Raw genomic sequence first — 57238 nt, forward strand, 5'->3', positions numbered from 1 at the left:
CCACACGATGCCGCTCGAAGACATCAACAAGGGCTTCGAGATGATGCACAAGGGTGAAAGCATCCGCGGCGTGGTGGTCTACTAAGCCATGAAAACCATCTCGATCGACAAGTCTTACGGCGGCACTCAGGGCGTCTATGTCAATCGCTCCGAGGCCTGTGACTGCGACATGACTTTTGCAGTGTTCGTGCCGCCGCAGGCGGCCGAGGGCAAGCGCCCGGTTCTGTGGTACCTGTCCGGCCTGACCTGCACGCATGCCAATGTCATGGACAAGGGCGAGTATCGGCGGCTTGCCGCCGAACTCGGGCTGATCGTCGTCTGCCCGGATACCAGCCCCCGCGGCGATCACGTTCCTGACGAGCCCGACAATTGGCAGTTCGGCAAGGGCGCCGGCTTTTATGTCGATGCCACCGAGCCGCCGTTTTTGGCGAATTATCGCATGTACAGCTACATCACCGACGAGCTACCGCGCCTGCTTGCTGCGGAATTCCCCGTCGACATGGATCGCCAGGGGATCTTCGGCCATTCGATGGGCGGACATGGCGCGATCACCATCGCGCTTAAGAACCCCGACCGGTTCCGCAGCTGCTCGGCCTTCGCGCCGATCAGCCACCCCTCGGTGTCCGGCTGGTCGAAACCGGCGCTGCGGAAATATCTCGGCGCCGATGAAAACACCTGGCGGGCCTATGACACCTGCTCGCTGATCGAAGACGGGCATCGCTTCCCCGAGCTCTTCGTCGACCAGGGGACGGCGGACAGCTTCCTGGAGGACGGGCTGCGTCCCGACGAGCTCCGGCAGGCTTGCGAGGCGGCGGGTATTCCCCTCAGGCTGCGCATGCAGGAAGGCTACGGCCACTCCTACTTTTTCATTTCGACGTTCATGGACGATCATCTGCGCTGGCACGCGCAGAGGTTGGAGAACTGATTTTAGCGAGCTCGGCCGGGCATAACGCAAACGGCCAGGGAGGAAGGGAGAAAAGCAATGAGCAGCATAGCCATTCATCCGGCAGTGGATTCAGGCTTTCGAGCGACGGACGCTGCTTTCACAGGCGGGACGCTCGTGTGCAAATGCACGAGCAATCCCGTCAAGGTCAGGATCAAGGGCGATATTGCCCACAATCACGCCTGCGGCTGCACCAAGTGCTGGAAGCCCGAGGGAGCGGTCTTTTCGGTCGTGGCGGTCGCCCCGACCGAGAGCGTCGAGGTGCTGGAGAACGGCGACAAGCTCGCCGTCGTCGATCCCGCTGCCTTGATCCAGCGGCACGCCTGCAAGCAATGCGGCGTGCATATGTACGGGCCGGTCGAGCGCGAACATCCGTTCCAGGGACTGTCGTTCGTCCATCCGGAGCGCTTCCAGGAGAGCGGTTGGGCCAAGCCCGGCTTTGCCGCCTTCGTCTCGTCGATCATCGAAAGCGGCTTCGATCCTTCGAAGATGGACGCCGTCAGAGCGCAGTTGAAGGCATCCGGTATCGAGCCGTACGATTGTCTCAACCCCGGCCTGATGGACTATATCGCCACCTGGACCGCCAAGAAGAGCGGCGTTCTGGCTTCGTGATTGACCGGGGGCGCCGACCCCGGCGCCCCCGACAAACCTGCCGCCACCGGGATGGCAAAATATTCCCGTGGCCGCACTGCTGTTCGTTGCCTCCCGCACATTCCCTGCGGCTCGATGAACTGGATAATTTCCGGGCTCGAACGCGCTGACGTGAGCTTCGACAGTCTGCCCGCGCCGAGCCTACCCCTTTCATCAGCATTTCGAGGCTGTCGCCGGTCTGTTAGAACAACAATGGTCTTAGGCCGGGCTGCCCTGAAATCTGAATTCCGTTCTAAAGCAAACTGACCGCAATATCGTTTGAAAGTCTCTCACGCGTTTCGGTATTCGGTATCAGCCTCCCGGCTCGCGTTATCTCTCCATTGTTCTTCTCCGATGAAATTCACCAAGGCCGCTGCCAGCGTCCGTCGGCGATTGCCGACCAACTCCTTCCTCGTTGACTTTTGTGAAATATCACGACATTCTACGATCTATTATCGGCGTTGGAGAAGGGCGCCGATCGATATCAGGGAGGACCGATCGATGAAGAGTTCAATGAAATATCTAGCGGCCGCAGCCATTTCGCTGAGTTTGCTTCCGCTATCCGCACCGGCTTTTGCGAAGGACAAGATCACATTCGCGGCGGCGGCGTTTGCCGAAGCGGGGCGAGGCGACCGGGTCAAGGCCTGGATACAGCGGTTCAATGAAAGCCAGGCCGAGGTAGAGGTCGAGCCGATTGCGATCCCATTCTCGAGCCTTGCCAATACCGTATTCACCCAGATGGGCGGCGGCGGCGGTCCGGATCTCGTACGGTTCGATCAGACGGACTTTTTTGCTGCCATTCCGTCCGGAAGGCTGCTGCCGCTTGACGGTCTCGTCGATGATAAGAGCTACGACTTCCTTGGGCCGGACAGGTTCATGAAGGTGAAGGGGGTTCGGTACGGCCTGCTGTTCGACACAACGGGATATGCGCTGCTTTACAACAAAGACATCGTGCCTTCGCCGCCGACGGATTTCGACAGCTTCCTGGCTGCAACCAAGGCCCAGACCAAGGACGGCAAATTCGGTTACGCCTATCGCGCCACGATGGCGGAGCGTGCAGGCTTCTGGCAGGATCTCTGCAACTATGTTTTCGGCTTCGGTGGGCGCTGGAGCGATAAGGACGGCAAGCTGACGCTCAACAGCCCGGACGTTATTCGGGGTGTGACGGCTTATAAGCAGGTCTACGATGCCGGCGTCACGCCGCGTGGCGCCGACGCGGCCACCTACCGCCGGATGTTTTGGGAGGGCAAGATTGCCATGAACGTCGACAATGGCGGTGTGGCGGCGATCTTCCACCAGAACGCGCCGCAGCTGCCTTTCGCAGCCGCGCCATCGCCGTTCCCGGACAAGGCGCAGGGTCTCATCATGACGGCGCTGGTGGTCAATGCCAATACCAAGCACAAGGATGCCGCCGGCGCCTTCATCAAGTGGGCTTATGCGCCCGAAAACCAAAAGTCCCTGCAGGCCGCCATGGGCACCGGCGTCGGCACGAAGCTCGACATGTCACCCGAGGAACTCGCTAAGCAGCCGTGGCTGAAAGTTTATGAAGGCCAGATGGAGAACGCGCTGCCTCAACTCGTGATCGGACAGGAAGGTAAGACGCCGGAAATCCAGCAGATCGTGCTCGAGGAGGTATTGAAGGTCCTTCAGGAAAACGCCGATCCGAAGGAAGCGATGGATCGAGCTCAAAAACTCGTCGAGCGCCGGGTGCTGCGCTAGCGGAATCGGGAGGCTTCCCGAACGCCGGTGAAGCCTCCGACTATCGGACCATGTACCGATCGGGGAATGTTTGATGAAACGCGCAAATCTCGCCAGGCCCAGGCTCGATGGCAGCCGGTGGACACCTTACCTGTTTGCGGCACCGGTCGGTGTCTACCTGCTTCTGTTTCAGTTCTATCCGCTGATTCAGCAGTTCTACCTGAGCTTTACCGCCACGGACCTGCTTACTCCCGGCGTCAGTCCTTTTGTCGGGGCGGACAATTACGCCTTCCTGATCGAGGACGGCGAACTCTGGAAGGTTTTGTGGATCACGGCGATCTATACGGTGGCCTGTGTGGTGTTCGCCATCGGTATCGGCCTTGGCTCGGCGCTGCTGCTGGACTCGCCCTTCGTCGGGCGCGGTGTCGCCCGCGCGCTGATTACCGTGCCGTGGGCCGCTCCTTCGGTTGCCGTTGCGCTGGTGTTCACCTGGATCTTCAATTCGCAATACGGCATCTTCAATCATATCCTCGAGGCTCTCGGCCTGCCGCTCAGCGGCGAGAACTGGCTGGACGATCCGAAGCTGGCGCTGCCGGCTATTCTGCTGACGACGGTGTGGCAGATTTTCCCCTTCTCTTCGGTGGTCATTCTTGCCGCGCTGCAGGGTGTACCGCATGAATTGAAAGAAGCCGCGGTCATCGATGGAGCTGACCGCTTCAATATCTTCAAGACGGCCGTCTGGCCGACGATCCAGCCAACCGTTCTGATGCTGACGCTTTTCGTCACCATCTGGTCGCTGCGCCGCTTCGACCTGATTTGGCTGATGACCCAGGGAGGCCCGATCGGAGCGACCAATACGCTTGTGATCGAGCTTTACAGGCAAGGTTTCGTCTATCGCGATCTTGGCAGCGCCGCTGCCATGGGGATGATCGGCCTGTCGATCGCCCTGCTGATCACCGTGATTTACTTCAAGGTCACCCAGATGACCGAACAAGCAGAGGGGCGGCGCTGATGAACGCTCTCCGCAATGCGCAACACTTCCGCCTCATCGCCGTTCTGATGATGCTCGGGCTCGCCGCCTTTCCTATCTATTGGATGTTCGTCACCTCGATGACACCGTCTTCGGAATTGTTTGCGGACGCGCCGCGCGTGTGGCCGAACTGGTCGCAGATCGGCATTTACCTCGAGGTTTTCAGCACCATCCCGGTCGCCAGGTGGCTGCGCAACAGCTTTCTCGTTGCTGCGGGAACGACGATATTGAGCATTCTGCTCGCGGTGCTGCCGGCCTATGCTTTGTCGCGCTTCCGCTTTGCCGGTCTTGCCGTTCTCGGCTTCGCATTGTTTGCGACCCAGATGCTGCCGGAAGCGATGCTGGTCGTGCCGCTTTATTCGATCTTCGGCGACCTGAACCTGCTCGACAGCATCCTTGGTCTAGTGCTCGCGAATACGGCCTTCGTCGTTCCAGTCATTACCTGGATCATCAAGGGGGCGATCGACAGCATTCCAATCGAAATCGAGGAAGCGGCACGTGTGGACGGATGTTCGCGGTTCGACATCGTTCTGGGAATCGTCGTTCCCCTGATCGCACCGACGCTGGCGGCTGCAGCGGTTATCTCCTTCTTCCACGGATGGAACGAATACGTGTTCGCCCAGACCCTCGTCAGCAGCGAGAGCCTGCGGACGGCCTCCGTCGGGCTCGCGAGCTTCGTCGGCGAACTTTCCACGCCTATCCACTCCGTCATGGCGGTCGGTGTCATCTACACGTTGCCGGCGGTCGTCTTCTACCTCTTTGCCCAACGCTACGTCGTCGCCGGAATGACGGCGGGCAGCGTCAAAGGTTGATGGGAAAACCGATATGTCTGCTATTGAATTCAACAACATTTCGAAGCGTTTCGGCGTCAAGGAAGTTATCCGCGACATCAACGTCTCCATCGAGAAGGGCGATTTCCTTGTTCTTCTCGGACCGTCCGGTTGCGGAAAATCGACATTGCTGCGCATGCTGGCCGGGCTCGAAAGCATCTCCGGCGGCGAGATCAAGATCGGCGGCAACCGCGTCGATCAGCTTCCTCCGGGAGAACGCGACATTGCTTTTGTTTTCCAGTCCTATGCGCTCTACCCCCATCTTTCCGTCCGCCGAAATATGTCCTTCCCCCTGCTCATGCAGGAGTTCCGCTGGTGGCATCACTTGCCTCTCTTAGGTGGACTCGCCAAGCGCAGGATCGAAACTTCGCCGCGTGTCGTGGAAAAAGTCGAAAAGACCGCGCGCATCTTGGCGCTAACGGAAATGCTCGACCGTTTTCCCCGGACGCTTTCGGGGGGACAGCGCCAGCGTGTCGCCCTCGGACGCGCCATGGTGCGCGAGCCGGAAGTCTTCCTCATGGACGAGCCCTTATCGAATCTCGACGCCAAGCTGCGCACCTCGATGCGCTCGGAAATCTCACGCCTGCACAAGGAGATCGGCGGCACTTTTGTCTATGTGACGCATGATCAGGTTGAGGCGATGACGATGGGCACGAAGATCGCGCTCATGCGGGACGGGATTATCCAGCAATTCGGCACGGCGCGCGAGATTTATACCGATCCGGCCAATACCTACGTCGCCCGGTTCATCGGCACGCCGCCGATGAACCTCATCGCCGGCAAGCTGGAGGGACGCGGAATCAAGATTGGCTCCGTCGCCATCCCGGTCGATCTTTCCAGCGCAGCCGCAGCTTCGGACGCGCTTCTCGGCATTCGCCCGAATGCTATTTCGCTGACGACCGTGCCGGCAAGCGGCGCATTGAAGGGGACGGTCGCAATGGTCGAGCATATCGGCGCCGAATCCGTCGTGGCGGTCCGGCTCGACGAAGGGAGGACCGCGCACAACGACGATGGCGACATGGATGCGGTCATGGTCACCTTGCCCGGCTACTGCGACCTCCAACTCGGGCGGGACGTCTATCTCCTAATCGACAGTTCGCAGGCAGTTTTGTTTTCGGCCGCGACGGGCAAGCGGATACAATGATGATCGCCCGCCGCACGATAACTCCGTCAGCGCGAAAACAGCGGCTCGATGCTGCAGTCGAGCGCCGAAGGATCGATCTGTCGTTCGATCTCGCCGAACATGTCCTCGACGAAAGAGATGAGCTGGTCCGAAGCCTCGATTGCCCGCTCAACGTGACGGGAAGCGATGGCATCCAGTACATCCAAGTGACAGTCGATGGTGCGCAGAAGGCTCTGCTCATGTCCGATATGGAGATGATGAATCCAGCCGATCCTGCGGAAGATCGTATGAAGCGGTCGCAGCGTGTGCTCGAGGAAGGGTTCGCCGGCCGCCACGAGGATGAGCTTGTCGATGCGCCGGTCGAAGACGTTGAACTCGTCGATGGTCATCGTCTCGCGCCGGTCGCGCAGGGCTCGCGTGACATGCAGCATCTGCGTTCGATGGGTGCTGTTGGAACGTTCGGCCACAAGCGTCAGGACGAAGCGTTCGAGATCTCGCCTCAATCGCAAAAGCATCCGTTCTCTCGCCAGATCGATCGGCGCAATCTTCACGCCGTGGCGCGGATGGATCATCACCAGCGTGTCGGTCGCAAGGCGGTTCACCGCCTGATAGATCGGCGTGCGGCTGTAGCCCGTCATTCGTTGCAAGTCCTGGATGGACAGGAAAGAGCCCGGTTTCAATTCGCATTTGATGATCAGTTGTTCCAGCCGTTCATAGGCAATTTCCATCAGGTTCGACTGGCTGCGGCGCGGGCCGGCGGTGTTGGCATCGGTGTCGTCTTCGGTCGTCATGGCTATGTTTCGGCTCCGATCTCGGCGGCTGGCGCATCGCCGCCTTTATTTATCTCACGATATATCACGACATTTTTCAAACCTCCAGCGATCGGGCATTCGGCATCGGCCGGTTGCCCATCGTTCATAACTCTTCTGCACGAGGCAAAATGAAGATCACCGCCATCCGCACCTTCCGATTGGAAGAATTCGCCAATGTTCTCTGGGTCCATGTCGAAACCGACGCCGGCATCGTTGGCCTGGGCGAGACCTTTTACGGAGCCGGATCTGTCGAAGCCCATATTCACGACGTACTGGCCGGTCGCCTCATCGGCCGCGATCCCTTGCGGATCGAAGCGCACTCGCGCGAGCTCGTCAACCTGCCGATGGCGCAGGCGTCGACGGGTGCGGAATATCGCGCAGCGTCGGCTCTCGATCTCGCGCTGTGGGATATATTCGGAAAAGTATGCGGCCAGCCGGTCCATCAGATGCTGGGCGGTCTGTGTCATGATCGCATTCCGGTCTACAACACTTGCGCAGGCTATGGATATGTCCGCTCCAACAAGATCAAGCCGGTCGATACGTGGAATTTCCGCGACGCCGAAGGTCCGTATGAAGACCTGAAGGGCTTCATGACCGACGCTGGCGCGCTGGCCGAAAGCCTGCTCGAACAAGGGATCTCGGCCATGAAGATATGGCCGTTCGATCCTCCGGCCATCGAGAATGACGGTCGCTTCATCACGGCGGAGCAATTGCGCACCGCGATGATGCCGTTCGAGGCGATCCGCAAGCGTGTCGGCGACAAAATGAGCATCATGGTAGAATTCCATAGCCTGTGGAACCTGCCGACCATCAAGAAGATCGCGCACGAACTCGAAGCCTTCGACCCCACATGGTATGAAGATCCCATTCGCATGAATTCGGTATCGGCTCTGTCCGAACTTGCCGCTTCGACGAGGGTGCCGATCTGCGCATCGGAAACCTTGGGCTCGCGTTTTCCCTACAAGGACATGCTCGAAGCCGGCGCCATCGGTGTCGTGATGACCGATCTCGTCTGGACGGGCGGACTGACCGAGGGACGCAAGATTGCCTCCCTTGCGGACACCTATCATCGTCCCTATGCGCCGCACGATTGTACGGGTCCCGTCGCCTATGTCGCCGCCGTCCATTCATCGTTTTCGCAGCCGAACACTTTGATCCAGGAATCGGTTCGGGCCTTCTATACCGGCTGGTACAAGGAACTTGTCACCGAGGTTCCTAAGATCGAGAACGGCTATGTCTTGCCGATGGAAGGACCGGGGCTCGGCACGGAGTTGCTGCCCCAGGTCTTCGAGCGCTCCGATCTGAGCGTTCGCGCGTCTGAACTTTGAGATAGGCTGAAACTATGAGCAAACTGTTCGACCTCAATGGCAAAACGGCGTTGGTCACCGGCTCGTCGCGCGGGTTGGGCAATGCCATTGCATCTGCGCTCGGTAATGCCGGCGCGCGGATCATTCTCAACGGCATCGATGCCGGGCGCCTGGACGACGCATTGAAAGAAATGCGCGGCAGAGGTTATGAGGTTCTGGGCGCCGCCTTTGACGTGACCGATGAGGCTTCTGTTCTCGGTGCTTTCTCTCGTTTGGACGAGGCCGGGATCGAGGTCGATATCCTCGTAAACAATGCGGGGATTCAATTCCGTAAGCCGATGCTGGACTTGGAGACAGCCGACTGGCGCCGTGTGATCGATACCAATCTGACAAGCGCTTTCATGATCGGTCGCGAAGCTGCGAGGCGGATGGCGGCACGCGGGCACGGAAAGATCATCAATATCGGTTCGCTGACGAGCGAACTCGCGCGCGCCACCGTGGCCCCGTATACGGTGGCCAAGGGCGGCATCAAGATGCTGACCAAGGCGATGGCCGCCGAGTGGGCGGAACGCGGCATTCAAGCCAATGCCATCGGCCCGGGCTATATGATCACCGACATGAACGAGGCGCTGATCAACGACCCGAAGTTCGATGCCTGGGTCAAGGGTCGCACGCCCGCGCGACGCTGGGGCCGCCCCGACGAACTCGGAGGCACGGCGGTCTTCCTCGCTTCCTCCGCATCCGATTACGTCAACGGGCAGATCATTTATGTCGACGGCGGCATGATCTCCGTTCTCTGATTTCCATTGGCACATAGGATCGAAACCATGCAAGGCGTCGTCATTCACGCTCCGAAAGATCTGAGGATTGAGCCTGTGGAGGTCCGCACACCTGGTCCTGGCGAGGTTCGCGTCTCCATCATGGCGGGCGGCATCTGCGGTTCCGACCTTCACTACTACAATCACGGCGGCACGGCGACGATCCGCATCCGCGAACCGATGACGCTTGGCCATGAGGTGGCCGGCATCGTGGCAGAAGTGGGAGAGGGTGTGACCGGCCTTTCTGTCGGCACAAGGGTCGCCGTCAACCCCAGCCGGCCCTGCAGACGCTGCGAATACTGCGCGGCCGGCATGCAGAACCATTGCATCGACATGCATTTCATTGGAAGCGCCATGCGCATGCCGCACGATCAGGGCGGCTTCAGGCAAAGCCTCACGATGCGCTGCGAACAGATGTTCCCGATCGTGGACGCGGTTACCTTTGGCGAAGCCGCGATGGCAGAACCTCTTGCGGTCTGCCTGCATGCGGCCAGGATAGCCGGGCCTCTTCTCGGCAAGAAGGTTCTGATCACCGGTTCCGGCCCCATCGGCGTCCTGACGGCGATTTGCGCGCGTCTCGGCGGTGCGCGCGAAATCGTCATTACCGATCTGCACGACTTCCCTCTGCAGATTGCCGGCCAATGTGGCGCCACCCGGACGATCAACCTGAAGACCGAGCCGGATGCCATGCCTGATTATGCTGCAGGCAAAGGCTATTTCGACGTCCATTTCGAAGCATCCGGCAATCCATTGGCCCTGCAGCAGGCGCTGCCGGCCATTCGCCCTCGCGGTGTCGTCGTACAGCTCGGCCTGGGTGGAGAATTCGCCATCCCGATCAATGCGCTGATCACACGCGAAATCCAACTGTTGGGCTCGTTCCGGTTCGATGCAGATTTTGCGCTTGCGGTCGATCTGCTGAATAGCGGCAGGATGAATGTGAAGCCATTGATTACTGCGATTACTCCTTTCGAAGATGCCCGCAGGGCATTCGAGAATGCCAATGACAGAAGTTCTGCCATGAAGGTGCAGCTCTCGTTTTCCTAAAGCAGGACGGCTCTAAGCGGGTCGTTCTTAAATCCGAATTCATGATTTAAAAGCAGCGTCCACGGTTATGCGAAAACCGGGATGCTCCATTCCTGCGGGCTGACGCTTAGGTCGGGCGGCCATCCGTTACTGACGTCGCAGGACGGTTTGACCTCTCATTTCAATGGAAGATTTCGCTCCGAGCCGGAGCGCATCCATCTTTGGGCGACGTCTTGATGTCGGACGATATCGCTGTCACACGGGCATCGGCCATTGTGTATCCTGGGAATAATAATTGTGTACGCAAAGTACACAATTATTGACTCCTCCAGGGATGCATGCCATCTTCAGGGCGTAGAGCAACAAATGGCCGGAGATCGACGATGGCGAAGACACCGAAGAGCAATCTCTACGACGACCTGAAACGCCAGATTCTGACGATGGAACTGGATCCGGACGCTGATCTGGACGAGGCCAGTTTGAGCGAGCGGTATGGGCTTTCCCGGACGCCGGTGCGCGATATCTTCCGTCGCCTTGCCGGCGAGGGTTATATCGACATCCGCGAGAACAGGGGTGCGCGGGTCATCCCGATGAACCACTCCACGCTCCGCAATTTCTTTCTCGTCGCACCGATGATCTATGCGGCGATCGGCCGTCTCGCGGTGCAGAACTTCAAGCCGGCTCAACTGGCGGACCTGAAGCAGACGCAGGAGCGGTTCCGTGCTGCCAGCAAGAACATGGACGCCTTGGCGATGGTTCTTGAGAACAATCGCTTTCACGAGATCTTCGGCGAGATGTCGGGCAACGTCTATCTGCAGCCGAGCCTTGGCCGGCTGCTGATCGATCACGCGCGCATCGGTCACACGTTCTTCCGGCCGAGGAACGAGGACATGAAACGGCGGCTGCAGGTGGCGGTCGACCACCATGACGGCTTCATCGCAGCGCTCGGCGCACATGACGAGAATGCCGTCGTCGATCTCGTTTTCGAACACTGGGAATTGTCCCGCGAGAACATGGAGATGTTCATCGCTCCGCAAGGCCTGAAAGCGGACGCCTTCCTCGGCGGTCCGGCCACGCAAGTATTGGAGAAGTCGTCGTGAAGTTTGAGGGGATCTATACGCCGGCGGTGACGCCGCTCGACAAGAATGGTCAGATCGACCGGACCGGATTTGCCGCCGTGCTCGAGTCGCTGATCGAGGCGGGCGTCCACGGCATCATCGTCGGCGGCTCGACGGGCGAATATTACGCCCAGAGCAGCCAGGAACGTTACGAACTCGCGGCCTATGCGAAGAACGTCATCGGCACGCGGCTGCCGCTGATCATCGGCACCGGCGCCACGCGCACCGAAGATTCGGTCGAATACGCCAAGGCGGCGAAGGAAATCGGCGCGGATGCGATCCTGGTGTCGTCGCCGCCTTACGCCCTGCCGACCGAACGCGAGAACGCGGTCCATGCGCTGACGGTCGATCGCGCCGCCAACCTGCCGATCATGCTCTACAACTATCCGGCCCGCATGGGCGTGGTGATGGGCGAGGAGTATTTCTCCCGCGTCGGCAAGTCGAAGAACGTGATCGCCATCAAGGAAAGCTCCGGCGACATGGGCAATCTTCATCGGCTCGCCCGGAAGTTTCCGCACATCGCCCTGTCCTGCGGCTGGGACGACCAGGCCCTCGAATTCTTCGCCTGGGGTGCGAAGAGCTGGGTCTGCGCCGGCTCCAACTTCCTGCCGCGCGAGCATGTCGCACTCTACGAGGCCTGCGTCCTTGAGAAGAACTTCGACAAGGGCCGGGCGATCATGAGCGCGATGCTGCCGCTGATGGACTTCCTCGAATGCGGCAAGTTCGTCCAGTCGATCAAGCACGGCTGCGAGGTCATCGGCCTCAACGCCGGCCCGGTGCGGGCGCCGCTGCGCGGACTGAACTCCGAAGAGAAAAGAACCCTTGAGACCGTCGTCGCCACATTGAAGCGCACGGTCGCCCAGATCACGTCGGGAGCCAATCATGCATGAACCCTTGACCGCCGCCGAATACAAGGCGATTGCCGCCGGCCTCCAGCTTCCGACGAATGCCTTCATCGATGGCGCATTCCGTCCGGCAAATTCCGGCAAGACCTTCACCTCGACCAATCCCGCCACCGGCGAGGTCCTGGCCGAAATCGCAGCCTGCGATTCCAGTGACGTCGATTTCGCCGTTGAGAAAGCGAAAGAGGCATTTGACGACGGGCGCTGGCGGCTTCGTTCGCCGGGCGAGCGCAAGGAAGTGCTTCTGAAGCTTGCCAAGCTCCTGGAGCGCAACCGGCACGAACTCGCCGTCATGGAAAGCCTCGACAGCGGCAAACCGGTCCGCGAATGCCAGACCGTCGACGTTCCCGATACCATCCATACGCTGCGCTGGCATGCGGAACTGATCGACAAGCTCTACGACAACACCGCTCCTGTCGGCGCGAACGCGCTGACGATGATCGTGCGTGAGCCGATCGGCGTCGTCGGCTGCGTGCTGCCGTGGAATTTCCCGCTGCTGATGCTGGCCTGGAAGATCGGCCCGGCGCTTGCCGCCGGCTGCTCGGTCGTCGTCAAGCCGGCGCAGGAAACGACGCTCACGACGCTGCGTGTCGCCGAACTCGCCCTTGAAGCCGGCATTCCGGCCGGTGTCTTCAACGTCGTCACCGGTTCCGGCCGCGAAGTCGGCGAGCCGATCGGCCTGCACATGGATGTCGATATGGTGGCCTTTACCGGCTCGACGCCGACCGGCCGCCGCTTCCTGCGCTATGCGGCGGACTCGAACCTCAAGAAGGTCGTGCTCGAATGCGGCGGCAAGAACCCCGCCGTCGTTCTCGACGATGCCGAGGATCTCGATCTCGTCGCCGAGCAGGTCGTCAACGGCGCCTTCTGGAACATGGGCGAGAATTGCTCGGCCACCTCGCGCCTCATCGTCCATGCCAAGGTCAAGGACGAACTGATGAAGCGCATCGGCGCCTATATGCGCGAGTGGAAGACGGGCGATCCGCTCGATCCGGAAAACCGTATCGGCGCGCTCGTCAGCAAGTCGCACTTCGAGAAGGTCAAATCCTTCCTCGACGATGCCAAGACGGAGAAGCTGTCCGTCACCCAGGGCGGCGAAACCTATAATGGCATCTTCATCGAGCCGACGCTAGTCGAGGGCGTAACGCCGGCCAGCCGTCTCTTCCAGGAGGAGATCTTCGGGCCGATCCTGTCGGTCACGACGTTCAACACGCTCGCCGAGGCAACCGCTCTGGCCAACGACACCAATTACGGCCTGACCGCATCCGTCTATACGGGCAGCCTGCGCAATGCGATCCGGCTGACCCGCGATATCCGGGCCGGCCTGATCACGGTCAACTGCTTCGGCGAGGGTGATGCCACCACGCCGTTCGGCGGCTACAAGGAGTCCGGCTTCGGCGGCCGCGACAAGTCGGTCTTCGCCCACGACAACTATTGCGAACTCAAGACCATCTGGATCGACATATCCGAACGGTCGGTCGACGAGACGATCCGATGAGCCGCCATGTGATCAAGCACCTGCCGACCGACACCGGCGTTTCGGGATGGGAGGCGACCAGCGAACGCACCTTTCCCGTAGCGGCGCTTGAGCACGACATTACGGCGGACTGGCTGATCATCGGCGGCGGATTTGCCGGCCTGTCGGCAGCCCGCCGTCTCTCGCAATCGCGGCCTGAAGACAAGATCGTCGTCCTGGATGCGCGTGAACTTGCCGAGGGGCCGGCCGGGCGGAATTCCGGCTTCATGATCGACGTGCCGCACAACCTGTCTTCGGGCGAGTATTCGGTGGCCGACGAAGCGGCGACGAAAGACGAGATCCGTCAGAACCGTCTGGCGATCTCCTTCGCCGCCGATGCCGCGGCCGAATATGGCCTGTCGCGCGAGACCTTCGATCCGGCGGGCAAGGTGAATGCCGCGGCCTCCGAGCGGGGGATGGGACTGAACGACAATTACCGCAAGTCGCTCGAAAAGATCGGCGAGGAACATCGTGTTCTCGATGCCGCTCAGATGCGGGAGATGACCGGCTCGCGTTATTATCTCGGCGGACTCTATACGCCGGGCGCGGTGATGATCCAGCCGGCCGACTATATTCGCGGCCTGGCACGCGGGATTTCCTCCAAGGTGATCATCCACGAGCACTCGCCGGTCCTGGAGCTTGCCCGTGAAGGCCGGACCTGGAAGGCAAAGACGGCCCGTGGTTCCGTTTCTGCACCCAAGGTCATTCTGGGGGTAAACGGCCATATTCAGAGCTTCGGCCACTTCCGGGGCCGGCTGATGCACATCTTCACCTATGCGTCGATGACATCGGCCTTTTCCCAGAACGAATTTGGCGGCGATGTCACCGGCGTCGATCGTTGGGCGCTGCTGCCGGCCGACCCCATGGGCGCAACGGTGCGCAAGATCACCAAAGATGGGCTTTCCAGGATCGTCGTCCGGACGAGGTTCACCTACGACCCGAGCCTCAAAGTGTCGGAGAAGCGGGTCGCCGGCATCGCCGCCGAACAGCGCCGGTCGTTCGATGCCCGTTTCCCCGGGCTGGAGCGCCTGCCGATGGAATACAGCTGGGCGGGCGCGCTCTGCCTCAGCCGAAACCATGTGCCGGCGTTCGGCGAGGTCGAGGAAGGACTTTTCTCCGCCTGCTGCGAAAACGGTCTCGGCACCGTCAAGAGCACGCTTGCCGGGATGATGGCGGCAGATCTTGCGACAGGAGTGGGCAGCCCGGAGCTCGACAAATTCAAAAACCAGCCGGAACCGACGAGACTGCCGCCTGAGCCCATCGCCTGGCTCGGCATCAACTCGGTGATCCGCTTTCAGGAATTGCGTGCGGGCCGCGAGGGATGATCCCTCGGCTCACGCAATAGGAAGACTGCCGCCCGCAGGCTTCGATGAGAATGGGAACGAAAACCAGGAGTAACAACAATGAAAACTTTGTGGAAGGCTCTCTGCGCCGCTGCGGTGATCGGGATGAGCATCCTGCCTGCCCGTGCTGAGGAAAAGACCATCAATCTGGGCACGATGGCATGGGAAGACCTGACGCCGATCACCGGCATCACCAAGAAGGTTCTGGAAGACGCCGGCTATACCGTGAAGGTCACCGAATTTTCCGAATGGGGCATTGCCTATGCCGCTCTTGCCAAGGGAGACATCCAGGCTCTGACCTCGCAGACCGATTACGTTGCTCAGGACTATTGGGACAAAAACAAGAACCGCCTCGAGAAGATTTCTCCGGTTTCGCACGGCCTTTATCAGGGCGTGGCCGTTCCGAAATATGTTCCGATCGATTCGCTCGAACAGCTCAATGAAAACGCCGACAAGTTCGGCGGCAAGATCATCGGCATCGAACCGGGCGCCGGCCTGATGCGCGACACCTCGAATGCGGTCAAGGAATATGGCGTCAAGCTCCAGCTCGTCGAAGGCAGCACGGCTGCGATGACGGCGGCGCTGAAGTCTGCCTACGACCGCCAGGAATGGATTGCGGTCACGATCTGGGAGCCGTCGTGGATGGTCCAGAAGTACGAGGTCAAGTACCTCAAGGATCCGAAGGGCGTCTTCCCGCCGCCGCAGAGCTACTACTGGATCGGCCATAAAGGCTTCTCGGAAGAATATCCGCATGCTCGCGAAGTCATGGCCAGCGTCTACGTGCCGATCGCCGACATCACTGCCATCAACGGCGCCGTCAAGGATGGCAAGACGATGGACCAGGCCGTGCAGGACTGGATCGGCGCCCATGCCGACCTGATCAAGCGCTGGGAAAACATCAAGAAGAACTAAGCGTCTCGTGGCCGTCCGCCCCGCGGGCGGCCACCTTGAAACCTAACGAAGAAGCCAGCGCCATTGGCTCAAAGGGGATCGCTATGAAAACCGCCAATATCGATGCCAATGATGTCCTGATCGACTGCCAATCGCTCTGGAAAGTCTTCGGCGGCAAGTCCGCTGCGGCGATGAAGTCGATCAAGGAGCGCGGCCTCGGCAAGAAAGAGGTTCTGAAGGAATTCAACTGCGTCGTCGGCGTTTCCGATGCGAGCATCCAGGTGCGGCGCGGCGAAATCTTCTGCATCATGGGACTGTCGGGAAGCGGAAAATCGACGCTCATCCGCCTTCTCAACAAGCTGATCACGCCGAGCTCCGGCAAGGTCATGGTCAAGGGACGCGACCTCGCCAGCCTGTCGCCGGTCGATCTGAGACAGATGCGCGCCAAGAATATAGGCATGGTGTTTCAAAGCGTCGCCTTGTTGCCGCACCGCACCGTCTTGGAAAATGCGGCCTTCGGCCTCGAAGTCCAGGGCATCGCCAAAACCGAACGAAACAAGATCGCCGCCGCCGCGCTCGAAAAGGTCGGCCTCGCCGACTGGCTGAGCCGATATCCCAGCGAGCTTTCCGGCGGCATGCAGCAGCGCGTCGGACTTGCGCGCGCGCTCGCTGCCGACCCCGAGATCATTCTCATGGACGAGCCGTTCAGCGCGCTCGACCCGCTGATCCGGCGCCAGCTTCAGGACGAATTCCGCCAGCTGACCAAAGCGCTTGGCAAGTCCGCCGTCTTCATCACCCATGATCTCGATGAGGCGATCCGCATCGGCGACCGCATCGCGATCATGAAGGACGGTGTCATCATCCAGACCGGCACGGCCGAGGAGATTATCCTCAACCCGGCCGATGCCTATGTCGCCGAATTCGTCGCCGGCATATCCCGCCTGCATCTGATCAAGGCGCATTCGGTCATGCGCAGCGTCGCCGAATTCCAGCAGAGTGCGCCGAATTCCGACATCTCGTCGCTGGCGCGTACGACGCCGGACGCCGATATCGACGAGCTCATCTCCTTGACGATGCAGTCGGACCGCGACGCCATCGCCGTCGTCGACAAGGATCAGGTCGTCGGCGTCGTCACGCCGCGCAGCCTGCTGATGGGCGTCAAAGGAACTTCCGCCCACGATCTGACGGCGGCGTGACCCCAACCGGAGCTGATCGACATGGATACTTCAGTCTTCACCGATCTGTTCGACGAATGGACGGACTCCGCGCTCGAATGGGTGAGCGACAACGGCGAATTCCTCTTCGACTATATCAGGCAGGTGCTCGAGAGCCTCTATGGCGGGATTCTCTGGCTCCTCGAGCTTCCGCCGTTCTACGTGGTCGCGATCATCGTGGCACTGATCGGCTGGCGGCTGGTCAATGTCTGGTTCGCGGCGCTCAGCGGCGTCGCGCTGGCGCTTTGCTTTTCGATGGGGCTCTGGCCGGAGACGATGAGCACCCTGGCGCTGGTCCTGACTGCCACCGCGATCGCCTTGGCGATCGGCATTCCGATCGGCATCGCGGCGGGCTTCTTTACCGCTCTTGATCGCTTCATGGAGCCGGGTCTCGATCTCATCCAGACGCTTCCGCCATACATCTACCTGCTGCCGGCGATCGCCCTGCTCGGCTATGGACCGGCGACGGCATTGATCGCGACCGTGATCGTCGCCGTGCCGCCGGCAGTCCGCCTGACCTCGCTTGGTATCCGCATGACACCCAAGGAGTTCATCGAACTTGGCGAGGCGCTGGGGATGACGCCGGCAAAGATGTTCTTCAAGATCCGCCTTCCCTTTGCACTGCCCAGCATCATGGCGGGCATCAACCAGAGTCTGATGATGGCCTTCGGCATGGTCGTCATCGCCGGTATCGTCGGTTCGGGCGGGCTCGGAGAAACGATCTACGGCGCGATCAGGACGCTCGATATCGCGACCTCGATCAATGCGGCGATCGCGATCGTGATATTGACCATGGTGATTGACCGAATAACGCAGAGCGCCGCTCGCTTGGGAACGGGGAGGAAGTCATGAATCTTTCGGACTTGCAGTTTTCGCCCGGCGCTTTCCTGGCCCCGGTCGTCGATTGGCTCAACACCAACTTTCATCCGCTGTTTGCAGCCATCAGCTACGTGGTCGAAACGGTGCTGTCCGCCATCGAGGCCGCACTTCTCTTCGTGCCGCCTTATGCTCTGATCGTGATCGTCGTCGTGCTGGCATTCTTTGCCGTCAGCCTGCGCGCCGCCGTCCTCGCCGGCCTCTGCCTCGGCTTCTGCCTGCTTGTCGGACTGTGGACGGCGTCGATGCAGACGCTTGCTCTGGTCACCGTCGCCGTCGTGATCTCCGTTCTCATCGCCTTTCCGATCGGCGTGCTCTGCTCGCGCTACAAGACATTGGAGGCGGCGGTTCGCCCGGTGCTCGACGTCATGCAGACCGTGCCGCCATGGGTCTACCTCATTCCCGCGGTGATGATCTTCAGCCTTGGACGCGTGCCGGCGATCATCGCCACCATCGTCTATGGCATTCCGCCGATGCTGCGCCTGACGACGCTTGCCTTCAACCAGGTGCCGAAGGTGTTCATCGAGCTTGGCAGCGCCATCGGCGCACCGCCCCGCTCGATCCTGTGGAAGATCGAGATGCCGCTTGCCAAGCAGACGCTGCTGGTCGGGCTCAACCAGTGCATCCTGCTGTCGCTCGCGATGGTCGTGCTCGCCGGGCTTGTCGGCGCAGGCGGTCTCGGCGCGGAAGTGACGCGCGGCCTCACGCGCATGGAAATGGGGCTCGGCCTCAGAGCAGGCCTGGCGATCGTCGCCGTCGCTCTGCTGCTCGACCGGTTGACCCGCGGCCTGTTCGACCGCGGCCAACCGGCGAAGGCGCAGTGAGCCGGGATATGAAAAGATGAGAAACAGCTTCTTCTGCATCGATGCCCATACCTGCGGCAACCCGGTCCGTCTCGTCGCCGGCGGCGGTCCACTGCTTCCGCATTTGCCGATGGGCGAGCGCCGGGAAATCTTTGTCCGCGACCACGACTGGGTCCGCAAGGCGCTGATGTTCGAGCCGAGGGGGCATGACATTATGTCGGGCTCGATCATCTATCCGGCCTATCGGGAAGATTGTGATTTCGCCGTTCTTTTCATCGAGGTGAGCGGCTGTCTGCCGATGTGCGGCGCCGGCACGATCGGCACCGTCACCGCCGCGATCGAAGAGGGCCTGGTCAAGCCGCGTGAAGCCGGAAGGGTCGCCATCGAAACGCCGGCCGGCAGGGTCGACGTCACCTATGAGGAGAAGGGCGGATATGTCGATTCCGTTCGTCTCCACAATGTGGCGAGCTATCTCCACCAGGCGGATGTCGAGGTCGATGTACCTGATATGGGCCGGCTGCGTGTCGATATCTCCTACGGCGGCAACTATTACGCGGTCGTCGAGCCGCAGGAGAACTGGAGCGGGCTCGACGGCATGAGCGCCTCCGACATCGTCGGATGCAGCCAAAGGCTGAGGGCAGCGCTTGCGCATGTCTGCGATCCCGTTCATCCCGATGATCCGAGGATTCGCGGCGTGCATCACGCGATCTGGTGCGACCGCCCGGTGAACGACGTCTCGGACGGGCGCTGCGCCGTCTTCTATGGAGAAAAGGCGATCGACCGGTCGCCTGGCGGCACCGGCACTTCCGCGCGCATGGCGCAGCTTTACGGAAAGGGCCGACTTGCCGTCGGTTCGACATACCGCCACGAGAGCCTGATCGGAACCATTTTCGAGGGCAGGGTCGAAGCCGAGGCGAAAATCGGACCCTATGCCGGCATTCTTCCGAGTATCGGAGGCTGGGCGCGGGTGATCGGGCACAACACTATTTTCGTCGACGATCGCGATCCGCTGGCGCACGGTTTTCAAATTCGATGAGCGTTCGAAGGGGCAGGAGATGAACATGCGATCTGAGCAGCATCGATTTGTAGACGATGGCGCAAAGCAGCCGGCCCGATTGAAGGTGGGGTTCGTTCTGTCGCGGTCCTTCACGCTGTCGGCCTTCGCCTTGTTCGTGGATACGCTCAGGCTTGCCAGCGACGAACAGGATCGTTCCGGAAGGGTGCTTGCCGACTGGCAGGTGATCGGCAGCACGCGGCATCTGATCACCTCCAGCTGCGGCGTCCAGGTGGCGCCGACCTCGGATTTCGTCGACCCGTCAAGGTTCGATTATATCGTGGTCGTCGGCGGCCTGCTGACAGTCGAAAATCCGGTCGACCAGCAGACAATCACCTTCCTGCGGCAGGCCGATGCGAAGAAAGTGCCGCTGATCGGCGTGTGCACCGGTTCGTTCATCCTGGCGGCGGCGGGTCTGATGAAACGGCACGAATCCTGCGTCAGCTGGCTGCATTACAAGGAGTTTCGGGAGCGCTTTCCGGAGCTGGCCGTCCGTTCCGACCGGCTCTTCAATCTCGATCGGCAGCGCGGATCCTGCGCCGGGGGCAGTAGCGCTGCCGACATGGCGGCATTGCTGGTGAGGAAATACATCAGCCGCGATGCCGAACGAAACGCGCTTGAAGTGCTTCAGATCGAGAAGGCCCGAACGCCATCGGATGTTCAGCCGCGGCGTCCGCTCTATGACGACTATGACGACGCCCGCGTCAAGGCGGCGATGATTACCATGGAGCAGTTCGTCGACGGCAGCATGCCGATCGAGAAGCTTGCCGCCATGGTCGGGCTCTCAAGGCGGCAGCTGGAGCGGATCTTCATCGAAAAGACGGGCATGTCGCCTGCCAAGGCCTACAACCGCGTTCGCATGGAGCGGGCAAAATCGATCCTGGCGCAGTCGAAGGCGCCGCTGATCGAGATCGCGCTGGACGTCGGCTTTGAAAACGCCTCGCAGTTCACCAGAACGTTCAAGCGCACATTCGGGCAGACGCCCTCGCAGCATCGCGCGGCGACCTTGAGAGCGCACTGAAGCGGTTCGGCACCGACGTCTCAGACCTCTTCCCAGGGGAAGCTGTCCAGCCGCTCGGCTCCCTTTGATGTGATCAGGGCCTGGGTTTCCAGTTTGATGCTTTCCGAGCCGGCTTCGGCGATCAGGCTTTCGACGTTGAGCACCATGCCCTCCTCGATGATGCCGCTGAAATCAGGATCGAAATCCGGATGCAGCAGCACGCCCGGCCATTCATCGGCCATGCCGGTGCCGTGCAGGGCAAGCGTGTAGCGATAGGGCTGGTATTTTTCCGGGATCCGCCACGACAGTTCGTTGAACTCCCGGAACGCCATGCCGGGCCTGATGATGGAAAGATTGTGCTCGATCTGATCCCTGGCCGCGGCGTAAATTTCCTTCTGCTTGCCGTTCATCGCGACATGCCCACAGGTCCATGAGCGCGAGAGGTCGGCGCAATAGCCATAGGGGCCGATCATATCGGTATCGAAGGCGATCATCTCGCCGCGTTTGATGACGTAATCAGAACATTCCTGATACCAGGGATTGGTTCTAGCACCGGCAGTCAGCAGCTTGGTCTCCAGCCATTCGCCGCCGCTGCGCGCATTTTCGAAGTGCAGTTCGGCCCAGATTTCTCGTTCGGTGCGGCCCGGCTCGGAAACCTCGTACATGCGCGCCATGCCCGCTTCGCAGACGCGGATCGTCCAGCGCATCAGCTCGATTTCCTCGGCGCTCTTGATCGACCGCGCCCGTTCGGCGAGTTCCTGGCCGTCGAGCAGCGTAAAGCCGCGTTCCGTCAGTTCGAAGGCGCCTGCCGGTTCGAGCCGATCCACCGCGATGCGCCTGTTGCCGCCATTGCCCTTGACGATGTCGGCGATCTCGTCCGCCCAGGCCTTCAGACGCGGTTCCACGAGGTTGCCTGCCGTGAAGAAGATCCAGGATTTCGAAGGCCGGATCTCATCGATGCCAGGGAGCCCGTCATTGACGTGCTCGGCGCCTTCGAATTCGAACATGATGGCCGGGCCGTCGGCCAGGATCAGCGCGTAGCGCGACGGATTATGCATCGTCCAGATGCTCATATTCGACGAGTCGAAGGCATAGCGGATGTTGACGGGATCATAGAGCAGCAGCGCGCCGCAATCCCATTCGCGCATCTTCATGCGCAGCCGTTCCAGCCGGTAGCGGCGCGCGCGGTCGAGGGTCGCGGCCGGCACCGGACTGATGAGCGGCCGGTCCGCGCCATCGGGGTTGAGGTAGGCCTGCTTCCGCTCGTCCTTGAAGACGGCCGAGCCGCTCAGCTCGACGGAATCGGTTTCGTCTCGCAGCATCGGGATGATCCCTGTTATCGGTGATTGATGCGGTGTCGCTCAGCGTTCGATGACGAGATCGCTGAGCGGCTTCGAGCAGCAGGGCAGGAAGAAGCCGGCGTCGATTTCCCTCTGGCGGATGCCGCCATTGTGGTTCATGTCGACCGCGCCTGAGGTGAGCTTCGACTTGCAGGTGCCGCAGACGCCATTGGCGCAGGAGGATGGTATCCTGACGCCCGCCTTCTTCGCGCAGGAGAGCACGCTCTGGTCGCCTGTGACCTCGATGCTGCGGGCCTGCTTGGAGAAGGTGACCTGAAAGACCCTGGCGGCCGCTTCCTGGATCGCGGGGATTTCAGGCTCGTCGATGACGGCAGCGTCGAAACTTTCTTCGAGATAATGGGGGGCGGGAACGCCGAGTTCGGCGGCAATGCCGCGGGCCGCCGCCATGAATGGGGCGGGGCCGCAGCACATCACCGTGCGATCGGCGATATCGGGAACCGCCAGTCTGAGATAATCCGCCGAAATGCGGCCGGTGAGGCCGGACCAGGAGGGTTCGCCCGCAACCGTTTCCGGCAGAAAATGCAGCCGCAGCCCTTTCAGCTTGCGGGCGATGCAGGCGAGTTCGTCGCGAAAGATCAGATCGAGCGGCGTGCGCGCCGCATGCATGAAGATGACGTCGGCAGGCTCGCAGCTGTCGGCGAGTTCACGCAGAATGGACATGACGGGGGTGATCCCCGAACCGCCGGAGAGCAGCAGAAGCTTCGGCTTTGCCGCCTCGGACCGGACGAAATGGCCGAGCGGGCCGTTCGCCTTGACCGACGCTCCCGGCACCAGCGTGTCGTGAAGCCAGTTGGAGATCTTGCCGCCCGGAACGCGCTTCACCGTTACCGAGAAGGCGTTCGTGCGATGCGGTGAAGAGGAGATGCTGTAGCAGCGGCTTTCAGCCTCTCCATTGTGCTCCAGGTCGAACAGGAAATATTGGCCGGCCTTGAAGGCGAACCGCTTCCCGTGAGGGGAGGCGAAGGTGAAGGTCTTGACGTCATGGGTCTCCTGCTGGACGTCGAGGCAGACGAGCGCATCGTCTTCCTCGGGATTCCAGACATCGTGACGGGCTGCCTTTGCGAGCGGCGCTTGCGGGTTCCTAGTATCCATGAGCGCGCATCCGGTCGATGTACCAGGTGGCGAACTTGTCGAGGTTCGTCTCGGAGAAGCGGGAATAGGGCCCCGGCTGATAAGCGGGATCGAGAGCGCCGGCATGGGAGCGGGCGACGAGGTCGGCGTCCTGATCCGTCGTTGCGACCCAGACATCCGTCAGCTTGTCGAGGTCGTAATCGACCCCTTCGACGGCGTCCTTGTGGACCAGCCACTTGGTGCGGACCAGCGTCTTGCCGGCCGAAAGCGGGATGACGGTTGCGACGACGGCATGGTCGCCCATGAAATGGTTCCAGCTGTTATGGCCCCAGAGATGGGTGTCGCCGAGATCCTTGCGGGTCATTTGCCCGAGGAGCTTGGAAGAGGCGGCGGTGGCGTTATGCGTCTGGGATTCGCCGGCGCCAGCGATGATCAGCCGCTGCGTGCGGAAATTGGTGGCGCAGTCGGCGAGCTGCTCGATGGCGGCGGATGGGAAGCCATCGGCTTCCCATGCCTGGGTGCGTTCCTCGTAGAGCCGGAAATGCTCCTCGGCCTGTTCGCGGTCTTCGGGGCTCAGCGTTTCGGGATCGAAGCCGAAGTCGAGATCGACGAAGGAGACGCAGAGCTCTGGATGGTTCGCGGAGCAATGATAGCACTCGCGATTGTTCTCCATCGTCAGCTTCCAGTTGCCGTCCTCGATGACGTCGGTCTGGTGGGCGATCTTGGCATTGCGGATGTCGTAGGGCGCGAGACGCTCGACCATCGCCTGTTCGAGGCCGGCAATGTCCTCCGGCGGATTGTCGGACAGGCAGACATAGATCAGGCCGCCGATCGATTTGAAGGTAACCGGCTTCAGACCGTGACAGTCCTTGTCGAAATCCTTGCCCATATGGGGGGCATAGCTAAGCTCGCCCGTCAGCTCATAGGTCCAGGTGTGATAGGGACAGACGAGCTTCGAAACGATCGTCTTGCCCGGGTTGAGAAGACGGGAGCCGCGATGGCGGCAGACATTGTGCAGCACGCGGATTTCGCCGTCGTCGTCGCGCAGGAGGATCAGGCTTGTCGTGCCGATGTCGACGACGGTGGCGTCGCCGGGCTCCGGAACATCGCAGTCGAGGCCGACGCAGATCCAGTGCTTGTGGAAGAAGACATCGATATCCGCTTCGAACACGTCTTCGCGGATGTAGAGGCCGGCCGGCAGCGAATGGCCGTCCGCGCGGGAGTCCAGAAGCGCCGAAATGGAAGAAGGAAGCCTGTTTAGCATGAGAACCTCTTATGTGAGAGTTTCCCTAGATTGCGCTTGCAGCACCGGGCTTTCAACGGCATAAAAAATCACGCTCACATAATATTTTCTCATGTGAAGAGGATTTCGAGATGCAGTTTCGAAGACGGCTGCCGTCGCTGACGGCGCTGGTGACGCTGGAAGCGGTGCTGCGCAGGAAAAGTTTCACGCTGGCAGCGACGGAGCTCGGCGTCACTCAGGCGGCCGTCAGCAGGCAGATTGCATCGCTAGAGGAGGAGCTCGGCCAGCCGCTGTTCCTGCGCAAGCACCGGGCGATCGAACCGACGCCGGCCTGCGTCAGCCTCGGCGCGACGCTGGCGAAGAGCTTTGCCGATATCGCGGAAAGCGTGGAAGCGATCCAGTCGCGCAGCCAGGACGTGGTGACGATCGGCGCGACCGTCGCCTTTTCTTCCTTCTGGCTGCTGCCGCGGCTTGCCGAATTCCGCCGGGCCAATCCCGGTATTCTGGTACGGGTCATATCCCAGGATAACCCGATCAGTCTGGATGACGGAGAGATCGACGTGGCGATCCGATACGGCGTGCCGCCCTTCAGCGATGGAACCGTCATTGCCTCGCGTGGCGACGTCGTCTGCCCGGTCTGCTCTCCCGACCACCTCCGGCGCCGGGGAAATGGCCCGCTCGGCTCCGCCGACGAATTCATCGAAACGGATGTGCTCGATCGTTCCTGGTATGGCTGGGCGCAATGGGTGTCGCTGACCGGCGGTAATATCGAGATCAAGCCATCGCTTCGCTTCAACCACTACACCGAAAGCATCGCGGCTGCGCGTGCGGGGCAGGGGATCGCTCTTGGCTGGCGCATGCTGATCGGCACCTTCCTGGAGGACGGAACCCTGGTGCCTGCTACGGAAACCGAGCTTGCCGCCGAAGGCCGCTACAACGTGATCGTGCCGATCAAAGCCAAGCGCAGCAATGCGCGCGATCTCGCCGCCGCTTGGCTGACGGCCTCGCTGCACGGTTGATCAGAGGCCGAGGCCTGGGGTCGCCGTTCGATGAACGCCCTTCGGAACGAAGGCGAACTGATCCGCCAGGCCGAGGAAATCGGCTGCCAGGTGAATGACCGAAAGCCACATTTCCGTTCCCTGCAGGCTCGGCTCGCCGCCGTCGGCGAATGGGAAACCCTCGCCATCCCGCCATCTGTCGAGCGCTCGGGAGATCAGGCCGCGGGCGATCGCCTCGCCATCGGTCCGGCGGTAATCGGTCTGCCGCCCGATCAGCAGGAGAGGATGGATCGTGTCGAGCAGGTTGCAGGCATTGTATTTCTCGGCAACGAAGCCTTTGTGGTTGCGATAATTCAGATGAACCGTCTCGAGCGCGGCATGCGGGTGCGGAAGCGGCATGCCGAACTGCGCGTAGGTGCCGCGCGTCAGGCGATAAAATCCATTCACCGGCTGGAGCCATCCCTCCAGCGCCGTCGGCTCGCCCCAGAGGCCGGAAACGCTGGTGGCATTGCGGCTCAGCCACTCGAAGAGCGCCTGTCGCGGCCCGCTGATGCCGAAATACCTGGCGTTGAAATACATCGCGGTTCCGATGGCATCGACGACGCTGCCGGCATGCCATGCCCGGCTCGACCAGGGCAGGGCGCTCAGCCATTGCTCCAGCTCCGGAGCATCGATCTGAACCGCCGGGATTGGTTGCCGTGGCCCGGAGCCGAGCAGTTCGAGCGCATAGCCGACTGAAAGTATGTTGTAGAGCGCCTTCGGATCGTCTCTCAACGCCCGGCCCGGCACACGCGAATGCGCTTCCGGAAAGAGACCTGTCTCCCGATCCTGAAGACCCTGGAGTCGCTCGACGGTTTGCGCCGCATCGAGTCCGGGCGGCAGCTGATCGAAGCCGGCAGCGATCTCGATGGCGTCGCAGAGATGCCGGATCGCCGGCCGCCTGATCCCGTCGGCTTCCAGCGATTCATAGCCCTCAGGTGTTTTCCAGCGCGCAAGGATGTCAGGCCATTGCTCTTTCGCCTTCTGCCCGAGCCTGACCAGTCGATCTTCGATCTCTCCGTTGCCGGATTTCCTGGTGGGCGTGCCCCGGCTCCGCAGCACCTTTGCCGGTACGCCGCCGGCAATTGCAAGCGCAGGAATATCTTGCGTGACGACCGCCCCGGCAGCAATGACGGCGCCGTTACCGATCGTGACGCCATCGAGGATCACGCAATTGGCACCGATCCAGACGTCGTCGCCGATCAAGATGCCGATGCTGACGACGCCCTGGCGATGGATGGGCCGATCGGGATCGTCGAATCCATGATTGAAGCCGACGATCGATGCATGCGAGGCAATCCGCACGCCGTTGCCGCACGTGACCCTGCCGGAAACGCAGGCATAAGGATTGATCGAGCAATCCTCGCCGAGGATCACATCGCCCCGCACGAGCGCATGCCCCGCAATCCAGGACCGCTCGCCCATCGCCAGGCTCTCGGTGAAGATCGCAGCATTTTCGGCGATATAGGAGGTTTCGGCCAATTCGGCGCCGCAGGATCGCCGGAGTTCTGCCTTGCGGGCGCAATGAGCGGGATGGTCGAGATCCTCCGCGATGCGCTCCCAGGGAAGATATTGCAGCCGGCGCGCTTCTCGCTGTTCATTCGCCGATAATGGGACGCTATTGGCTTGATCCATTTTGACCCTCGCACTCGGCTTCAGTCGCCGAATATCGGCTTAGCAGGACTGTCGGCAGCCGTCTTCCTTCACGAAAGGCTCGAGCCGAATTTGTCCCAGCCTTCCTTGATCGTCTCCATCGCGACGTTCGTCGAGGTGTTGGCAACATGGGGCAGCGTCGAGATGCGTTCGCCGAGAACGCGGCGGTAGCGGCCGATGTCGCGGGTGCGGATCTTGAGGAGATAATCGAACCGGCCAGCGATCATATGGCACTCTTCGACTTCCCGGATCTTCTTGATCGCTTCATTGAAGCTTTTCAGCGCATCCTCGCGGGTGTCGGAAAGTTTAACCTCGACGAAGGCGATGTGGTCGAGCTGCATTTTTGATGGATTGAGGACGGCCTTGAAGCCTTCGATATAGCCGTCGCTGATCAGCCGCTTGAAGCGGATCTGGCACGGCGTCTTCGACAATCCGACCCGCGCGGCGAGGTCGGTGATCGATAGCCTGCCGTCCTCGGCGAGCGCGGCGAGGATCTTTCTGTCGAATTGGTCCAATTCACTAAAGAAATCGGTTTCTGCAGCCATCTGAACTCTCACGGGTGAATTAATAAGTTCATACAGCCTGAAAATGGCGAAAATCAAGTAAGATCGCGATTTGTGCCTGTGATAGGTTATGTGCCGGCAGTGGAGGAACGCGTCCCACCGGCCGGCAGCTTGCCGGGACCGCTGTCGGCGCCGAACGCAAAATGGGGAGTGACATGCACAAGAAAGAGACGGGTGAGGATCAAAAGCCGGATCTGCTCGTTCACTATCGACCACTGGCGATAAAAGCCGTGGCGGCGGCATTCACCCTCAAGCGCGACAAGCCGGATGCGCGCCCGCTCCGCGAGACGGAATATTCCGGCCCGATTTTCACGGACGATGCCACCTGGGATGATGAGCCCGGTGTTCCATTTATCCGTTAGACGAAACATTCACTGATCAGGGATTTCCCATGTTGAACGCAGCGATCGACCCCGCATCCTCCAAAGAACCTGCCGGCGGCGCGCCGTTCGCCGCTTTTGCGCCGCCGATCCGGCCGCAATCGGAACTTCGCCAGGCGATCACGGCAGCCTATCGCCGTCCGGAAACCGAATGCCTGCCGCCGCTCGTTGCGGCCGCGCGCGTTTCCGAGGCGAAACGCTATGACATCCGCAGCACCGCTCGCACGCTGATCGAAGCCTTGCGCGCCAAGCACAAGGGCACCGGCGTCGAAGGGCTGGTGCAGGAATATTCGCTTTCCAGCCAGGAAGGCGTGGCGCTGATGTGCCTTGCCGAAGCGCTGTTGCGCATTCCCGATACCGACACCCGCGACGCGCTGATCCGCGACAAGATCGCCGAGGGCAACTGGACCTCGCATATCGGCGGCGGCAAATCGATGTTCGTCAACGCCGCCACCTGGGGTCTCGTCGTCACCGGCAAGCTGACGTCGACGGTCAACGCCCGCAGCCTGTCGGCAGCGCTGACGCGGCTGATCGCGCGGGCCGGTGAACCGGTCATCCGTCGCGGCGTCGACATGGCGATGCGCATGATGGGCGAGCAGTTCGTCACCGGCGAGACGATCGAGGAGGCGCTGAAGCGCGCCCGGCCGCTCGAAGCGCGCGGCTTCCGCTATTCCTACGACATGCTGGGCGAGGCCGCGACGACGGCCGCCGACGCCGAGCGTTATTTCAAGGATTATGAAAAGGCGATCCACGCCATCGGCAAGGCCTCGAACGGACGCGGCATCTATGACGGCCCTGGCATTTCGATCAAGCTTTCGGCGCTGCACCCCCGCTATGTCAGGGCGCAGGCCCGTCGCGTGATGGGAGAATTGCTGCCCAAGGTCAAGGCGCTCGCCGTTCTCGCCAAGACCTATGATATCGGCCTCAATATCGATGCCGAGGAGGCCGACCGGCTGGAACTTTCGCTCGATCTGCTCGAGGAGCTCTGCTTCGCGCCGGAGCTTGCCGGATGGAACGGGCTCGGCTTCGTCGTGCAGGCCTATGGCAAGCGCTGCCCCTTGGTGCTCGATTACATTATCGATCTCGCCCGCCGGTCCGGGCGCCGGATGATGGTCCGTCTGGTCAAGGGGGCCTATTGGGACGCAGAAATCAAGCGCGCCCAGCTGGATGGCCTCGACGACTATCCCGTTTATACCCGCAAGATCTACACCGACGTCGCCTATATCGCCTGCGCGCGCAAGCTGCTCGGTGCGCCGGATGCGGTTTTCCCGCAGTTCGCGACCCACAATGCGCAGACGCTGGCGACGATCTATCATCTCGCCGGTCCCGATTTCGCGGTCGGCAAATACGAGTTCCAGTGCCTGCACGGCATGGGCGAGCCGCTCTATGACGAGGTCGTCGGCAAGGAAAAGCTCGACCGGCCCTGCCGCATCTATGCGCCAGTCGGAACCCATGAGACGTTGCTCGCCTATCTGGTGCGCCGCCTCCTCGAGAACGGCGCCAACTCCTCCTTCGTGCACCGCATCTCCGATCCGAACGTTTCGGTCGAGGCGCTGATCGCCGATCCCGCCGAGACCGTTGCTGCCATGCCTGTCGTCGGCGCTCCTCATGTGCAGATCGCTGCGCCGAAGGCGCTCTACGGCCATGCCCGCGCCAATTCGGACGGGCTCGATCTCTCGAACGAGGCGACGCTGACGGATCTGGCGCAGGCGCTCGCCGCCACGGCCGCGAGCCCGTGGCATGTGCTTCCGATCCTCGCCGATGGCACCACCGACGGAGTAACGCGCGACGTTCTCAATCCTGCCGATCACCGCGACGTCGTCGGCACGGTCACCGAGTTAAAAGTCGAGGAGGCGGCCCGTATCGTTGCGATGGCGGCCGACTATGCACCGCAATGGGCGGCCGTGCCGCCGGCCGAACGGGCGGCCTGCCTGGAGCGGGCGGCCGACATCATGCAGGCCCGGATCAAAACCCTGATGGGCATCGTCATGCGCGAGGCCGGCAAATCCGCGGCCAACGCCGTCGGCGAAGTGCGTGAGGCGATCGATTTCCTGCGCTATTACGCCGAACAGGCGCGCAAGACCCTTGGGCCCTCCCACGCGCCGCTTGGGCCTATCGTCTGCATCAGCCCGTGGAATTTCCCGCTGGCGATCTTCACCGGACAGGTGGCCGCGGCGCTGGTGGCCGGCAATCCCGTGCTGGCCAAGCCCGCCGGCGTGACGCCGATCATCGCCTCGGAGAGCGTCAAGATTCTCCACGAGGCGGGCGTGCCGGTCGGCGCTCTGCAATTCGTGCCCGGCAGCGGCCGGCTCGGCGCCGGCATGGTCGGGGCTCCGGAAACCGCCGGCGTCATGTTTACCGGCTCGACCGAGGTCGCCCGCATGATCCAGGCGCAGCTGGCCGAACGGCTGTCGTCGAGCGGCAAACCGATCCCGCTGATCGCCGAAACCGGCGGTCAGAACGGCATGATCGTCGATTCCTCGGCACTGGCCGAGCAGGTCGTGGCCGACGTCATTGCCTCCGCTTTCGACAGCGCCGGCCAGCGCTGCTCGGCGCTCAGGGTCCTGTGCCTTCAGGACGATGTCGCCGACAGGACGCTTGCCATGTTGAAGGGCGCCTTCCGTGAACTGACGGTCGGCCGTACCGATCGCCTGAGCGTCGATGTCGGCCCCGTCATCAACGACGGCGCCAAGGCCGAGATCGACCAGCATATCGAGCAGATGCGCGGCTCCGGCTGCAAGGTGGAGCAGCTGGCGCTGCCCGCAAGTGCGGCGGCGGGCACTTTCGTTCCGCCGACAATCATCGAGATTAAGTCGCTGTCGGATCTGACCAAGGAGGTCTTCGGACCGGTCCTGCATGTCTACCGCTTCAAGAGAAACGGACTCGACCGCCTGATCGACGACATCAATGCCTCGGGCTACGGCCTCACATTCGGACTTCACACGCGGCTTGACGAAACCATCGTGCATGTGACGAGCCGCATCAAGGCCGGCAACCTCTACGTCAACCGCAACATCATCGGCGCCGTCGTCGGCGTCCAGCCTTTCGGCGGCCGCGGCCTGTCGGGAACGGGTCCGAAGGCAGGCGGTCCGCTCTATATCGGCCGCCTGGTGCAGCGCGCCCCGGTGCCGCCGCAGCAGGATTCGGTTCATACGGACCTTGCCCTGCGCGACTACATCGTCTGGCTCGACAAGAAGGGCCTGTCGGGCAAAGGGGAGGCGGCGCGCGGTTATGCCGGCCGCTCGGCACTTGGGCTCGAACGCGAGCTCACCGGCCCGGTCGGCGAGCGCAATCTTTACGCGCTGCATCCGCGCGGCCGCATTCTGCTCGTGCCGCAGACGGAGAGCGGGCTCTATCGCCAGATCGCCGCAGCCCTTGCAACGGGCAATCATGTCGCGGTGGATGCCGGTTCCCTCTCGAAATCGGTGCTTGCCGATCTTCCGGCGGCGGTCGCCAGCCGCATTTCCTGGACCTCGGACTGGGAAAAAGACGGGCCTTTCTCGGGCGCGCTCGTCGAGGGGGATCGCGACAGGGTCCACGCGGTCAACAAAAGGATTGCGGCTTTGCCCGGTCCGCTTCTCCTGGTTCAGGCCGCCACGAGCGAAGAGCTTGCCAGCGATCCTGAGGCCTATTGTCTGAACTGGCTGTTGGAAGAGGTCTCGACCTCGATCAATACCGCCGCTGCCGGCGGCAATGCCAGCCTGATGGCGATCGGCTGACCGAAACCGACGAGGGCGTCAAAAGTCCGCCCTCAAGGCCGCTGACAGAGCCCTCTTTCGTCATGCTCGGGCTTGTGCCGAGGATCTGGCTTCCGTCGATAGGGCAGCAGATCCTCGGCACAAGGCCGAGGATGACGTCGAGGAAAGGGCGAGGTTGCCAGAAAATCGCGGCAGAAGAGCCAGAAAAAATATGCCTTCGGTCATCTTCGCGAACAAACTCGACACTATTGACCATTCTTTTAATAGTTATGCCTATCGTGATGGCCTCGGGCGCAGCCGCCGACTGGAACGGGTCTATTCGCATATAAGCGTGCTGTTGCATGGTGGGCGCCGGAGTTAAGAGCCGAATTTCCTGGGCGGGGGCCACCATTTCATGTCGTTGATTGATCGTCTGTTGCAGCGTATGCGGATCGTGACGAAGGTCCTCTTCTTCGTGGTGCCTCTCGTCATCCTCATCGCGGGCATCGGCCTGTTCGGTTATTTCACGGCTGGTACGCTGAATGGCCAGATGACCCTGACCCGGCAGACGATCGATACGCTTTCCAGTTTCCAGCAGCTGCGATCCTCGCTCACCGCCTTTACCGATCTTCCGACACCGGCCACGCGCGATCGGCTGGTCGCCAGCATCGCCGATCAGCAGAAGGGTGCGGCGACGCTCGATGCCATGTTGATCGATCCCGCCCAGAAACAGCAGATCTCCGCCGTGCGCGAACTCGGCGGCAAGATGCAGGGCGGCGCCGACACGCTCTGGGCGGTGGCGCAGGAGCGTGCCAATACCGAACTGGCGATCGATGGGGCGGTGACGCAACTTTTCAAGGAAAGCCAGACCGCCCGCAAGCAGCTCGACGTTCTTCAGGACCAGGCCAATGGCAAGGAGGCCTTCGTCCGGGCGCTTCTTCTCGACGCCTCGGCCTACAAAAATCTCTCGGGACGCATTGCGAAATTGCGCAAGGCGACCACAGCCGCAGCCGACCCTCAGAAGCTTGCCCAGGCCATCGGCAGCCTTCTGCCACCGCTCGTCAAGGAAGTCGGCGAGGGTGAGGCGCTTGGCTCCGATAAGGCGAAAAGCCAGATCGCCCCGCTGAAGCCGGTTCTGGACAAGCTTGCCGCGATGGCCAAGGACAGCGCCAATCTGTCGCTCGACGGTTATGCTCCCGTCGACCAGGATCTGCAGCGTTTCGAGGAGCAGTTTGCAAAACTTGCTTCCGGTAATGCGGATACAGCGATCGAGCGCTTTGTCGGCATGGATGCGAGCATAGCAACGCTTCGCTCGATGGTGGCGATCGTCAATGCCGCGTTCAAATCGATCGACGATCTGCGACTGCACCTGAGCGAACTGAATAGGCGGGTCGATGCCGAGTCGCGCGATGCGGTTCTGGTGGATCTGAAGGCCTTGCGCGAAAGCGCTGCAAAGCTCGAGCCCCTGAGCGGCAAGAACGCCGCTTTGAAGGATCTTGCCAAGAAGATCGAGCCTTCCCTTGCCCTGATCGAAAAGGGGACCTCGGCACTGATATCGATCGCGGATCAATGGCAGGGCAGCAAGCAGGCAGCGACCGAGCTGGTGGCGGCCGCAAGCCACACGCTCGAACAGTTCGTCAGCACCGCGCAGGAGAGCGGCAAGGAAATCAGCCAGCGCTCGGCCACTATGTCGCTCTCGGCCATGATTGCCGGCACGGTGCTTGCCATCATCGGCGGACTGATGCTGATCGAGACGCTGCGCGGACCGCTGAAGCGGATCACCCAGACGATGACCAGACTTGCTGCCGGCGATCTCAATGTTGCGATCGGCGATGGCAAGCGCGGCGATGAAATCGGCGATATGATCCGCTCCGTGACTGTTTTCCGCGACCAGGCGCTCGAAAAGACGCGGCTCGAAGAGGTCGCTGAAACGAATAGGGCGCGGGACGAACAGGAGCAGGCCAGCCGCGCAGCCGAGCAGGCCCGCATCGAAGCCGAGCAGAGCGAGGCCCTGGACGCACTGTCCGACATGCTCGGCAAACTCGCCGACGGCAACCTTGCTGCCGTGATGAGCGAGGAACTGGCCGCCGATTATGTCGCGATGGCCAGGACCTACAACCAGGCGATCGATGCGCTCCGCCGCACACTCGCCGAGGTCCGCAACACCACCTATGAAATCGCCGAGGGCAGCACCAATCTTTCGGGCGCGGCCGACGATCTGGCGCGGCGCACGGAACAGCAGGCGGCTGCGCTGGAAGACAGTTCACGCGTGCTCGGCGAACTGACCGCCAGCGTCCGCACGACGGCCGAAAACGCGCGTCAGACATCGGTTTCCGTCGCAGAGGCGCACCGGCAGGCGGAGCATTCCGCGGCCGTCGTCGCCAAGGCCGTCGACGCCATGGATGCCATCAACCGGTCGTCGGACAAGGTCACCAGCATTATCGGCGTGATCGACGAGATCGCCTTCCAGACCAATCTTCTCGCCCTCAATGCCGGCGTCGAGGCGGCGCGGGCAGGAGAGGCGGGCAGGGGCTTTGCCGTCGTCGCTCAGGAGGTGCGCGAGCTTGCACAGCGCTGCGCCAAGGCCGCCCGCGAGATCAAGGATCTCATCTCCAACAGCGCAACGCAGGTCGGCACCGGCGTCAAGCTCGTCGAGGAGACCGGCCAAGCGCTGGCGGCGATCATGGAGCACTTCACCTCGATCAACGGGCTGGTGCAGGTCATTTCGACGGCCACCAGCACCCAGTACAAGGGGATCGACGAGGTCAATAACGCCGTTCGCGACATCGAGCATATCACCCAGCACAATGCCGCCATGGTCGAGGAAAACACCGCCGAGATTCACAGGCTGCGGCAGCAGGTGGAGCTGCTGAACGAACGCATCTCCCGCTTCCAGACCGCCGACAGCCGCAGGGCCTCGTTCGCCGCCAGCCAGCGGATCGCCCTGGCCTCCTGAGGGGATATCTTTGGCTGTCCCGCGGGCCGAGCCTTAGAAATCGGCGACCTTGCCCCAGGCCGAGGTCGCAAAGCGGTAGGGATGATAGGGCCGTGGATCGACAATCGGCTCGTCGCCGGTGACGATATCGGCAATCAGATGACCGGCGCCGGGTCCGATGCCGAAGCCGTGGCCGCTGAAGCCCGCAGCGAGGATGAAACCTGGAAGGGTGGCGGTCTCGCCGATCGCCGGCACGCCGTCCGGCGTGCTGTCGATATAACCCGCCCAGGCCGCGTTGATGCCGGTGTTCTTCAAGGCGGGCAGAAGCTCGAGCGCCCGCGCATGCGTGAGGGCAATGGTGGCCTCGTCTACCGCCGGGTCGAGGATGCGCATGCGTTCCATCGGCGTCTTGCTGTCGAGCCGCCAGCGCGCCAGCGATTCATGGCCCGAGCGAAATCCCTCCAATCCGCCGGGTGAGAGGCTTCGCCAGCGCCGGGCGAACATCGGGAGGAACTGCCGTGCGAAACGCAACTGCTGCGCGGTGGGATCAATGCGGCCGCGGCCGCTGATCGCAAGCGTGTAACCGCCGTCGCCGCGACGTGTCACGGAAACCGCGGATGTATGCAGGGCATCCGGCAAGCCGGTGGCACCCGGTGAAACCGAGAGGATCGACGAGCGGATCGAGGCTTGTGGAAATCGGATGCCGAGCTGCCGGCAGAAGGAGGAGGCCCAGGCGCCACCGGCGAGGATCGCGATTTTTGTCCGGATCGTGCCATGCTCCGTGACGACGCCCGAAAGCCTGCCGCCTTCGATCTCGACGCCGCGGGCCGCACAGGACTGATGCACCGTGCCGCCGAGCTTGACGATCGCACGCGCGACGGCCGGCGCCGCATTTGCCGGATCGGCGGTGCCGTCGGTCGGTGAAAACACCCCGCCTTTCCACACGGCGCCGGTGGCACGCCCGCGTTCGGTTGCCTCGGCGCTGCTCAGCATATGCGTCGTGACACCGACCGACCGGGCGAACTCGCCCCAGCGGGCCCAACCGGAGAGCTCCTCGTCGCTGTTGCTGAGATAGAAGAGACCGCAGCGGCGGAAGCCGGTGTCTTCGCCGGTTTCGGCCGCGAAGCGCTCCCACAAATCGAGGCTCTTCGTCGACATCGGCAATTCACGGGCGTCGCGGTTCTGCTGGCGGCACCAGCCCCAGTTGCGGCTCGATTGCTCCGCGCCGACAAGGCCTTTCTCGACGAGGGCGACCTTCAATCCGCGCCGGGCGAGATAATAGGCGGCGAAAACGCCGACGATGCCGCCGCCGATCACCACCGCATCGGCGGCGGCGGGCGGCAGTGGTGTGGTGTCGACGCGCGTGAGCGGTGCGGGCATGGCATGGTCTCCGGTTCAGGGATAGTCTAACGGATCCGAAGCCGCGCCTTTGCCGGAGATCGGCCGGCGGCAGCAGAAGATTCTGTCTTGCGGGGAGTCCGACAGCCGTTTGTGCTTCTCGATATCCCGCAATCTGATCGACACCGCCTTGGTATATGTTAAGCTCGACGCTGGAAAGCCGCAGCATAATCTGCTGCGTCGTTGGCGATCTCTAGCACACGAAGGCGCGTGATGAAACTCGACCGGATCGACATAAAAATCCTCTACGAACTGCAGAAGAATGGCCGCGTCACCAATGTAGAACTCGCCGAGCTGGTCAATCTGTCGCCGAGCCCGTGCCTGATGCGCGTGAAGAAGCTGCAATCCGAAGGCTACATCGAAGGCTATTCGGCTCAGATCAATGTCAGCAAGCTCGGGCAGACGCTGACCGTGTTCACCGAGATCACCCTGAAGAACCATCGGCAGATCGACTTTGCCCGTTTCCTTGCGGCGATCGAGAAGGTCGACCAGGTGATCGAATGCCATCTGGTCTCGGGCGGCTATGACTACCTCTTGAAATTCGTCACCGCCGGCATCGACGAATATCAGACGATCATGGAGAGGCTCACCGATATGGATGTCGGCATAGACAAATATTTCAGCTTCGTCGTCCTGAAATCGCCGATCATCAAAGCCCACATGCCGCTGACCACTTTGTTTCCGCATTAATGCATGTCGCCCCGGAAGCGTGCCGCGGTGCCGCCGTGGGCATTCCACAGAGCGTAAACTGCGCGAAGGATGAGTTGGTCCAATCACGCGGCGGAAATCTGCTCAGCAGATCTAGATTCTAAAACCGGCGGCTTGAGTCAATCTCTGCGCTTTCAAAAAGGGGATCAAGGGCAATCCTGCCACCGCCGTACACGACCAGAGTCAATGCCATGGCAGCCCAGGGAAGATGGAAGTTGGCCCAGCCGTCCGGTATGGTGAGTTGGATCACTGCCGTCATCACGAGCAGGCCAAGTGCCGCGTAGCGGGTGCCAAGACCGAGCACCAATAGGACGGGCAGGACAAGTTCGGCAATTCCGGCCGCTGCCGCCATGGTCACCGGCATAGGGTAGGGAAATTGATTGCCGAATATGTGCAGCTTGAATTCCTGTTCGAACAGATATCTGGCGCCGGTCGAGAGGGCCAGAAATCCGTCCCACTTTGTCAGCCCCGATTTGAAGAACGGGATCGCCAGGCCGACTCGCAGCGCCAGAAGCGGCAGCGACGTTGGAACAGAGGCGAGCAGGCGCTCGGCGCGACGATGAAGAGCGATAAGCGCGGCGCCGCGGCCGCGAAAGGAAGCAAGGTCGATATTCACGGAAGGTTTCCTTCAATAGGTTCAAAAGCGCTGAATGCGCCAAGGCCGAGCAGACCGACGAACGCTGATCCAAAATCGAAATCGGGGGCGGCGGCGAACGCCGCTTGCGCCGCCTCGACGATGGTCGCGCCATCTAGGAGGAGGGCCACGAATGCGGCATCGCGCGGCGGTATGATATGGACTTCGACGTGCATCGCCGGCCGCACGACCAGCACGGCCTCCGCCTGCCGGCCGGCGACCGGCGCCAGGGTTTTGCCCTGATGGGCGCTCCAGATGGCGCCGGCTGGAAAGTCCGACTGGATGAGCCGGGCCGAGGGATGCGGGACGAGCGCCGCTTCGGCAAGTCGTTCCGGTGCCATGCCCGCGAATGCGGTGACTGTGAGCGGCAGCCTATCCGCGGCATGATAGGCGCGGGTCCAGGCGGCCTCAATTCGCGCCACATCGGGCAAATAGGCGAGAGTTGCCGCGGGCGGGAACGCTGCGATGAAATCCGGAAAATCGTCGCCATAGTGCATAATCAGCGGCGAGGCGGGCTTGTGATCTGCGGCATAGGCACGGGCCATGCCGGCGAAAAAGTCGGAGCCGACGAGCCGCTTCGTTATCGGGAAGCGCTGGCCGAGTGCCGTCGTCAGCCCGACATAGACATTGTTGCTGTAGACGGCGAAGCGTGATGAATCGGCCACGCCCCTGGCGGTGGTGATGCCTAGTGGAAGTGGCCGGCCCGGATGAAGCAGCGCGTCGGCAAAGGCATCCTGGCTTTCGATGAAACTCATGGTCATGCCACCCGGATTGTGCCGCGAACCAGGGCCGCCTCGGTCAGCATGGCATCGGCGCGAACCGCTTCCGCGTGAAGAGTGGCAAATTCCGGTACGTTATTGTCCCATTCGATCAGGGTCGGCAAAGCGCCGGTCATCGCCAGCGTGTGCCGGTAAAGCTCTACGACGTCGGTTTTGACGGCACTACCGTGAGCGTCAATCAAGAGCCGGTCGCCGGCGCCGTCGACGGTTTCGTCATAGCCCGCCAAATGAATTTCACCCACCCGCTCGACCGGAAAGCGGTCGATATAGGCAACCGCATCAAGCCGATGGTTCACGGCCGAAACCATGACATTGTTGACGTCGAGTAGCAGCCCACAACCGGTGCGGTCGGCGATTTCCGTCAAGAAATCCACTTCGTCGATCGTGCTCTCAGCGAACAACACGTAGGTCGACGGATTTTCGAGCAGCATTTGCCGGCTGAGCCATTGCTGAGTCTCGTCGACATGGTCGACCACCCTTGCCAAGGTCTCGGGCGTATAGGGCAAAGGCAGGAGGTCGTTGAGGAAGCCGGTGTCGTGGGTCGACCAGGCGAGATGTTCCGAAAAGCTCTGCGGCCGGTAACGGTCGATGAGGCCGCGAAGCCGCTTCAAATGTTCCTTGTCGAGATCGCGCGCAGCACCAATGGATAGGCCTACGCCGTGGAGCGACAACGGATAGCGGTCGGCGACCGCCTCAAGGTAGCGGTGCGGCGGGCCACCGGCACCCATGTAATTTTCGGCATGGACCTCGAAAAAGCCGACATCCGGCCTGTTGGCGAGAATGGTTTCGTAATGCTCCGGCTTGAGGCCAAGGCCGGCGCGTGGCGGCAAGACGGTGGCTCGGTTTGCGGAAACGGCCATTGCTGTTCTCCCGATATCGGCGGATGAGGCGGAGGCCCGACAGCCCGGGCCTCCGGTCGGGCTCAGCCCTTCATGGGTTCCAACATGCCCTTATGGCCGTCGACATTCATCGAGGTGCAGGTGCCGGCGGGGACCGCCTTCCAGGCGTTGCCTTGATAGTCGACCGTTGAGGTGCCTGCGCAGGTGGTGCCGGGGCCGGCCGCGCAATCGTTCTGGCCTTTTAGCGCGATACCATAGCATTTCTCGTTGCCAACCATCTTCTCGGGGGCAAGCGGTGCAGCGTAGGACGCGGATGCGATTGCACTGGCGAGCGAGCCGGCGAGGGCGAGCGTGAGCGTGGAACGGTTCATGAATGATCTCCTCTTTAACGCAGGCCGATCATCGGCTGCGTAACCACTCATTCGTTCCGGAGAGTTCCGAAGTTACGTCGGGCCGCGAACACAAGTTCGTGATGTCAGCGTCTGCCGGGGAGTCGCAGTTTTCCAGCACGACCCGACCCGGTGCGCGCTTGATCTGGCAACCGCGTCGCTATGGCTTCGAGGCAGGCATTCCGGCGGCTACGATTATCTGTTGAAATTCGTCACCGCCGGCATCGACGAATACCGGGCGACCATGGAGCGGCTCACCGACATGGATGTCGGCATCGACAAATATTTCAGCTTCGTCGTCCTGAAGTCGCCGATCATCAAAGCCCATATGCCGCTGACCACTTTGTTTCCACATTAGAGAGCGCGCATTGCGCCGGCATTTATGATCCGCACTTGGCCTCCTCTGTGACAGCTGTCGCAACACTCGGCAGGTGTGGCTGGGTCGTGGAGAGATTTCGAAATTATCGGCTAAAACAACGCTTTGTTCGGCAACGCCAACTTCCGCATTGCCTTAATCTCAGGTGACACAACGATCCACCCCTCAACCTGGCCGCTGCCCTATCGCGCTCGGAAGCAGTCTACCCCGCGCCTCGTAGATTCAGAACCGCCTCCCAAAGAAGGAAGATGACATGTCACTGCTGGTCACCATCGACACCGATCCGGATTTCACTCCAAAGGATGCGATCCCCGGACCGGAGCGGCTCATTTCGGGCAATCCCTTTTTCAAGACCTGGGCCCAGGATGCGTCCAAGGGAGAGAAGGTGTTAACCGGCGTCTGGGAAGCGACGCCCGGCGAGCATCATTCGATCAAGGGAACGACCTACGAATTCTGCCACATCATTTCGGGTCTCGTAGAAATCGAGGAGAAGGGCGGGGAGACGAAAACCTACCGTGCTGGTGACAGCTTCGTCATGAAGCCGGGTTTCGTCGGTGTTTGGCGCACGATCGAGACTGTCCGCAAAATCTATCTTTGTGTTTACGAGTGACCCGCAAAACTCAGGTGCGCCCGATGGCGCACCTGTGAATTCGCGATGGGCGACTTCGGGAATTTGAACCGCCGCGATGGCGCGCCTCCTCAAAAGCCTATATCGATGATCTGCCCGCTCTTGTAATGCTGCCGGGCTCGCGAGCAGCTCCTTCGGTGCCCGCATCAGAATGGCCCACTGCGATCTGCGAACGCTCCATGAGGCTCTCGCCGGCGCGGCGAGATGATCGCGGCGACAATGCCCCGACGACAGCGGCAGGGGAGATCAGTAGCCCTGCGCACCATCGGAAGCTCTTTCAACGAATCCGGCGACGGCGACGATGGCTGTCTCCGTGTGCGGCAAGGCGGCCAGTTCGCCAAGTGTCACGGGTTTGACGGGAGGGCGCAGTCGATAGTAGCCGACCTCGCCGGCCGCAACGCCACGGCATTGCGCCAGCAGTTCAACCGCAGTCAGACCGCACAGCCGGCCTTGACACGGTCCCATTCCACATCGGGTGAACGCCTTCATTTGGTTGGGGCCTGGCACGCCGAGCGCCGCAACTTCACGCAGCTTGCCAGCCGTAATTTCCTCACAGCGGCAGACGATGGTGCCGTCGTCTTCTGGCACACGACACGTTTTGGCGGGCCGGAACCGATGCTCTATGAAACTCCTGCCTCTGAGGGCGCGTGCGAGCTTTCGTGCGAGTTCGTTGCGGCGCTGTTCGTAGACACCCTGACCAATTCGATTGAGATCGAGCGCTGTAGTCAGGCCCGCCAGCTCACCTTGGTGAGCCGAGGCAACCGCCCCGACAATTCCCGCCGCATCACCGGCGATCGAGACCCCCGGAACCGAACTTGCGCCGCAAATGTCGATGGCCGGGCGGAAGGCTGCCAGGCGCTCGTCCCAGACGTAGGCGCATCCGGCTGCCAGCGTGAGATTGAGGTTGGGCACGATCCCCTGGTGCAGAAGGAGCAGGTCGCCTTCGACGTGCAGGGACTTGTCGCCGCGATGAAGCCGCAAGCCGCTGAATTGTCCGGAACCAACTGCCTCGATCGCGGTCGCTCCGCGGATGACACGGGTTCGACGGTGAACCTCCCAGAGGAGCTTCAGGCCCTTGAGGGCATAGGGCGACGCGGCAAAGCCAAGCACGTGAGGCAGGGCAAAGCGCCAGTTCTCGAACGGCGTGGTATCGACGACCGCTATCACGGACACGCCTGCCCGGAGAAGTTGGCTTGCCAGCAAGTACAGTAGCGGCCCGGTCCCGGCGAGGATGGTTCGCCCGGACGGCACGAGACCCGACGACTTCATCAGGATCTGCGCCGCCCCCGCCGTCATGACCCCGGGCATGGTCCACCCCGGGAATGGGAACGGACGCTCGAGCGCGCCGGTCGCGAGGATCACGCGATGGGCTGCGATCGGTCGAGCGATGCCTCCGAGCGAGATCCCGACCTCGAGCCCATGCGCGCCGTCGCCAGTTTCCTCGTCGGCAGGCCCGACGCTCCAGACTGTCGCCCGACGGGCATAGCTCAAGTCTGCCGCCAGAAACCGCTCTGTGATCATCCGACCGGCAGCGTAGTCTGGCCCCATGCGCGCGAGATCGGCGTTCGAAGCCCTGTCGACCGACCGATAGATCTGGCCACCGGGAGATTCGTTTTCGTCGGCAAGCAATACGGTGATGCCGTGGGCCGACGCTTCAACGGCTGCCGCGAGGCCGGCAGGCCCCGCGCCAACTATGATCAGGTCGTAGGCAGGTGCGAGATCAGCGGCAGAGTGAATGTTCCGGATCATGCTTCCTGTCCCACCACGGCGGCGCCATCCTGCGTTTCGACCCGCATGCCCTCTTCCACGGTGATCAGGCAAGCCTGTCGGTTCGCCCGGTCGTCGATCTTAACGAGGCACTCGAAGCACACGCCCATCATGCAATAAGGAGCGCGGGCAGCGTCGGAAACCGGAGAGCGGCGGGTGGTGCAATGTCCGGCAGCCAGCAGCGCAGCGGCGACGCTGTCGCCGCTGCAGGCAGTGGTCGGCGTGCCGTTGAATGTGAAGGAGACAGAACTCTCCGTTCTGTCAGGCAGCCGCTGGAACACGGAACCTCCGGGAATGAAAGACGGAGAGATCTGCGCAGAGTTCACCGACCGAAATTTGCCGCGGCAGGACCAGCGCATGGTTCGCCGCCAGTGTCACGCCGGAATGGCAGGAGAATGCAAACGCACCGGGAAACCTCTCCGATTGCTCGTAAATGGGGTAGCCGTCCGGCGTCACCACACGGAATGCCGCCCAGGTCCGCACCGCCTTCACATCCCTCAGAAGTGGGAATGTGCGCACAGCGCGTTCGGCCATGACTGCGGAAATCGGCCCTCGCGGCCGCTGGTGATCGATTGTCGCTTCCTTGCTCTCCCCGATCAGCACTGAGCCCTCGTCTGTCTGCCGCAGGTAGCCGGTGGCATGGCTGAGGAAGGGCTTCAGCCGCTCGGTGACGATAATTTGGCCGCGGCTAGGCGTGAGCGGAACGTTCAGCCCAACCATCGGGGCGAGCGCGGTGTTGCCGATGCCGGCCGCAAGCACAATCTTGCCGGAAGTCAGCGTCCACCCGTCCCCAGACAATTCGAATGCGCCGGCCCTGTGGTGTATCGCCGTCGTCTTCCGATGCGGCAGATAATGAACGCCACGCTGCTGCAGCGCCTTGTGAAAGGCCGCGAACAGCCGCAGCGGGTTGACGTGTCCATCGAGAGGACTGAAAATCGCGCCTGCCACGGTCTCCCCCACCAGTGGCAAGCGGCGGCGTGTCTCCGCCTGATCGAGTATCTCATATTCGAGCGGCGGAGTACCTTCCCCCTCCATTCCCGGCTGGGTGGCGAGCTTCGCCATGGATGCGATCCCGCGCTGCAGCTCCGTTGGCGTGAGCCGAATTGAGAAACCGCCCGATTGGATGAAGCCAGTGTCGATGCCGGTTTCTGCCTTGAGCTCGGCTGCCAGTCGATGCCAGTTCGCCGTCGAGGTTCGCGACCACCGCGAATAGGCGGCATTGCCGAGGCCCTTGCTTGAACTCCAGACGAGACCGAAATTTGCCCGGGCGGCCCTGTTTGCCAAGTCGCCTTCGTCGACGATTGCGACCCTTTGTCCGCATCTCGACAGGCCCCAGGCTATCGATACGCCTACCAGACCGCCGCCGATGACGATTACGTCGTAATCCATTCCGCTAGCTTCCCCCAGGCACCCCACAGCCTTCTCCGGATTTGGCCTCAGATCAGATTGCGCCGACTTTGACCTTCGAACCGTCAAGGAGGCGCGACAGGCGGAAGGGGGTGGGGTCGACGCAGGGTGTATCATTGGCAACCAGGTCGGCCGCCAGGCGGCCGATGCCTGGGCCAAGGCCGAAGCCATGGCCGGAGCAGCCCGCGGCCAAATAGAGCCCTTTCACACCGTCGGCCGGCGAGATGACCGGCACCGCGTCCGGCGTGAAATCCACGTAGGCTCCCCAGCTGTCGGCGAGTTCGACACCCGCCAATGCAGGAAACTGCTCGCTGACCCGTTTCAAAACAGTCGCAATCGTGCGGCGGCTCGGTGGCGGGTCAAGAACGCGCATCCGCTCGAAGGCCGATAGTTTACTCTTGCTCAAGCTTCCGAATGCTTCCGGCCCCTGGAGGAAGGATTTGCCGATGCCGAACTGCACCGCTTTCAGACGCTTCATGAACATCGGCATGAACCAGCGGGCATAGCGAATGCCTTGTGGGGTGATGTCGAGCATCGCCCTGCCGCTGATCGCAAGCGTGTAGCTGCCATCCAACCGGCGGGTCAGCGCGCAGTCCGGCGTATAGATCGCCTCGCCCACATTCGCTGTGGGCCGCGTACGAAGCGCTGTCTGGCGCACGCTTGCCTGCGGGAACAGAACTCCGTGCTGGCGACAGAACATGGACGTCCAGGCACCTCCGGCGCAGAGAACGGCTTGGGTCCGGATTGTTCCCTTTTCTGTGATCACCCCGGCTACTGCTCCATTCGTCAGATCAAGACCTCGCGCAGCGCACTCCTGATGGACCGTCGCTCCAAGTTTGCGAGCGCCCTCAGCGATCGTCGGCGCGGCGATGGCGGGCTCGCCCTTGCCATCGTCAATCGAATGAACCCCGCCGAGCCATCGGCGACCATTTGCCGGGATTGCGGCAGCCGCTTCCGCGGCACCAAGCATCTTCGTATTGACGTTGAACTGGCGGGCCGTATGACGCCATGCTTCCCATTCCGCCAATTGCTGCGGATTGTCGGTAGCGTAGAGCAAGCCGCATCGACGGAAACCGACGTCCTCGCCAATTTTGGATTCAAACTCACCCCAGAGCCGCAGCGCGACACCCGAGAGCGGCAACTCCCGCTCATCCCGGTTCTGCTGGCGGCACCAACCCCAGTTGCGGCTCGACTGCTCGCAGCCGACATGGCCTTTTTCGACCAGAGCGACCGACAGTCCCCGCTCAGCTAGAAAGAAAGCCGCCGTTGCGCCAATGATGCCGCCGCCGATGACGACGACATCCGCCTTGGCGGGGAGTTCTTCATCGCTGTGTATTCGTTTGAGGAGTGGAGACATGGAGGCTGACCTGAACTGATTTGGAACCGACTTATACGGCACTGTTTCTGCCTCTCCGGCAGAAGCATCTGAGCCGATGACGGCTATCGTATCGAGTTGAAATGGCGGTGCGAGCCGGCCGCAAATGCGGTGGGCTGGGGCAGACTGCCTGGATCAAAGTTTGGTGTCATGCGCGTCCTCGAAGTGAACTCAGCTGAAGCTACCGGAGGAAGGCGAGCAGCATGCATCGAAAGAAAATGCAGGGACGGCGGAATGTTCCGTGTTCGGCGGCATGACAGTCAAAACTTCGGCCGTTGAGCACGTAAGTTGTAAAGCATCGTCTGACGACAATGGTTTTGAATCGACTTCCGGTCGTAGCACGACAGATGCCGGGTTCAGGGCCACATCAACCCGACTGCTGCCGGCTCCAATTGATGCGCGCGCACAACCAAAATAGAGATCTAAGCCATGCCTACGGAAATTAATGATTGCCCAGCGCTTGCTATGATCCATACGGTTCCCGGGATCATCCCCGCATTTAACGAACTCGTCGGTGTCCATCTGCCCAGTTGGCGCTCGTTCAACATGTTAGATGAGAGCCTGCTGGGAAACACAATTCGTGAAGGCGCGTTGTCACCTCAAACTATGCGGCGGCTAGCGGGTCACATTTGGTCGGCGGTGGATGCAGGGGCTTCGGCGGTCCTCGTCACCTGTTCCTCACTCGGTCCTGCAGTGGATGCGACAATGTCGCTCTGCCCCGTCCCGCTCTTCCGGATAGATGATGGCATGGCGATTGAGGCGATCCGGCGCGGGAACCGAATTGGCGTCCTTGCAACTCTGCCTACGACAATGAATCCTACAACCCGGCTAATTGAACGCCATGCTCAAAGAATGGGGCATAAGGCTTCCGTGACCGGTCGTCTTTGTGATGGCGCCTTTGAAAAATTGCGAAGCGGGGACAGGGCGGCGCATGATGCAATGATACGTGACGGCCTCGCTTCACTCGTGGGCAGCGTCGACGTGGTTGTCCTTGCTCAAGCGTCAATGGCGAATGCTCTCAATAAAATGAGCGAGGCATCGGTGCCGGTACTTGCTAGCCCTGAGCTTGGCGTCCTACACATGTCCTCCGCACTGAACGCGCTCGCGCGTTGAAGAAAGTGCGCGCAGTTAATGCATGTCGCCCGGAAGTGTGCAGCGGTTCCGGGACAACGACATGCATAAAAACAATGGGTTAAAGCGCGTCGCATGAATCAAATTTGATGCGACGCGCTTTAGGCCAGCGGTTCACCGGTTTTCAGCGGTTCGAAACAGGCCGGCTTGATGCTGCGCGATCCTGCTCGCAAAGCAGTGACCAAAGAAGGTCTCGCGCATCAGGCGGCGCGGCATTGTCTAGACAAGGCAGTCTACCGCGAGCCGCACCATCGGGTCTGACTTCAGTGGCGGCAATAGCTCCGCACCAATTCCGGATCCTGCTGGAGCCCGTCGAGCCAGGCCGGGTCGAGTGTCGGCACGGAGGAGAAGAGCAGTTGCGAATAGGGATGCTGTGGCGCCTTCACTTTCGAGGGGGTGATTTCCTCGACTTTCCGGCCGCCATACATCACGACGATCTCGTCGCAGATTGCCTCCACCACCGACAGGTCGTGGCTGATGAAGATGTAGGAAAGGCCGAGTTCGCGTTGCAATTCCTTGAGCAGGTCGATGACGGCGGCAGCGACAACGGTGTCGAGCGCCGAGGTGATCTCGTCGCAAAGGATCAGCTTCGGATCGGCCGCAAGCGCCCGCGCGAAGTTGACGCGCTGCTTCTGTCCGCCAGAGAGTTCTCCCGGCCGGCGGTGGCGCAGATTGCGGGGAAGGCGCACCATGTCGAGCAGTTGATCGATCCTGGTGTTTCGCGCCTGTCGATCCATGCGGTGGTAAAAAACCAGAGGCCTGGCGAGGATGTCCTCGACCGATTTTGCCGGATTGAGCGCGGTGTCGGCATATTGGAAGACGATCTGCATCTCGCGCAGCTGATCGCGTGAACGCTCGCGCGCATTGCGGCGCAGTTCCGTGCCGTCGAAGACGATCTTGCCGACTGCGGCCGGCAGGATGCCGGCGATGGTGCGGGCAAGCGTCGACTTGCCGCAACCGGATTCGCCGATGATGCCGAGGTTGCGCCCTTTTTCCACTGTCAGGCTCACATGCTCGACCGCGCGTACGAGAGGAAGGCCGTCGGCCTGGCGCTGCCCATAACCCGCAACGACGTCCTCGATCTTCAGGAGCGGCGCCGTCGCACTCTCGGCGATGCCTGCCGCGCCGCGCGGTTTCGGCTCGAAGGCCGCAAGCAACTGCCGGGTATAGGGATGCTTGGCATTGTTGAGGATTTCTTCGGTGGTGCCGGTTTCCTGGGTCTCCCCGCCTTTCAACACCACGATGCGGTCGGCGATCTGCGCGACGACGGCAAGGTCGTGGGAGACGTAGACACCTGATATGCCGCCCTTCTTCATGACCGATTTGAAAGCACGCAGCACTTCGATCTGGGTTGTCACATCGAGCGCCGTCGTCGGCTCGTCGAAGATGACAAGTGTCGGGTTGCCGATCAGCGCCATGGCGGCAGCCAGACGCTGCAGCTGCCCGCCGGAAACCTGATGCGGATAACGGCTGCCGATCGTTTCCGGTTCGGGCAGGGACAGCGCCCGGAAGAGCTCGATCGCCCTGGCACGCGCATCTTCCGGCGACATCAGCTGATGAATACGGGTGACCTCGATCACCTGATCCATGATCGATGTGGCCGGGTTGAAGGCGGCGGCGGCCGATTGCGGCACATAGGCGACCTCGGTGCCGCGTATTTTGGCGCGCTGCTTTTCGCCGAGCCTGACTACATCCTTACCGCCGACCGAAACACTGCCGCCGGAGATGCGACAGCCCGGCCGGGTATGGCCCATCAGGGTCAGGGCAATCGTCGTCTTGCCGGAGCCGCTCTCGCCGATCAACGCAACGATCTCGCCCTCGGCAACGTCAAGGTTGACGCCTTTGATGATCTCGACGCGTCGGCCGGAATCGGTGGTTGCTTCGACCTTGAGGTCACGGATTTCGATGAAATTGCTCATGACTCGCTCCGATCGCGGATTTTCTGCGGCAGGTTGTCTATCAGCAGGTTGACGCTAATCGTCAGGCTGGCAATGGCAAGCGACGGAAACATGACCGCCGGCGCGCCGAAGGGAAGACCGCCGATATTCTCACGCACGAGTGCGCCCCAATCAGCATAGGGCGGCTGGACGCCGAGACCCAGGAAGGAAAGGCCGGACAGCAGCAGGACGATGAAGACGAAGCGGATGCCGAGGTCGGCAAGCACCGGCCCGACGATGTTGGGCAGGATTTCCGAGCGAATGAGATAGAGGGTGCTCTCGCCGCGGATGCGTGCGACGGTGATGAAATCCATTGCATTGATGTTGACGGCGAGTGCCCGGGCGAAGCGATAGGCGCCGGGGATATAAATCACCGACAGTGTCAGGATCAGAACCGGGATCGAGGAGCCGACTGCGGCAACCACCACCAGGCCGAAAAGCTTGCTCGGGATAGAGTTGAGGGCGTCGAGGAAGCGGCTGAGAATCGTGTCCAGCCAGCCGCCGGCGACGGCTGCGATCATGCCGAGCACGACGCCGCTGAAACAGGCGATCGTCACCGCCGCGAGCGAGATGCCGACCGTATAACGCGCACCCATGAGAATCCGCGAGAGCATATCGCGGCCGAGATAGTCGGAGCCGAGCCAGAGTTCCCGGCTCATCGGGCCGAAATAGTCGAGATCGACAATCTCGCCGACGGGATGAGGGATGATCCACGGTGCGAAGGTCGCGACGAGCGACCACAAGAGGATGACGGCAAGGCCGATCGCGCCGACGATGTTGAAGCGATAGCCGAGCCGGACTCCGGACGGCCGGTCGGAAGTGGTCTCGGAACGGGTCATTGTCATCGGAGCCTCGGATTGGAAAGGATGGCGACGATATCGGCGATGGTGATCAGCAGCAGGTAACCAAGGCAGAAGATCATCGCGCAGCTCTGGATCAACGGCAGGTCGCGGGTGGCGACGGCATCGAGCATCAACTTGGCGATACCGGGATAGTTGAAAATGGTCTCGACGATGATGACGCCTCCGAGCAGATAGGAGAGCGACAGCGCAACGGCATTGACGATCGGCCCCAGTGCGTTGGGCAGCGCATGGCGAAAGACGATGCGCGGCCGCGAGGCGCCTTTGAGCAAGGCCATCTCGACATAGGGTGTGCTGAGCGTCTCGATGACAGCTGCCCGCGACATGCGGATCATCTGCGCGGAGACGACGAAGGTCAGGGTGATCACCGGCATGGCGTAGACGCGCATAATGTCGGTCAGGCTATGGACCTCATTGGCGAAAGAGAGCGCCGGCAGCCATTTCAGATAGACGGCGAAGATCAGCACGGCCGACGTCGCCACCATGAATTCCGGCACGGAGATGACGCCGATAGTGATTACGGTGACGATCCGGTCGTAGAGGCTGCCGCGCAGCATCGCCGCGGTGATGCCGAGCATCAGCGCGATCGGCACCGAGAAGAGCGCGGTGACGCCGGCAAGTTTCAGCGTATTGACGAAGCGGCCGGCAATGAGACTGGCGACAGGCATTTCGTTGGCATAGGACGTGCCGAGGTCACCCTGCAGCAGCCCGATCGACCACCGCAGGAAACGGAACAGTGCGGGCTCGTCGAGATGCATGGCCTTGCGCAGGCCTTCGACGGCTTCCGGGGTGGCAGCTTGGCCGAGCAGGATCGTCGCCGTATCTCCCGGCAGGAGCGTTGTCGCGAAGAAGACGGCGAAGGAGACGATCGCCAGCGTGATCACGGCGACGAGCAATCTGCTCAGCACAAGGGACAAGACGTGAGTGTTCACGGGCGCCTCCCTTTCTGCGTTCGAGTTGAATCCATCAATACGAATGGAGGGACCGGAACGGCGCGGCTGCTCCGGTCCCCGTCTGTTTTCGTCAGGCTTCGAGCCAGACATATTCGGCGAAAGCATACCCCATCTGGCCGCCGAGCGGGTTGGCTTCCAGGCCCTTGAGCTTGGCAGCGATTGCGTCGACGTTGGAGAGATAGGCCGGGATAATCGTGCCGGCCTCCTGGGCCACCATGACCTGCATATCGTTGTAGATCGCCTTGCGCTTCTCCTGGTCGAGCAGGCCGCGCGCCTCGATCAGCATCTTGTCGAATTTCTCGGACTTATACTGGCTTTCATTCCAGGGCGCGTCCGACGCATAGAGCAGCGAGAACAGGATGTCCGGCGTTGGGCGCGGGTTGATGTTGCCGAAATGGATCGGCGCCTTGAGCCAATAATTGTCCCAGTAGCCGTCGGCCGGAACGCGTTGAACATCGAGCTTCATGCCGATCTCGGCGCCTGCAGCCTGCATGATCATGGCCATGTCGATCGAGGAGTTCGCCGCATCCGAGGCGATGACCGGGATCGACTGTCCCAGCACGCCGGCTTTTTCGAAGTGGAACTTCGCCTTATCAGGATCAAAGCCCCGCGCTTTCAGATCTGCGTTGCGATAGAAGTTGACGGGGGAAACCGGCTGGTCGTTGCCGACTTCACCAAGGCCGCGTAGCGCCGATTTGACGATCTGCTCGCGGTTGACCAGATATTTCATGCCTTCAATGAAGTCCCGCTTGCTGCCGGGCTCCATGTCGAGGCGGATGTTGAGGTTGGTATAGTTACCGGAGGTCGTCTTTGACAGGACGAAGCCGTCGCCCTGGGCTTCGACGAGGCGCATCGAGCGCGGGTTGATCGCAGATGCCAGGTGAATATCGCCCGACAGCAGCGCGTTGACACGGGCATTGTCATCGCTGATGGCGAAATATTCGAAGGAATCGACGTTCGGGCCGGATTTCCAGTAATTCTTGTTCTTGATCCCGACCGAGCGCACGCCCGGCTCGAAGACCTCCTTGACGAAAGCACCGGTGCCGTTGGCCTTGGTGAAATCGGTCGTGCCATCGGCGACGATCATGAAATGATGCATCGCAAGGATGGTCGGCAGGTCGGCATTCGCATTGGCGAGCGTGATCTCGACGGTCTGCTTGTCGATCGCCTTGAAGCCCGTCATCTGAGCGGCGATCTTGGCAACTTTCGAGCCGACCGACGGGTCGAGATGGCGTTTCAGCGAGAAGACCACGTCGTCTGATGTCAGCGGCTTGCCGTCATGGAACGTGACGCCCTTCCTCAGCTTGACCGTCCAGGTCTTGGCGTCCTTGGATTCCACGGCTTCGGCGAGCTCCATCTGCGGCGTGCCTGATTTATCGAGGAAGGTCAGGCGGTTGTAGAAAGAGCAGCAGCGGACATAGTCGGTGGAGAGCGATGCCTTGGCGGGGTCGAGCGTATCGGCCGTCGAGGACGACCAGCCGGCCGCCTTCAGCGCCCCGCCGGAAACGGGCGTGGCAGCGAGCGCCTTGCCGGCGCGACCGAGCACGAGCCCGCCGGCGGACATGGCGACGCCACCCGCGAGCATCATATGCAGCAGCTCGCGGCGGGTGGCGCCACGACGGATGGCGGTTTCGACCATGGCGTCGTCGGATCTGGTCCAATTGGTGATCTTGTCGTTCATCTCATTCCCCTTTTCTTCTGTGGCGGGCGGCCGTGCAGGGCGAGCCCGATCCGGTTTTAAAAGTCAGGCGCGCGCGGCGGCCACGGCATCGGCAAGGCCGGCCATGGACGTGAAATGATAGTCGGGCGTCGTGAACTCGGCTGGTTCGATCGTGCCGCCGTAACCCTTCTCAGCGTGCCGCCGCTCAATCCAGCAATTGGTCACCCCGAGTTTCCTGGAAATCCCGATATCGTGATACTGGCTCTGGGCGACATGCAGGATGTCATCCTTCGAATGCCCTTCCGACGCGATGTAGGCGAAGACCGTCTCGAAGAAGGCGGGATCGGGTTTCTCGGTCCCGGTATCGTCGGCGGTGAAGGCGGCATGGAAGGGATTGCCGAGCTCCTTCTCGAAGAAGGCGAAGGCCCAGCGGCGGGCATTGGTCATCGCAACGAGGCGGTAGGTTTGCCCCAGCCTTGCCAGGGCTGCGGCGCTGTCTGCGAAACCCTTCCAGCTTTTCGCCGAGTCCCGCAGCCGCTCGCCATATTTGCGATCGGCGGGCAGGCCGAGCTTCGGCGCGATTGCGAGGTAGACGCGCACGAGGTCGTCGGGAAAGAGGTCGGCGTCGTCTGAGTAGCGGGCTTCGCGATAGAGGCTGAGCGCCTGCTCGCCATCGATTTCATTTCCCGTTTCGGCCGCGATCTCGGCGAAACAGCTCTTGAGGCCGCCCTCGAAATCGATGAGCGTGCCGACGACGTCGAAGGTCAGGTACTTGAATTCCGGAAGGCTCTTGCTCACGCGAATTCCCCAGTGTTCGGCTCCGATTGAGCGCGCTTCTCAAAGAAGAATATTCTGTTCCCGGCGGGATCATCGTCCCGCTCTTGTATGGAAGGCCCGCAATTTGTCGGGATCCGGGCCTTTCGTCGATTTCAGTTTGTCACCTGCACCGCGCCGAATTCTCCGAAAAGACGCCATGGAGCGGCACAAAATACCGAATCTGACCGTTTCGCGGTATTCTCAGGCCTGCAGCGCCCGGCGCACATCCGGGTCCTCGAGCGTCTGGTCCAGCGTGGTGCGGGTGCGCTCAACGATCGCATCGATTTCCGTTTCGGTGCAGCATAGCGGCGGCGCATAACCGAGGACACCGTTGCCGAAGGCACGGATGACGAGCCCGTTTTCCCAGGCGCGATCGAAGATCCGGCGGGCGGGTTCGGCGGATGCCGGCAGCGGCGTCTTGTTGACCTTGTCGACGACGAGCTCGATGGCGGCGAGCATGCCGCGGCCGCGGACATCACCCACGAGCGGGTGATCTCTCAGCGATTGGAGGCCCTGCATCAGCCGCGCCCCGGCCCTGACGCCATTGTCGAGCAGGCCGTTTTCGTAAAGCTTCAGGACTTCGAGACCGACGGCGGCGCTGACGGGATGGGCCGAATAAGTGTAGCCGTGACCGATAGCGGCGGCACCAGCACCCTCGGCAATCGTTTCATAGATGTGATCGGCCATGAAGACGGCGCCCATCGGGACGTAGCCGGAGGTGAGGCCCTTGGCGGTCGTCATAAAATCCGGCACGACCCCTTCCTCGCTGCAGGCAAACAGCGGTCCGGTGCGGCCAAAGCCGGTGATTACCTCATCGGCCACGAAAAGGATGTCGTGCTCGCGGCAGAATTCGCGCATCGCCTTCAGCCAGCCTTTCGGCGGCACAAGGACGCCGCCCGAACCCTGGATCGGTTCGACGTAGAAGGCGGCGACGCGCTCCGGCCCGATCGCCTCGACCTTGCTTTCTAGCGCCGCCAGCGAGGCTTCGATGATCGCCTGCGGATCATCGCCGACAGGGTTGCGGTAGGCGTAATGAGACGGAATCTTATGCTGCCAGTCGAAGGGGATGCCAAAACCGGCATGGAAGGCAGGCAAGGCGGTCAAGCCCGCCCCCACCGTCGAGGAGCCGTGATAACCCTGTTCGACCGAGATGAACTGATCGCGTTCGGGCCGTCCACGGGCATTCCAGTAGTAACGGATGAACCGGATTGTGCTGTCCACCGCGTCGGAGCCGCCGAGCGTGAAGTATACATGGTTGAGATCGCCCGGCGCCCGGTCGGCGAGTTCCGAGGCAAGCCGGATCGCCGGCTCGGAGCCGAGGCCGAAATAGGCGGTTGCATAGGGAAGTTCCCGCATCTGCCGGGCCGCCGCCTCGACGATGCTCTCATGGCCGTAACCGGCATTGACGCACCAGAGGCCGGCGAAACCGTCGATCAGCTGTTTGCCGGAGGCGTCGGTGACGGTTGCGCCTTTGGCCGAGGCCAGCACACGCACGCCCTGCTTTTCATGACTGCGGTAGGAGGCCACCGGATGGATGAGATGGGCGCGGTCGAGTTCGATGAGCGAATTGGCGTACATGGGGTCTCCGATCAGCCGAGCGCCTGGCTGGCAAGGGCGAAGGTGGTGGCAGCAGGGGCAGCGGCGTGGCCGACCGATGGTTTTCTCATCGCGATACCGCCGCCGACATGGGCGAAGCCGTGGTCGGCGAGCCATGGAGAAAGTCCGACCTCATCAGTGGTATCCACTCTGAGGAAGCGCCCTGATCGTCTGGCGATGTGATGTTCGATGAGTTTCCGGGCGTCCTCGATGTCCGCGGCAACCACGGGTCCGATCACCTCGCCGCGCCCGAAGGCACGCAGGCAGGCAAAGCCTGAAACGCCGCCGTCGCGGCGAATGACGGCAAATTCGCCGACCTTGGCGAGATAGGAGAGCAGATCTTCGCGGTCGGCGCCGAAGGCAAGACGATCGAGCGCCATGATTTCAAGGAAGTCGTCGGCGGTGGCGGCGTCCGTGCCGGCCGGCGCAGGGATGTCTCCGGCAAGGCCCTGGTGCTGCAGCACGGTTCCGGTTTCGTGGAAACCAAGCTTTTGATAGAGCGGCAGGCCGGCCGTCGTCGCGACCAGCCTCAGCGGCCGGTCGCCTGCGATCTGCAGCGCGGCGTCCATCAGGCTGCGGCCGAGGCCACGGCCGCGCATCGTTTCGTCGACGATGACCATGTTGATGGTCGCGCAATCTTGCTTGTATGGCGTGACGAGCACAGTGCCGACGACCCTGTCGTCTTCGATTGCGACCATTCCCTCGCTCAAGGCGAGGGCCATCTGCCAGTCTTCCGTCCGATGCGGCCAGCCGGCCTGTCGGGAGAGCGCGACGGCGGCGTCGAGATGGTCGGGCCCGAACGCGGCGATTTCGATTTGACGTGTTTGCATAGACCGTCCTTCATATCCTGCCCGCCAGTCTGCCGGAGCGCCGGCGGGCAGATCGTCTGAAGGCCGTGGTTCAGGCAGTATCTTATGGCTTTGCGATCACCGGCTGCCGCATCTTATGCTGGAGGACCGAGCCCTTCGCAAACCTTGTCACCGCATCATCGTCAGCGCCGCAGTGAAGAAATCTTCGCCGCCGAAATTTCCTGATTTCAACGCCAGCAGCATGTCGCCCTGCGCATTGCCGACCGTGCGCAGCACCGGCACGCCGGGCGCAATTTCGGGGCCGATCAGAAAGGCTGGAATGGCGAGCCTGTCGACTGCGGCTCCCGAGGTTTCGCCGCCTGCGACCACGAGGCGCCGCACGCCTCTCTCCACCAGTTCGGCGGCGATGATCGATGTGGCGGTCTCGATCGCGTGGCCGGAGGCCTCCCGCCCATATTGCGATTGCAGCCGGGAGACGGTTTCGGGCGCCGCGCTCGCGGCGACCACGACCGGGCCGGCAGAAATACGCTCTCCTGCCCAGGAAATCGCCGCGGCGATTTGATCCGGACCGGCGGCCAGCAGCCGCTCGGGATCAAGCCGCAGCACCGGCATCGATTGCTCGGCGACGTCGAGCTGGCGCAGCGTCGCCTTCGAACAGCTGCCGGAAATGATCGCTGACAGCCCGCCCACAGGGCGAATGACGTCTTCATCTGTCGCGCGGCCGGATATGCGACCGGAGCGCACGAGCGCGCGGGCAAGGCCGAGGCCAAGCCCGGACGCCCCGGTGGACACCGGTGTTTCCAATGCGATTTCGCCCAGCGTTTCCAGATCCCGTTCGAAAATCGCGTCGGCGATAGCCATGGTCACGCCCGTCGTGGACAACGCGTCGAGCTTCACCTTGACGGCGGCCGGTCCGGCCGCGATGGCTGCCAGATCGATCAGTCCGACGGCGCCGCGCGATTGCCGGGCGAGAACGCGCACGAGATTGGCGTCGTGCATCGGGTTCAGCGGATGGTCCTTGAGCGGGCTTTCGTGCAATGGTTGGCCGCCGACGAAGAGGTGGCCGAGATAGACGGTGCGCCCCGTTTCCGGAAAGGCCGGTGTAACCAGCACGCCGCCGCCGCCCGCAGCCTCGCTCAAGGCCTCGGTGACGGGGCCGATATTGCCGGCATCGGTGGAATCGAAGGTCGAACAGATCTTGTAAAGCACATGGTCCGCGCCCTGCTGGCGCAGCCAGCGCTCAGCTTTGGTCGCGGCGGTCACAGCCTCCGAAGCCGGAACGGAGCGGATCTTCAGGGAGACGACCACCGCATCGACATCCGGCAGCGCGAGTGACGGATCGGGAATGCCGACCGTCTGCACCGTGCGCAGGCCGTTCTTCGTCAGCGTGTTGGCGAGATCCGACGCGCCGGTATAGTCGTCTGCGATCGATCCAAGCGATATAGCCATCCGTCTAACTCCGTGCAAAAGGTTTGAACCAGCCGAGGCCGTCCAGCGTCCGGCCGCGCGGGATATATTCGCAGCCGATGAAACCGTCATAACCCAGCCGGTCGATTTCGCCGAACAGATAGGGATAGTTCAGCTCTTCCCCGTCCGGCTCGTTGCGTGACGGCACGCTGGCGATCTGGATGTGGCCGGTGATCGGCAGCAGGCGCCGCAGTGCCATCGTCACGTCGCCATGGAGGATCTGACGGTGATAGACGTCGAATTGCAGCTTCAGGTTGGGCAGGCCGCCTTCGGCGATCAGCCGCTCGGCGGCGGCGAAATCGTTGAGGAAATATCCCGGCATGTTGCGCCCATTGATCGGCTCCAGCAGGAGATCGATGCCTTTTTCCGCAAGCCGGCCGGCAGTGTAGGCGACGGAGCGCCGGTAGGAAGAGGCAGCCTCCTGGTCATGAGGGTTGGCGATACCCGCCATCAGGTGCAATCGCCTGACGCCCGTCGCCGCCGCATAGTCCAATGCCCGCTCGACATCCGCTTTGAGGTCGTCGAACCGTCCGGGAAGAGCCGCGATGCCGCGCTCGCCCGCACCCCAGTCGCCCGGCGGCAGGTTGAACAAAGCTTGCCGCAGATTGTTGCGGGCGAGCCGTTCGGCGATCGCCTCCGGTGCGACCTCGTAGGGGAAGAGGTATTCGACGGCGGAAAACCCCGCATCGGCCGCGGCGTCGAAGCGGTCGAGGAAGTCCCATTCGTTGAACATCATCGTCAAGTTGGCGGCGAAAGCGGGCATATCGATGTTCCTTATCGGCTCTGCGGTTCTTTGGCCGGGCCGGGCAATTGCGCGCCGGAAAGCTGGGCGTAGAGGCGGGCGAGCGAGGAATCGTC

Annotated in this window: 51 protein-coding genes and 1 pseudogene (1 of these 52 cut by a window edge); 27 read left to right on the forward strand and 25 right to left on the reverse strand. The window is 61.9% G+C overall.

Translation table 11 applies throughout. From position 1 onward, the window contains the following. Positions 1-88: 88 nt before the first annotated feature. From fghA to CO671_RS28130, 6 genes are all read left to right on the forward strand, one after another. Entirely contained in the window at positions 89-925 is an 837-nt protein-coding gene (gene fghA, locus CO671_RS28105; protein ID WP_097608699.1) for an S-formylglutathione hydrolase, read from the forward strand. A 57-nt stretch (positions 926-982) separates the two neighbouring features. Beyond that, a complete protein-coding gene (gene gfa, locus CO671_RS28110; protein ID WP_097608700.1) occupies positions 983-1555 on the forward strand; it encodes an S-(hydroxymethyl)glutathione synthase in 573 nt (190 codons plus the stop codon). Positions 1556-2086: 531 nt separating this feature from the next. After that, positions 2087-3292 carry a sugar ABC transporter substrate-binding protein gene (locus CO671_RS28115; RefSeq protein ID WP_245425043.1) on the forward strand — a complete coding sequence of 402 codons (1206 nt, stop codon included), beginning with the start codon at positions 2087-2089 and terminating at the stop codon, positions 3290-3292. Between the two features lie 73 nt (positions 3293-3365). Continuing rightward, complete coding sequence (locus CO671_RS28120) at positions 3366-4283, forward strand: sugar ABC transporter permease (RefSeq protein WP_097608702.1); 918 nt, start codon at positions 3366-3368, stop codon at positions 4281-4283. After that, positions 4283-5113 carry a carbohydrate ABC transporter permease gene (locus CO671_RS28125; protein ID WP_097608703.1) on the forward strand — a complete coding sequence of 277 codons (831 nt, stop codon included), beginning with the start codon at positions 4283-4285 and terminating at the stop codon, positions 5111-5113. The genes CO671_RS28120 and CO671_RS28125 overlap by 1 nt, the downstream gene beginning before the upstream one ends. A gap of 13 nt (positions 5114-5126) precedes the next feature. Further along, positions 5127-6275 (forward strand): ABC transporter ATP-binding protein, encoded by a 1149-nt coding sequence (locus tag CO671_RS28130; RefSeq protein WP_097608704.1) that lies wholly within the window; start codon positions 5127-5129, stop codon positions 6273-6275. Positions 6276-6301: 26 nt separating this feature from the next. On the opposite strand, the gene CO671_RS28135 is transcribed toward CO671_RS28130, so the two are convergent. Next, complete coding sequence (locus CO671_RS28135; RefSeq protein WP_097608705.1) at positions 6302-7045, reverse strand: GntR family transcriptional regulator; 744 nt, start codon at positions 7043-7045, stop codon at positions 6302-6304. 149 nt (positions 7046-7194) lie between these two features. Between CO671_RS28135 and CO671_RS28140 the strand changes: the two genes are divergently transcribed. From CO671_RS28140 to CO671_RS28200, 13 genes are all read left to right on the forward strand, one after another. After that, positions 7195-8394, forward strand: a complete 1200-nt coding sequence (locus CO671_RS28140) for a mandelate racemase/muconate lactonizing enzyme family protein (RefSeq protein WP_097608706.1) — start codon at positions 7195-7197, stop codon at positions 8392-8394. A 14-nt stretch (positions 8395-8408) separates the two neighbouring features. Continuing rightward, a complete protein-coding gene (locus tag CO671_RS28145) occupies positions 8409-9173 on the forward strand; it encodes an SDR family oxidoreductase (protein WP_097608707.1) in 765 nt (254 codons plus the stop codon). Between the two features lie 27 nt (positions 9174-9200). Further along, positions 9201-10235: an L-idonate 5-dehydrogenase gene (locus CO671_RS28150; RefSeq protein ID WP_097608708.1), complete on the forward strand. Its 1035-nt coding sequence runs from the start codon at positions 9201-9203 to the stop codon at positions 10233-10235. 362 nt (positions 10236-10597) lie between these two features. Then, entirely contained in the window at positions 10598-11314 is a 717-nt protein-coding gene (locus tag CO671_RS28155; RefSeq protein WP_088936132.1) for a GntR family transcriptional regulator, read from the forward strand. Continuing rightward, positions 11311-12222, forward strand: coding sequence for a dihydrodipicolinate synthase family protein (locus CO671_RS28160; protein ID WP_097608709.1), 912 nt, complete (start codon positions 11311-11313; stop codon positions 12220-12222). Before CO671_RS28155 ends, CO671_RS28160 begins: the two co-directional genes overlap by 4 nt. Beyond that, positions 12215-13732 carry an aldehyde dehydrogenase gene (locus CO671_RS28165; RefSeq protein ID WP_097608710.1) on the forward strand — a complete coding sequence of 506 codons (1518 nt, stop codon included), beginning with the start codon at positions 12215-12217 and terminating at the stop codon, positions 13730-13732. The genes CO671_RS28160 and CO671_RS28165 overlap by 8 nt, the downstream gene beginning before the upstream one ends. Then, positions 13729-15075 carry an FAD-binding oxidoreductase gene (locus CO671_RS28170; RefSeq protein WP_097608711.1) on the forward strand — a complete coding sequence of 449 codons (1347 nt, stop codon included), beginning with the start codon at positions 13729-13731 and terminating at the stop codon, positions 15073-15075. The genes CO671_RS28165 and CO671_RS28170 overlap by 4 nt, the downstream gene beginning before the upstream one ends. Positions 15076-15153: 78 nt before the next feature. Then, entirely contained in the window at positions 15154-16005 is an 852-nt protein-coding gene (locus tag CO671_RS28175) for a glycine betaine ABC transporter substrate-binding protein (protein WP_097608712.1), read from the forward strand. Between the two features lie 83 nt (positions 16006-16088). Continuing rightward, positions 16089-17180 (forward strand): glycine betaine/L-proline ABC transporter ATP-binding protein, encoded by a 1092-nt coding sequence (locus tag CO671_RS28180; protein ID WP_097608713.1) that lies wholly within the window; start codon positions 16089-16091, stop codon positions 17178-17180. Positions 17181-17201: 21 nt separating this feature from the next. After that, positions 17202-18050 carry an ABC transporter permease subunit gene (locus CO671_RS28185; protein WP_097608714.1) on the forward strand — a complete coding sequence of 283 codons (849 nt, stop codon included), beginning with the start codon at positions 17202-17204 and terminating at the stop codon, positions 18048-18050. After that, entirely contained in the window at positions 18047-18898 is an 852-nt protein-coding gene (locus CO671_RS28190) for an ABC transporter permease subunit (protein ID WP_010031828.1), read from the forward strand. Before CO671_RS28185 ends, CO671_RS28190 begins: the two co-directional genes overlap by 4 nt. 16 nt (positions 18899-18914) lie before the next feature. Beyond that, entirely contained in the window at positions 18915-19913 is a 999-nt protein-coding gene (locus CO671_RS28195) for a 4-hydroxyproline epimerase (protein ID WP_097608715.1), read from the forward strand. A 25-nt stretch (positions 19914-19938) separates the two neighbouring features. Beyond that, on the forward strand, positions 19939-20952 hold the full coding sequence (locus CO671_RS28200) for a GlxA family transcriptional regulator (RefSeq protein WP_097608716.1): 1014 nt from the start codon (positions 19939-19941) through the stop codon (positions 20950-20952). A gap of 20 nt (positions 20953-20972) precedes the next feature. On the opposite strand, the gene CO671_RS28205 is transcribed toward CO671_RS28200, so the two are convergent. From CO671_RS28205 to CO671_RS28215, 3 genes are read right to left on the reverse strand one after another with little or no spacing between them, the layout of a single operon-like run. After that, on the reverse strand, positions 20973-22253 hold the full coding sequence (locus CO671_RS28205; protein WP_097608717.1) for a Xaa-Pro peptidase family protein: 1281 nt from the start codon (positions 22251-22253) through the stop codon (positions 20973-20975). A gap of 39 nt (positions 22254-22292) precedes the next feature. Further along, entirely contained in the window at positions 22293-23384 is a 1092-nt protein-coding gene (locus CO671_RS28210; protein WP_097608718.1) for a hybrid-cluster NAD(P)-dependent oxidoreductase, read from the reverse strand. Then, a complete protein-coding gene (locus CO671_RS28215; RefSeq protein ID WP_097608719.1) occupies positions 23374-24627 on the reverse strand; it encodes an aromatic ring-hydroxylating dioxygenase subunit alpha in 1254 nt (417 codons plus the stop codon). Before CO671_RS28215 ends, CO671_RS28210 begins: the two co-directional genes overlap by 11 nt. 110 nt (positions 24628-24737) lie before the next feature. On the opposite strand from CO671_RS28215, the gene CO671_RS28220 reads away from it, so the two are divergent. Beyond that, positions 24738-25625, forward strand: a complete 888-nt coding sequence (locus tag CO671_RS28220) for a LysR substrate-binding domain-containing protein (protein ID WP_097608720.1) — start codon at positions 24738-24740, stop codon at positions 25623-25625. Here CO671_RS28220 and CO671_RS28225 read toward each other — a convergent pair whose 3' ends face one another. Together CO671_RS28225 and CO671_RS28230 are read right to left on the reverse strand one after the other, a co-directional pair. Then, entirely contained in the window at positions 25626-27278 is a 1653-nt protein-coding gene (locus CO671_RS28225; RefSeq protein ID WP_097608721.1) for an acyltransferase, read from the reverse strand. 68 nt (positions 27279-27346) lie between these two features. Then, positions 27347-27841, reverse strand: coding sequence for an Lrp/AsnC ligand binding domain-containing protein (locus CO671_RS28230; protein ID WP_097608722.1), 495 nt, complete (start codon positions 27839-27841; stop codon positions 27347-27349). 173 nt (positions 27842-28014) lie between these two features. Between CO671_RS28230 and CO671_RS28235 the strand changes: the two genes are divergently transcribed. From CO671_RS28235 to CO671_RS28245, 3 genes are all read left to right on the forward strand, one after another. After that, complete coding sequence (locus tag CO671_RS28235) at positions 28015-28221, forward strand: hypothetical protein (RefSeq protein ID WP_097608723.1); 207 nt, start codon at positions 28015-28017, stop codon at positions 28219-28221. 29 nt (positions 28222-28250) lie between these two features. Then, positions 28251-31958, forward strand: a complete 3708-nt coding sequence (putA, locus tag CO671_RS28240; RefSeq protein WP_097608724.1) for a trifunctional transcriptional regulator/proline dehydrogenase/L-glutamate gamma-semialdehyde dehydrogenase — start codon at positions 28251-28253, stop codon at positions 31956-31958. Between the two features lie 373 nt (positions 31959-32331). Further along, positions 32332-34872 carry a HAMP domain-containing methyl-accepting chemotaxis protein gene (locus CO671_RS28245; RefSeq protein WP_097608725.1) on the forward strand — a complete coding sequence of 847 codons (2541 nt, stop codon included), beginning with the start codon at positions 32332-32334 and terminating at the stop codon, positions 34870-34872. Positions 34873-34905: 33 nt separating this feature from the next. Here the strand turns inward: CO671_RS28245 and CO671_RS28250 are convergent, their stop codons facing one another. Next, on the reverse strand, positions 34906-36231 hold the full coding sequence (locus tag CO671_RS28250; RefSeq protein ID WP_097608726.1) for an FAD-binding oxidoreductase: 1326 nt from the start codon (positions 36229-36231) through the stop codon (positions 34906-34908). 231 nt (positions 36232-36462) lie between these two features. Between CO671_RS28250 and CO671_RS28255 the strand changes: the two genes are divergently transcribed. Next, positions 36463-36939, forward strand: a complete 477-nt coding sequence (locus tag CO671_RS28255; protein WP_004679019.1) for an Lrp/AsnC family transcriptional regulator — start codon at positions 36463-36465, stop codon at positions 36937-36939. 118 nt (positions 36940-37057) lie between these two features. Here CO671_RS28255 and CO671_RS28260 read toward each other — a convergent pair whose 3' ends face one another. The 4 genes from CO671_RS28260 to CO671_RS28275 all read right to left on the reverse strand — a co-directional run bounded on the left by CO671_RS28260 (position 37058) and on the right by CO671_RS28275 (position 39580). Continuing rightward, the gene (locus CO671_RS28260; protein ID WP_097608727.1) at positions 37058-37573 is read right to left on the reverse strand and encodes a DoxX family protein; all 516 of its coding nucleotides are present in this window, start codon (positions 37571-37573) and stop codon (positions 37058-37060) included. Next, the gene (locus CO671_RS28265) at positions 37570-38352 is read right to left on the reverse strand and encodes a DNA-binding domain-containing protein (protein ID WP_097608728.1); all 783 of its coding nucleotides are present in this window, start codon (positions 38350-38352) and stop codon (positions 37570-37572) included. The genes CO671_RS28260 and CO671_RS28265 overlap by 4 nt, the downstream gene beginning before the upstream one ends. After that, positions 38349-39230, reverse strand: coding sequence for a DUF692 domain-containing protein (locus CO671_RS28270; RefSeq protein ID WP_097608729.1), 882 nt, complete (start codon positions 39228-39230; stop codon positions 38349-38351). Before CO671_RS28270 ends, CO671_RS28265 begins: the two co-directional genes overlap by 4 nt. Positions 39231-39292: 62 nt before the next feature. Beyond that, positions 39293-39580, reverse strand: coding sequence for a DUF2282 domain-containing protein (locus CO671_RS28275; RefSeq protein ID WP_097608730.1), 288 nt, complete (start codon positions 39578-39580; stop codon positions 39293-39295). 199 nt (positions 39581-39779) lie between these two features. Here CO671_RS28275 and CO671_RS28280 point away from each other — a divergent pair. Both CO671_RS28280 and CO671_RS28285 read left to right on the forward strand, forming a co-directional pair. Next, a pseudogene (locus tag CO671_RS28280) lies at positions 39780-39956 on the forward strand (Lrp/AsnC family transcriptional regulator); the annotation flags it as partial. A 271-nt stretch (positions 39957-40227) separates the two neighbouring features. Beyond that, the gene (locus tag CO671_RS28285; protein WP_064685941.1) at positions 40228-40584 is read left to right on the forward strand and encodes a cupin domain-containing protein; all 357 of its coding nucleotides are present in this window, start codon (positions 40228-40230) and stop codon (positions 40582-40584) included. A 264-nt stretch (positions 40585-40848) separates the two neighbouring features. On the opposite strand, the gene CO671_RS28290 is transcribed toward CO671_RS28285, so the two are convergent. Genes CO671_RS28290 through CO671_RS28305 form a run of 4 tightly spaced genes read right to left on the reverse strand, consistent with a single transcriptional unit; the run spans position 40849 to position 45133 of the window. Then, positions 40849-42351 (reverse strand): NAD(P)/FAD-dependent oxidoreductase, encoded by a 1503-nt coding sequence (locus CO671_RS28290; RefSeq protein WP_097608731.1) that lies wholly within the window; start codon positions 42349-42351, stop codon positions 40849-40851. After that, positions 42348-42650, reverse strand: a complete 303-nt coding sequence (locus CO671_RS28295; protein ID WP_010032602.1) for a (2Fe-2S)-binding protein — start codon at positions 42648-42650, stop codon at positions 42348-42350. The genes CO671_RS28290 and CO671_RS28295 overlap by 4 nt, the downstream gene beginning before the upstream one ends. Further along, complete coding sequence (locus CO671_RS28300) at positions 42631-43758, reverse strand: FAD-dependent oxidoreductase (protein ID WP_097608732.1); 1128 nt, start codon at positions 43756-43758, stop codon at positions 42631-42633. The genes CO671_RS28295 and CO671_RS28300 overlap by 20 nt, the downstream gene beginning before the upstream one ends. 52 nt (positions 43759-43810) lie before the next feature. Further along, a complete protein-coding gene (locus tag CO671_RS28305; protein ID WP_097608733.1) occupies positions 43811-45133 on the reverse strand; it encodes an FAD-binding oxidoreductase in 1323 nt (440 codons plus the stop codon). A gap of 447 nt (positions 45134-45580) precedes the next feature. Between CO671_RS28305 and CO671_RS28310 the strand changes: the two genes are divergently transcribed. Continuing rightward, complete coding sequence (locus CO671_RS28310) at positions 45581-46264, forward strand: aspartate/glutamate racemase family protein (RefSeq protein ID WP_097608734.1); 684 nt, start codon at positions 45581-45583, stop codon at positions 46262-46264. Positions 46265-46545: 281 nt separating this feature from the next. Here the strand turns inward: CO671_RS28310 and CO671_RS28315 are convergent, their stop codons facing one another. The 10 genes from CO671_RS28315 to ltnD all read right to left on the reverse strand — a co-directional run. Beyond that, positions 46546-48201 carry an ABC transporter ATP-binding protein gene (locus CO671_RS28315; RefSeq protein WP_097608735.1) on the reverse strand — a complete coding sequence of 552 codons (1656 nt, stop codon included), beginning with the start codon at positions 48199-48201 and terminating at the stop codon, positions 46546-46548. Further along, on the reverse strand, positions 48198-49064 hold the full coding sequence (locus CO671_RS28320; protein ID WP_097608736.1) for an ABC transporter permease: 867 nt from the start codon (positions 49062-49064) through the stop codon (positions 48198-48200). The genes CO671_RS28315 and CO671_RS28320 overlap by 4 nt, the downstream gene beginning before the upstream one ends. After that, positions 49061-50011, reverse strand: a complete 951-nt coding sequence (locus CO671_RS28325; RefSeq protein WP_097608737.1) for an ABC transporter permease — start codon at positions 50009-50011, stop codon at positions 49061-49063. The genes CO671_RS28320 and CO671_RS28325 overlap by 4 nt, the downstream gene beginning before the upstream one ends. Before the next feature lie 91 nt (positions 50012-50102). Further along, positions 50103-51713 (reverse strand): ABC transporter substrate-binding protein, encoded by a 1611-nt coding sequence (locus CO671_RS28330; RefSeq protein ID WP_097608738.1) that lies wholly within the window; start codon positions 51711-51713, stop codon positions 50103-50105. 63 nt (positions 51714-51776) lie between these two features. After that, the gene (locus tag CO671_RS28335; protein WP_097608739.1) at positions 51777-52490 is read right to left on the reverse strand and encodes an HAD-IA family hydrolase; all 714 of its coding nucleotides are present in this window, start codon (positions 52488-52490) and stop codon (positions 51777-51779) included. 219 nt (positions 52491-52709) lie between these two features. Then, positions 52710-54086 carry an aspartate aminotransferase family protein gene (locus tag CO671_RS28340; RefSeq protein WP_097608740.1) on the reverse strand — a complete coding sequence of 459 codons (1377 nt, stop codon included), beginning with the start codon at positions 54084-54086 and terminating at the stop codon, positions 52710-52712. 11 nt (positions 54087-54097) lie between these two features. Then, complete coding sequence (locus tag CO671_RS28345; RefSeq protein ID WP_010035350.1) at positions 54098-54934, reverse strand: GNAT family N-acetyltransferase; 837 nt, start codon at positions 54932-54934, stop codon at positions 54098-54100. Positions 54935-55081: 147 nt separating this feature from the next. Beyond that, positions 55082-56362 carry a 3-oxo-tetronate kinase gene (gene otnK, locus CO671_RS28350; RefSeq protein WP_097608741.1) on the reverse strand — a complete coding sequence of 427 codons (1281 nt, stop codon included), beginning with the start codon at positions 56360-56362 and terminating at the stop codon, positions 55082-55084. 4 nt (positions 56363-56366) lie between these two features. Next, complete coding sequence (gene otnI, locus CO671_RS28355) at positions 56367-57143, reverse strand: 2-oxo-tetronate isomerase (protein ID WP_097608742.1); 777 nt, start codon at positions 57141-57143, stop codon at positions 56367-56369. Positions 57144-57154: 11 nt separating this feature from the next. After that, a protein-coding gene (gene ltnD / locus CO671_RS28360; protein WP_097608743.1) for an L-threonate dehydrogenase crosses the window boundary here: on the reverse strand, positions 57155-57238 show its 3' end. 861 nt of this gene lie beyond the right edge of the window; only the last 84 of its 945 coding nucleotides appear in the window; its start codon lies off the right edge, out of view; its stop codon occupies positions 57155-57157.

The organism is Rhizobium sp. M10 (genome assembly GCF_002531955.1).
Taxonomy (GTDB): Bacteria; Pseudomonadota; Alphaproteobacteria; order Rhizobiales; family Rhizobiaceae; genus Rhizobium; species Rhizobium etli_C.

Excerpts from the sequence above, each read along its gene's own strand:
- CO671_RS28230 (WP_097608722.1), bottom strand. The coding sequence starts at position 27,841 with ATGGCTGCAGAAACCGATTTCTTTAGTGAATTGGACCAATTCGACAGA.
- CO671_RS28310 (WP_097608734.1), top strand. The coding sequence starts at position 45,581 with ATGCCTACGGAAATTAATGATTGCCCAGCGCTTGCTATGATCCATACG.
- CO671_RS28315 (WP_097608735.1), bottom strand. The coding sequence starts at position 48,201 with ATGAGCAATTTCATCGAAATCCGTGACCTCAAGGTCGAAGCAACCACC.
- CO671_RS28265 (WP_097608728.1), bottom strand. The coding sequence starts at position 38,352 with ATGACCATGAGTTTCATCGAAAGCCAGGATGCCTTTGCCGACGCGCTG.
- CO671_RS28120 (WP_097608702.1), top strand. The coding sequence starts at position 3,366 with ATGAAACGCGCAAATCTCGCCAGGCCCAGGCTCGATGGCAGCCGGTGG.
- CO671_RS28200 (WP_097608716.1), top strand. The coding sequence starts at position 19,939 with ATGCGATCTGAGCAGCATCGATTTGTAGACGATGGCGCAAAGCAGCCG.
- CO671_RS28270 (WP_097608729.1), bottom strand. The coding sequence starts at position 39,230 with ATGGCCGTTTCCGCAAACCGAGCCACCGTCTTGCCGCCACGCGCCGGC.
- CO671_RS28140 (WP_097608706.1), top strand. The coding sequence starts at position 7,195 with ATGAAGATCACCGCCATCCGCACCTTCCGATTGGAAGAATTCGCCAAT.
- CO671_RS28345 (WP_010035350.1), bottom strand. The coding sequence starts at position 54,934 with ATGCAAACACGTCAAATCGAAATCGCCGCGTTCGGGCCCGACCATCTC.
- CO671_RS28150 (WP_097608708.1), top strand. The coding sequence starts at position 9,201 with ATGCAAGGCGTCGTCATTCACGCTCCGAAAGATCTGAGGATTGAGCCT.
- CO671_RS28180 (WP_097608713.1), top strand. The coding sequence starts at position 16,089 with ATGAAAACCGCCAATATCGATGCCAATGATGTCCTGATCGACTGCCAA.
- CO671_RS28330 (WP_097608738.1), bottom strand. The coding sequence starts at position 51,713 with ATGAACGACAAGATCACCAATTGGACCAGATCCGACGACGCCATGGTC.
- CO671_RS28190 (WP_010031828.1), top strand. The coding sequence starts at position 18,047 with ATGAATCTTTCGGACTTGCAGTTTTCGCCCGGCGCTTTCCTGGCCCCG.
- CO671_RS28130 (WP_097608704.1), top strand. The coding sequence starts at position 5,127 with ATGTCTGCTATTGAATTCAACAACATTTCGAAGCGTTTCGGCGTCAAG.
- CO671_RS28220 (WP_097608720.1), top strand. The coding sequence starts at position 24,738 with ATGCAGTTTCGAAGACGGCTGCCGTCGCTGACGGCGCTGGTGACGCTG.
- CO671_RS28215 (WP_097608719.1), bottom strand. The coding sequence starts at position 24,627 with ATGCTAAACAGGCTTCCTTCTTCCATTTCGGCGCTTCTGGACTCCCGC.
- putA (WP_097608724.1), top strand. The coding sequence starts at position 28,251 with ATGTTGAACGCAGCGATCGACCCCGCATCCTCCAAAGAACCTGCCGGC.
- CO671_RS28290 (WP_097608731.1), bottom strand. The coding sequence starts at position 42,351 with ATGATCCGGAACATTCACTCTGCCGCTGATCTCGCACCTGCCTACGAC.
- CO671_RS28245 (WP_097608725.1), top strand. The coding sequence starts at position 32,332 with ATGTCGTTGATTGATCGTCTGTTGCAGCGTATGCGGATCGTGACGAAG.
- CO671_RS28170 (WP_097608711.1), top strand. The coding sequence starts at position 13,729 with ATGAGCCGCCATGTGATCAAGCACCTGCCGACCGACACCGGCGTTTCG.
- CO671_RS28165 (WP_097608710.1), top strand. The coding sequence starts at position 12,215 with ATGCATGAACCCTTGACCGCCGCCGAATACAAGGCGATTGCCGCCGGC.
- CO671_RS28285 (WP_064685941.1), top strand. The coding sequence starts at position 40,228 with ATGTCACTGCTGGTCACCATCGACACCGATCCGGATTTCACTCCAAAG.
- CO671_RS28145 (WP_097608707.1), top strand. The coding sequence starts at position 8,409 with ATGAGCAAACTGTTCGACCTCAATGGCAAAACGGCGTTGGTCACCGGC.
- CO671_RS28210 (WP_097608718.1), bottom strand. The coding sequence starts at position 23,384 with ATGGATACTAGGAACCCGCAAGCGCCGCTCGCAAAGGCAGCCCGTCAC.
- CO671_RS28255 (WP_004679019.1), top strand. The coding sequence starts at position 36,463 with ATGAAACTCGACCGGATCGACATAAAAATCCTCTACGAACTGCAGAAG.
- CO671_RS28250 (WP_097608726.1), bottom strand. The coding sequence starts at position 36,231 with ATGCCCGCACCGCTCACGCGCGTCGACACCACACCACTGCCGCCCGCC.
- CO671_RS28195 (WP_097608715.1), top strand. The coding sequence starts at position 18,915 with ATGAGAAACAGCTTCTTCTGCATCGATGCCCATACCTGCGGCAACCCG.
- CO671_RS28125 (WP_097608703.1), top strand. The coding sequence starts at position 4,283 with ATGAACGCTCTCCGCAATGCGCAACACTTCCGCCTCATCGCCGTTCTG.
- CO671_RS28275 (WP_097608730.1), bottom strand. The coding sequence starts at position 39,580 with ATGAACCGTTCCACGCTCACGCTCGCCCTCGCCGGCTCGCTCGCCAGT.
- CO671_RS28205 (WP_097608717.1), bottom strand. The coding sequence starts at position 22,253 with ATGCTGCGAGACGAAACCGATTCCGTCGAGCTGAGCGGCTCGGCCGTC.
- CO671_RS28155 (WP_088936132.1), top strand. The coding sequence starts at position 10,598 with ATGGCGAAGACACCGAAGAGCAATCTCTACGACGACCTGAAACGCCAG.
- CO671_RS28185 (WP_097608714.1), top strand. The coding sequence starts at position 17,202 with ATGGATACTTCAGTCTTCACCGATCTGTTCGACGAATGGACGGACTCC.
- CO671_RS28225 (WP_097608721.1), bottom strand. The coding sequence starts at position 27,278 with ATGGATCAAGCCAATAGCGTCCCATTATCGGCGAATGAACAGCGAGAA.
- CO671_RS28135 (WP_097608705.1), bottom strand. The coding sequence starts at position 7,045 with ATGACGACCGAAGACGACACCGATGCCAACACCGCCGGCCCGCGCCGC.
- CO671_RS28305 (WP_097608733.1), bottom strand. The coding sequence starts at position 45,133 with ATGTCTCCACTCCTCAAACGAATACACAGCGATGAAGAACTCCCCGCC.
- CO671_RS28235 (WP_097608723.1), top strand. The coding sequence starts at position 28,015 with ATGCACAAGAAAGAGACGGGTGAGGATCAAAAGCCGGATCTGCTCGTT.
- CO671_RS28340 (WP_097608740.1), bottom strand. The coding sequence starts at position 54,086 with ATGTACGCCAATTCGCTCATCGAACTCGACCGCGCCCATCTCATCCAT.
- CO671_RS28175 (WP_097608712.1), top strand. The coding sequence starts at position 15,154 with ATGAAAACTTTGTGGAAGGCTCTCTGCGCCGCTGCGGTGATCGGGATG.
- otnK (WP_097608741.1), bottom strand. The coding sequence starts at position 56,362 with ATGGCTATATCGCTTGGATCGATCGCAGACGACTATACCGGCGCGTCG.
- fghA (WP_097608699.1), top strand. The coding sequence starts at position 89 with ATGAAAACCATCTCGATCGACAAGTCTTACGGCGGCACTCAGGGCGTC.
- CO671_RS28115 (WP_245425043.1), top strand. The coding sequence starts at position 2,087 with ATGAAATATCTAGCGGCCGCAGCCATTTCGCTGAGTTTGCTTCCGCTA.
- gfa (WP_097608700.1), top strand. The coding sequence starts at position 983 with ATGAGCAGCATAGCCATTCATCCGGCAGTGGATTCAGGCTTTCGAGCG.
- otnI (WP_097608742.1), bottom strand. The coding sequence starts at position 57,143 with ATGCCCGCTTTCGCCGCCAACTTGACGATGATGTTCAACGAATGGGAC.
- CO671_RS28320 (WP_097608736.1), bottom strand. The coding sequence starts at position 49,064 with ATGACAATGACCCGTTCCGAGACCACTTCCGACCGGCCGTCCGGAGTC.
- CO671_RS28300 (WP_097608732.1), bottom strand. The coding sequence starts at position 43,758 with ATGGATTACGACGTAATCGTCATCGGCGGCGGTCTGGTAGGCGTATCG.